Consider the following 48,285-nt stretch of genomic DNA (forward strand, 5'->3'; position numbering starts at 1 on the left):
AACCGTTATCAACTAACGAGAGGCGGAGAGTGCAAAGATGGGTGGCCTTATACATTCAATTGCATATTTTTTCGAGAGTGGTATTATTTTAGTCATGTCATTTATGTTCACAAAGAAGGTCTGCATTACACTCGTCGAGAATGACGCGCGTATTGGGAGTCCATCTTTGTAACTAAATCTCCTTGAGTTTCAAAGACGGGCTCCCAACGGAGTCCGTCTCGTTTGCTTTTCCCTAATACGGAGACGAAGAAAATGAGAGTAGTTCTTCACTCATAACAACGTATGCATTTTATGAATACCAGTAACGACCCCACAGAAATACCACCTGGTTGGGAAAGTGGCCTTCCTTTCCCGAATCCTTACACGGAACAAGATGCCACGGCATCCACCGAACCGCTATCACCCGAGTTGGAAGCAGAGAGACTCTTACATCTCACGCCCCAACTCGACTAGCTGCACACCGTTAGCCAAGGCTAACGGTTTTTTCTTTTTAATTTTGCCGCTTGGCCCTTTCTTCTATAGAAAGCGCGAGGTCCACATTGTCATTTTTGGAAACTACGTTGTTTTTCCTTTGCTTGCACACTACGCACTCATGCACAAGGACAAACGCCCCACCTTTCTTCACAGTGATTCCCACTGGCTTCATTAGCCCCTTACAGGAAGACATCCTGTCCCCCGGAAACACATCCACGTGTTTCCCCCACAAGCATTTCGGGCAATGGTTGGTATAGCCATCCCCTATCACTTTCTCCCCACAGTTTTCGCAGACAAAATCCTCCTTCCTTTTTGTAAATCTTTTTTGCATGCAATAGATTTTTAAACCGTGGAACGACTTTAACAAAGGTTGTAACAAAGGTTCAACCTTTGTCAATTAGGGGTGAACCCTACCTTATTGGATTGTAATTGTTTCTACATTTTTCCTTAAAAACCCTTCGTTTACTAGAGCCTCAAGATTTTTTTCTATCATTCTCACATCGAACGGTAATTCATTAAGTTCATTTAGCGTTGTTTTTCTCTTGTCGGCAACAAATTTGAGGATTCCACCACGGACTTCCCTGTTTGAACCTTTAAACTTCGACTGAATTGCGTAATGCGCGCTCATGCGGTTTGGATTGGGCACTTCAGTTTTTAACATTGCTCCATAATCCATAAGAGCGTAATACCATTCTCGGAAATTTTTCGCCGGCAATGTTTTCTCCACCAAAAACAAAATGTCTTCGTCACGAATTTTCTTTTTATCCTTGAAAAAGTGATGAATAAAAACACGTCGGATATTTGTCTCAATAAAAACAGTAGGGTGATTCCACGCAAATGCCATAATCGAAGACGCGGTTGCCTCCCCTATCCCCGGCAATTCGTCAAGTTCTTCCACGCTCTCTGGCAATGCACCTTTGTATTTTTCCTCCACAATTTCTGCAATTTTCTTAAGCGCAATGGCTCGCCGATTGTAGCCTAACCCCTGCCACAGTACAAGCACATCACGAAGAGATGCTCGAGCGAGCGTCCGAAAATTAGGAAAAATTCTCACAAACGCTTCATACTTCGCCACTACCCTCCCCACTTGGGTCTGCTGAAGCATGATTTCCGACACCAAAATTCTGTACGGATCGAGTTCTCCCTTGGCACGCCGTAGCGAAAGCGTAGGCGGCCTCCACGGGAATTGACGTTTGTTCTTAGCATAAAAATCCCATATAGTTTTCTGGAATTTATTTTTTATTAATGCCCTCATGCTAAATCGAAAAAGATAAGTTGTCGGGGCGCCGAGATTTTCTCCTTACAGGAGCAGTGCCCCTTTCCCATTTTCTCACTTTAAGAAAAGTTCGAAAATATGGGAGAAGGGCTTCAAATCTCGGACGTGAGGCAAGTAGTTGCCTCACTCGCCCCGACAATCATCACTTCGTTCTTCTTGTCGGGGCGCCGAGAACCTCACGTCGTCGAAGACTCCTCCTTAGAAACCCACGGTTTCTAATTCCTCGCAGACTCGGTTTTCCTCCACGGGAAACTCCCGTTTCCCGACCCCTTCCCGAGTTCAAATCTCGGCGCAAAATTTATTTTATAAATTTTTCTTATCGGGGCGCCGAGATTTGAACTCGGACTACATGATCCCAAATCATGGATGCTACCGTTACACCACGCCCCGTTGTTTTTACAACTTTTCAATCTTAGCACAGAAAATGAAAAATGCTATTTTTCTATTTCCTGAATCCTGAATCTTGCCTAAAGCCTGTCGGCTCGGCCGAATAAGGAATCCAAATTCTGATGTCCTTTATAAATGTCCTTTAGATTTTTTGTTACAAAATAATGTCCTTTATAATTTTTACGCCAGCTTTCTGGTCAGTGTCCGATAGATAAACGCAGACAAGATCAAATGTCCACTCCTCATTCTCCCGATGTTTATCAATCAAATACGTCTGAAACACCCTAGAGAGACGCTTTTGCTTCTGATAATGCACGTTATCCTCTGGACGATAGCTAGATGTTACATGTGTAACATCGTCCAAGCTTTCACGTGAAACTGCCTTTACCTCAATGAAATGAAGCTCGTTATCGAATTCAGTGACAATATCAATTTCTCCCCATTTTCTCCAGTAGTTCCTCTCAATTATCTTATAGCCATGTTTCATGAGAAACACACATGCAATATCCTCGCCCTGTGTCCCAACTTTCTTGTTATGACCATCGTGAAGTTTCATGTGAAAGCTTTTTCCTCAATCAGTTTTCTCACATAAGAATCGAGGTCATCCAGTTTCTTCATTTCATCAAGCGTAGCCCATTTATACTCAACGTGCTCCTTGCTTAAAACTGGATCGCCGGAAGCTCTTCCTATATATGTTACACGTGTAACATGCATATCCTTCTTAAGGATATCCTGAACTGAAACAAGCTTCGGGGCCCCTATAATTTGCATCTTCGTTTCTTCTTCTACCTCTCTTTTCAAATTCTCCATGAGAGTGGACCCCGGATTAATTCTCCCTCCGGGTATATCCCACTTGTTTGAGTCGTATATTTCAGGAGAACGTCTCAAAAGGAGGAATTTATTCTCCTTATTTTTCAACAATATTTTCACTCCAACTTGTAGATTTGTGCCCATAACTATTGTTACACATGAAACGGTGTCAAGAGATGACTTAAATTGACCTAAAAGACTCGGCAAATTTGTGTCCTTTTCTAAATTATCCTTATTTTAAGCCGTATTGTGCAATTTAAGGCTTGAAGTTCGCATTTTTCAAGGACTGTCCTTTATCCACATATCCACCGAGTTATCCACAGTTTTGATATTTTCAAAGGCTATTTTCAGACCGAAAAAGACAGGGTGGCTTTCTAATTTTTAATGTCTTTTATATCTGTGCGGGTAGGGGTAATCGAAACCCCGCCTCGTCCTTGGCAAGGACGTGTTCTACCACTAAACCATGCCCGCAATATCAAATAAAATTTTACCACACTCCTCTTTCCTATAAAATTCCGTGTGCACCCGGCAGAATTCGAACATTACATGTTCAGTACCCCGATTGGTTTTTCTGTTCGTGTAGACACTCCGGAAAAAACACAATCGGGCTTCGACTCCTGCACGGAGGCGTCCCACGCTTCCTCTGGTACACAAAAATGCTTCGCATTTTGTGCACCCGGCAGGATTCGAACCTGCAACAACGGTTCCGAAGACCGGTATGATATCCATTTCACTACGGGTGCATATACACACTCAATACGAACTATAATACTTTATTAATAATTTTTGCCAAGCGATTAATTTTCGGAGAACATCGACTCCACCTGTCTTGATCATTAAACTGCCGTTGTAAATCGGGTTTTTTCTTGTTTCCTTTTTACCTGAACCATAAATCGTTTTTAAAAAAACATGAGCCGGCACCTGAATTATTTGCGACCAAAGTTTATCAACCTTGTCATGTTCATACGGTTTATGGATAAATAGTTTATATTTTAAGCCGTTTTTTGGAATCCTTAGATATCTCTCAACCCACTTTATCATAAGTAGCGCCATATCGGGATCCGAGTTTACAAACTGAAAGCAACCACTTCTCTTTCCCCCTTCTGCCCAGTAGAGCGCAATGCCGACAAAGAAAAATTTGTCTCGAATGTTTTCTTTAAATTCTTGGCGGGCAATCTCGTGGACTTTTTTTTCGCGCACGGATTTGCGCATTCTATTTGCGCGACTGGCACTTACTATCCCACTACCCTTCTGCTCAATGACTCTTTTTTTCAGCAACGCACGTTCCATGTCCGTCAGATGAAGACCGGAGAGCCATAGCGATAGCGTGCTCTTCCCGACCGGAACTTTTGCTTGGATATCCCGATAGCTATGCCCCAATTTTCTGAGACGAATAGCGTCACTCCTCTCTTGAACTAACTTCTTCATATTATATAACTATACTATACTGGTTCAAATGGAACAAATTGATTGGGAATTATTTAAAAGAGTGGTAGAATTTAGGTTAATGAAAAAACATTCTGAAAATAGTCAAAAATTTGTGATTCCACCCGAGGTTTCATGTGTAACAAAAACGCTGGAAAAGGCGGGTTTTAAGGCGTATTTAGTAGGGGGGTGTGTCAGAGACCTATTACTTGCTAGGAGACCCAAAGACTGGGACGTTACAACCAACGCCAAGCCCGAAGAGATTATCGCCCTCTTCTCTAATACGTTCTATGAAAACAATTTTGGAACAGTCGGAGTTGTAAACGAGGAAACAAAGGATGAAACACTCAAGGTTGTCGAAGTTACTCCTTTCAGACTCGAGACAACATATTCTGACAACCGTCGGCCGGACGCAGTGAGCTGGAGCGACAACGTGAATGACGACTTAAAGAGGAGAGATTTCACGATAAACGCCATCGCTTTGGAGATAACCGAGGGAGAAGGGGAAAGTTTCATGGGAAACATTATTGACCCATTTGACGGAAGGAGCGACCTCAAACGGAAGATTGTGAAGATAGCGGGCGATGCACACGAAAGGTTGGAGGAGGACGCACTCCGCCTTCTTCGGGGAGTACGAATTGCAACCGAGCTTGATTTTACGATTGATAGTGCCGCGGAAAAAGCAATCATTGCGAATGCAGAACTCTTAAAAAACATCTCACCCGAGAGAATTCGAGATGAGTTTGTAAGGATTATCATGTCGGACAACCCATCAAAAGGTATTCAAATGGCTCAAAATATGGGCATTTTGAAGTTTGTTGTTCCGGAGTTGCTAGAAGGAATTGGCGTCGAGCAGAACAAAGCTCATGCTTTCGACGTGTGGACGCATCTTTTGGAAACCCTGAAACACGCAAAAAAGAAAGAATGGCCACTCGAGATCAGATTGGCAGCTCTTTTTCACGATATTTCAAAACCTGAAACACGCAGGAGAAATCCCAAAACGGGTGAGTGGAGCTTCTATGGTCATGAAGTTGTGGGAGCAAGAGTGACGAAAAACATCCTGACCCGGCTCAAATTTTCAAGAGAAATCATCGCTAAAGTCACAAAGTTGGTGCGTTGGCACATGTTTTTTTCCGACACGGAGCAAATTACTCTCTCCGCAGTAAGGAGAATGATTAATAATGTCGGAAGAGAAAATATTTGGGACCTCATGAATGTGAGAATCTGCGACAGAATAGGCACTGGAAGGCCCAAAGAGGACCCGTATCGCTTGAGAAAATACAAATCAATGATTGAGGAGGCCCTGAAGGATCCTATATCGGTAGGAATGCTTAAAATCAATGGCGCAAGAGTGATGGAAGTCACAAAAATGCCACCAGGACCCAAAATAGGGTATATTTTGCATGCTCTTTTGGAAGAAGTGCTTGAAGACCCAAAGCAGAACACAGCTCAATACCTAGAGGAGAGGGCTCAAAAACTGGCTCTTTTGGATGAAAAAACATTGAAAAATATGGGCGAGAAGGGGAAAGAGAAGAAGGAGGAGATGCAGGAAGAGGATGTAAAGGAGATTAGGAAGAAGTATTGGGTACAGTAGGGGTGTAACGCAAAACGTGTAACGTGTAACGTCTGAAGGGAGAATTTTTTCTTACGTTTTGCGTTACACGCTACACGTTACATGGATAAGAAAACTGCCCGCGAGGGGCATTCTTCGGAGAGTGTCCTTTGGCGAGCAGTAATGGCCCGGCGTTCGAAAGAGTTCGAACTAGATACAGTGGGCAAAATAGGCGCTGTTGAAATGAAACTACTTAATAAACTTAAAAACTTGACTCTAAAAAATCTGCTTCAGCGAAACTATTTTGATGACTGGTACTAAATACCGGGAAATATTCTACTGGTCAAAGAACTTGTTTTTGATGTCCTTTAGAAAGCCTTGGAATTCCTACATGACACCTGACTAATGTCCATTATAAAACTCTAAAGGACATTGTAAAGGACATACCTGTGGATAACTGCCGATAATCAACGAGCGAAGCGACTATGATTATCGAGCATCCTCGCGAAGGCGGGGATCCAAAACGATTTATTAAGGCTGGCTTCCCGTTTCCACGGGAATGACAGGATTAATTCTAAATTCCTATATCTACCATCACCGGACAGTGGTCCGACCCAAAAACTTCGGGAAGAATTTCAGCTTTCTTAATTTTACTTTTGAAATTTTCTGAAACCAAAATGTAGTCAATTCTCCAGCCGACGTTTCGAGCGCGGGCATTTGCAAAATGACTCCACCACGTGTAGAAACCGTTTCCTTTGTGTGAAATCCGAAAGGTGTCAACGAAACCAGCGTCAAGAAAAGCTTGGAAGCCTTCGCGCTCTTCTTTGGTAAATCCCTTTAACCCCTCGTTTTCTTTCGGCCGAGCAAGATCGTCCGAGGTGTGCGCAACATTTAAGTCTCCACAAAAAATGACGGGCTTCTTTTTTTCCAGTGCTTTGCAGTAAGCAAGAAATGCTGGGTCCCAGTGTTTTTCCCGAAGGGGAATCCGACTTAAGTCATCTTTGGCGTTCGGGGTATAAACGGTAACAACATAAAACTTTTCAAACTCCACGGCAATAACGCGCCCCTCGGCAGTGGGGTCGCCGTACTTGTCGGCAACCAAGCCAAATTTGTCCGAAATTTTTGCAGGCAATCCGTTTGCAATCGAAAGTGGTTTGACCTTGGTGAAAATTGCCGTCCCGGAGTAACCTTTTTTTACCGCAGAATTCCAATACTCTTCATATTCCGGCAAGTCAATCACTGCTTGGCCTTTCTCGGCTTTGGTTTCCTGCAGGCATAAAACATCCGGCTTGTATTTTTGCACAAACGGCAGAAAATTACCCTTTTTCACAACCGCCCGTATTCCATTTACATTCCAGGAAATTATTTTCATAGCTCAAATAGTTTCTTTAATTTTTTGTCTATTTCTTTATAAAGTGAAGTTTCAACATAACCAAGTTCTCCCAGAATGATTTTCCTTTGAAGAGTGGCGATTTTATTCATTTTTATCACTGAATTAACTTTTAGACCGTTGGTTTGCGATGCTACAATAGAAATATCAAAATCTCCGGACTTCTTTTCTTTTTTTGAAGATATGAACGCAACAACGCAATCTTCTCCCTTTCGAGACACATGAAGAATGAGTGCCGGGCGAACTTTCTGTCCGGAAAGATCCGTAAAAGGAAAGGGTACAAGTACTATCGCGCCTTTAAACATATTTCTTTTTTAGATCAGATATAGAATAAATATCTGGCTCATTTTTAAGAAAATCGAAGCTCGCAGAATATGCATTGATATTAGTGATTTCATTCATTCCGCTGTTGTATGTGTCGGGAAAGGGTATGAGGAGCGCGTCTATGGAATCACGTCTGCCGATTGCGACAACTTCCCCTAAGTATTTAACCCTGTTCACGATATCCCCGATATTTTTTCTAGCATTTGTTGTAGTAACTATTTTCATATGTACATATTGTACACAAAGTAGGGAATGAGTCAAATGGATAGTCATCATATTCTAAAATCTATCATCAATAATCCATATTCTACCCTTTACTGTTGTGAAACTTCTTATGAATTTCTTTCAAATGTATGTCGGTAACGTGAGTATAAATCTGGGTGGTGCCAATATGAGCATGACCCAAAAGCATTTGAACGGAACGCAGGTCCGCGCCGTTTGAAAGCAGGTCCGTTGCAAAGCAATGGCGAATCACGTGCGGTGTAACCCTTTTGGAAATTCCTGCTTTGATGGCACAGTATTTCACGATACGCTCCACCGAGCGTTTGTCGAGCGCCATATCGCCTTTGGGAGTTTTCTCGATGTTTAATCTTACAAAAAGAGCGTCGTCAACATCCGCGCGCTTATCAAGATATTTCTTGATGGCTGATTTCGCCTCGGGTGAAAGAAAAACGACCCTGACCTTCTCGCCCTTGCCCCGAATAGAAAACTCATCAATCGAAAGGTCAAGGTCGCGCGATAGGGAACAGAGTTCGGAAACACGCAAACCCGTGGAAAAAAGCAACTCCAAAATCGCCCGATCCCGCAATGATTTCAAATCAGACCCGTCGGGGGCATTCAAAAGACGACTGAGTTCCTCTTTGGTAATGAGGTCAAGCTGACGTTCTCCGACCTTGGCGAGCTCGATGGTTTCAGGCGACAGTGACTCCACCCCGCGTTTTGCCAGAAATTTGAGAAAGGAGCGGAGAGCAATGAGATAATAGTTTTGCGTTTTCTTTTTAAGCGTGTCGCCTTGATTCGAGTTTTTCCAGCCCGGCTGGCGATTGAGCCAGAGGCGAAATTCGCGGATTACGTCAATCGTAATCTCCTCGGGATTTTTTAACTTTCCATATTCAAAAAAACGCGATAGATAGTGGTCATAATTTTCCACCGTTTTGAGCGACCTGCCTTTTTCGATTTCAATATACTCCAAAAATTGCAGTTTTAGTTCATGAAGCTCCATCCCGTAGTAGAAAATGACATCGCTCTTTTGGAGCTTCTGTCATCGTCTCACAATTATTTAGTAACGTAACTCCATTCAGCACGCCGTTTCCAAAGTAATACTGTACTTCAATGTCATTTTTCACTACGGGATCCATAAAGTGCAGTATACCATGTCGCACAATATTGAGTGCAGTGATATTGAATCAAGGTCCCTCTAACGAAAAGATGCGGAAAAAAGGTTGCAAAAAATAGAGTTTTGTGATACTATGTATGCCACTATGTTAACCAGAACAAAAAAGCAAAAAACAATCAAGGAAGCGAGAGTTCATGACAAAGACACCGGTTCGCCCGAAGTGCAGATAAGCATTTTGACGAAACGGATAGATGAGCTTGCAAAACATCTGAAAAAAAACAGCAAGGACAAGCACTCACGAAGAGGGCTCTTACAGATGGTTGCCGACAGGCAGACTCATATGAAGTATCTCGCAAAAAAAAGCACACGAAGATACAACTCAATGATCGCGAAACTCGATTTGAAGAAGAAGTAATTAAATGTCTCGAGAGTTATCTCGAGACATTTAATAAATCCGCAGAATTCCCCACAGCTCTGCTGTGGGGATGAATGCGGAGTTTGGGGAAGGGGGTCGGGGAAACGGGAGTTTCCCCGTGGCGGAAAGTAGCGAGTCTGCGAGCGTTGAGAACCGAGGGGTTCTCAAAATAAAATGCGCTCGCCGAATACCCGCTAGCTCTGCTACGGGGATAGGACGAGCGCTATTTTATTTATGAGCTCTATTCTGTTATAGTTAGGGTAGTTTTTTTAAAAATCGGTTTTTAATTTAAAAGCTAAAAGCTAACACCTAATAGCTAGAAGCTTATTTTTATGACAGTAATCAAACATAAAGAACAAAAAGTCGGTATTTTTATTGATACGCAAAACCTTTACCATAGCGCGAAGAATCTCTATGGCGCGAAAGTGAACTTCGGCCAGATTGTAAAAGACGCGCTCGCGGGACGAATTCTTATTCGAGCCGTCGCCTATGTAATCACCACGGAGTCCGGAGAGGAAAGGGGATTTTTCGATGCGCTTGAGAAGGTGGGAATCGAGACAAAAACGAAAGACCTTCAGATTTTCTCGGGGGGAAGCAAAAAAGCGGACTGGGATGTGGGGCTCGCCGTAGACACGATTAAAATGGCGCCCAAACTTGATGCGGTAATCTTGGCTTCCGGCGATGGCGACTTCGTGCCTCTGGTTGAATATCTGAAAAACGAAGGATGCCAGGTGGAAGTGATCACTTTCGGACGCTCCACTTCGGCAAAACTCAAAGAAGTCGCGGACGACTTCATCGACCTCGACCAAAATCCGCGAAAATATCTCTTGGGCGGACCGTCCTATCGAAGAACTCCCCCTCAAAGACCAGAGACGCAGGAAAAAAAGTAGGGGAGAAAGAATATGGAAGAGGATAAGAGAAATTAAAAAAAGAGCCGAGAGGAAATCTCGGCTTTTATTGTTTCTCTCGGAGCGCTGACTGCCACCGACTGTTTTGAGCAATGTATCCTAGAACAGTAGGAGTAGTGAGAGGGACCCCGAAATGTCCTCCGCAATGTTTGCAACAGAGAACCGCAATTCCCACATATTTGCCAATTGGGGACGTCGTAAAACCGATTACGGCATCAAACCAAAGCATAGCGCCTCGTTGTGCACAGTCTATCATACAACCGTAGGAGAACTGCAAACAGAGAGGGCATGTGTAACTGGAATCTGTAAGAGGCAGAGTCCTCTCCGCTTGAACGCCCCAGTCGAAAGAAGGCTCGTCTCTTGAATCGGTGTTCATAGTTTTTTTATTTTTGCTGTTCCACGATTAGTATAACAGAGCGTCCCACCGAAACAATATTGAAGCTGGCAAAAAAAAAGTTTTCTGATAAACTGAATTCATTATTCATTATGAGGTCTTCAAATAGATAGATTTCTCTCGAAATCTAGAATTTGGAGATCTCTATTTTAAGCAATTTCTAATTCCTAATTAATGACAAAATCTGATTTTGTCATCCCCGCAAAAGCGGGAATCTAGGTTAATCTGGTCCCCGCATCAGCGGGGATGACAGAGGGAGGAAGAATTGCTCGCATAATTGTATGGAGAAAAAGCATTATTCTATTCAAGTCGGAGGAAAAACATTGACCGCAGAGTTTACTGACCTCGCGGAGCAGGCGCACGGCTCGGTTTTGTTAAAATACGGTAATACCGTTGTGTTGGCGACAGCCGTAATGGCAAAGCACGCCAAAGAAGGTGGCGACTACTTTCCGCTCACTGTCGAATATGAGGAGAAGTTTTACGCCACGGGAAAAATTTTAGGCTCCCGATTTGTAAGAAGAGAAGGAAGACCCTCGGATGAAGCGGTTCTCTCGGGAAGAATTGTGGACAGAACCATCCGGCCATTGTTCCCACAATACATGCGGAATGACGTGCAGGTCATCATCACTATCCTCTCCATTGAAGAGGACGACCCGGATGTAATCGGAGTGCTCGCGGCATCGCTTGCCTTGGGTACTTCTCACATTCCATGGAACGGCCCCGTTTCGGCGATCCGAATCGGCAAAATTAAAGACAATGACAATTGGATTATCAACCCGACCTATGTTTTAAGGGAAAATCCGGAGGCGGAATTCGAACTCGTTGCATGCGGGAAAGACGGGAACATAAACATGATCGAGCTTTCGGGAGATGAAGCTCTTGAAAGCACTATCGTCCTCGCTCTCAAGGAAGCTTCTAAGGAAATAGAACTTCTGCAGGAGTTTCAGAATAAAATAATAAAGGAAATCGGAAAGAAAAAAAGAGTTATCCTGAAACCTGAAACTTCAGAAAACATCATCTCGCTTTTCAAAGAAAAAATAAAGCCGGAGCTCTCCAAGATTGTCATGAGCGGACCGGGGTCAGGGAGGATTGGCGATTTAAAGGACGAATGGGTGGCTCTTTTGGAAAAAACATATCCGGAAGAAAGCGCGTCAATGGCAGAACAATACTTTGAGGAAGAAGTGAATAATTTTATTCATACGGAAGCGATTGAAAACGGCAAGAGACCGGACGGCCGTGGATTCGACGAAATCCGTCCGCTCTTCGCTCAAGCCGGCGGAATTTCTCCCATTCTCCACGGGTCGGGCATTTTTTACCGAGGAGGAACCCATATTCTTTCGGCGCTGACCTTAGGAGGCCCCGGGGATTCGCAAGTCATCGAGGGAATGGAAGTGGAAGCGAAGAAACGCTTTATGCATCACTACAATTTTCCGCCTTTCTCCGTTGGCGAGACGGGACGCGTAGGCGGAATGAACAGAAGAATGATCGGTCATGGCGCACTTGCGGAGAAAGCCCTACACCCCATGATTCCTTCTAAAGAAACGTTTCCTTACACTATTCGCATCGTATCCGAAGCCCTGGCCTCCAACGGTTCCACCTCGATGGGCTCCGTGTGCGCCTCGACGCTCGCGCTTATGGACGCGGGTGTGCCTCTGAAGCGCCCGGTTGCAGGAATTGCGTCTGGACTTATGCTCAAAGACACAGAAAATTACAAAATCCTCACCGATATACAGGGTCCGGAAGATCATCACGGCGATATGGACTTTAAAGTGGCGGGAACATCGGAAGGGGTGACCGCAATTCAAATGGACGTCAAAGTTGGCGGCATTCCCGTCACAATTTTGGAGAAAGCTTTCGAAAAGGCAAAAGTCGCCCGAATCTTCATCCTTTCAAAAATGAAAGAAGTGATCGCCGAACCAAGAAAAGACATCTCGCCCCGAGCGCCGAAAATCCTCATCCTGAAAGTAAAAATTGACCAGATCGGGCTTGTCATCGGGCCGGGAGGAAAGACGATAAACGGCATCAAGGACAAAACCGCCGTCGAAGAAATCACTATCGAAGAAGACGGCACTATTTTCATTACGGGCAAAAACGGGAGCGCGGAGAAGGCATTCCAAATCATTTCCGAGATGACCCGCGAATACAAGGCAGGGGAGCGTTTCGAAGGCGAAGTTGTTAAAATTCTCGACTTTGGAGCATTCGTGCGCATCGGCGCAAACGCGGAAGGTCTTGTGCATATTTCGGAAATCGCTCCGTTTCGGGTTGACCGAATCGAAAAATACTTGAAAGAGGGCCAGAAAGTCCCCGTGATTGTAAAGGAAATCGACGAAAAGAAAAGAATCAATCTTTCAATCAAAGCGGCAGACCCCAATTTCATTTTGGAGAAAAAATAAAATTGGGGTCTGCCCGCGTGTTACATATTGCAAAATTGCATAGTATAATAATGGAATAATCAATTACTCGTAACACACGATGGAAAACAAAGACCCTAACAATCAATATCTAAGCGAGGCTCAAAAAATAGCTTCCATTCGAACGCTCGAAAGCGATATTGCAAGAGCGAAAGAAGAAAAAGATGCCGGAGGTGAAATTACCGACTTGCAACCGAACACAGAAATCCCTGTCCCGCCTCCAACGCCTCTTCCTCAAATACCTCAAAAAAAAGAGCTCCCTCCGGAGCCCCCGCAAGATAATCCCTTTGTGCGTTCAGATCTTCTGCCTTTCAAAGACGGTGAGGCGCCGGAGAATCCAAAGAAACTGCAATTTGAAGTGAGTCCGCTTCGCACGTACACAAACGACGTGGCGCAGGCGGTTCAGTCGGGAAACACCTCGCTCATCCAGATTGCGGTAGCGGAACAAAAAGAAAAAGAGCAAGACCGAATAGTGGAAAAAGCCGGAAAAAGCCGTACCCACAAAAATGTTTTCTTGATAGTGGCAAGCTTAATAATGCTCTCCCTTGGAGCGGGCATTTTGTACTATGGAATCTTCTTAAAAAAACCGGACGAACCCATCGTCAGTCCCGTAAAAATTGAACTCATCAATTCCGAAAGTCAGAAAGAAATCACTTTCAACGGAGACCGTGAAAAGCTCCTTTTGGATCTTGAAAAGGAGATGAGCGCGGTGCTCGCCACCTCATCTGTCCGAATACTAAAAGTGATAGACTCGACAACGGCCAAAATGATTCCTGCCCCACAATTTCTGTCCCTCATCGCTCCAAACGTGCCGTCATACCTCGCCCGCTCCTTGAACCCGGAATTTGCCCTCGGCATTTACTTCAATCAGAAGTCGAGACCATTCCTTATATTCAAAATAGACTCCTACGAAAACACCTTTGGCGGGATGCTCAAATGGGAAGAAAATATTTCGGGTGATTTAGGAAGACTGTTTTTAACTCTGGACAATCAGAATCAATCTAATCTGGAAGTAGGTCTCGCGGGGAGCGTCTTCAAGGACAGCGTAATTAAAAATCAAGATATACGGTTCATGACGGGAAAAAACGGCGACGTCATTCTCCTCTATGCATTCATAAATAAAGATCTCTTAATCATCACTACGGATCCCACCGTATTGACTGAACTTACCGATAGAATACGGAGAGCGCAGATACTAAGATAATCATGTAACTTGTAACATGTAACATGTAAAGATCCAGAGAGGGTTTTCTTTTTGATTTGACTTATGTTATATGTTACATGCTACATGTTACATTTCTTATCCAGATGTTGCGTGCTTTGTTTCTTCTGCTACTATTACGTCATGAATAACGAACCATACAAAAAAAGCCTCGAAGATGAGTTAAAAAGAGTCGTGGCGGAACTAAAAACAGTTGGCAATGTTAATCCTAAAAATCCCAACGATTGGGAAGCGACTGTGCAGGGGAATATTGACCAAGCCGACGAAAGCGAAATTGCCGAAAAAATCGAGTCGTTCGATGAAAACCACATGATTGTCGAACAGCTGGAAATCCGATCGAACGAAATCAAGCGCGCTTTAGGCAGAATCCAAGATGGAAGTTATGGCAAATGCCTCGTTTGCGGAAAAATAATCGAAGAAAAAAGGCTTTTAGCGAACCCTGCCGCAGAGACCTGTGTTGAGCACATGCAAAGATAGCTTTTAGGTGCCAGCTATTAGCTACTAGCTTTAAATGAAAGAAACCTAACGTCTGAAAGATCACAGCTAAAACCTAAACTATGTCATTCGCTAAAGTCTACAGCGCCCAGACGAGCCTCCTCAAGCCCTACACAGTCGACATCGAAGTGGACCTCTCAAACGGGCTCCATGCGTTCTCCGTCGTAGGACTCGGCGACAAAGCTGTCGACGAATCAAAGGACAGAATCTCCGCGGCCATAAAAAATTCCGGGTTCGGTTTCAAATCTCCGAAAAATAAAAATCAAAAAGTGGTGGTATCTCTGGCTCCGGCGGACATAAAAAAAGAGGGGCCGATTTTCGATCTCGCCATCGCTCTTGCCTATCTTCTCGCTTCAGAGGAAATCGAATTCGACCCGAAAAAAAAGCTGTTCTTGGGAGAACTTTCTCTCGACGGAGAAGTGAGAAAAATAAACGGCGTACTGCCCCTCGTTGACTACGCGAAAAAAAGAGGATTTGAAGAAGTATACCTTCCGGCCCAAAATGCGAAAGAGGGGGCGCTTATTGAAGGCATCTCGATTTTCGCGGTAAACACGCTCAAAGATGCGATAAACCATCTACATCATGGAGAGACAATCGGCAAAGAGGAGAATGAGAAGCCTCACTCAAAAATCGAACTCTCTCCGCAGGAAAAAACAGAAGTTGAGTACAAAGATGAAGAATTTTCTGTTGATTTTGCCGACATCAAAGGTCAGGAAGGTGCGAAAAGGGGACTTGAAATCGCCGCCGCAGGCGGACACAACCTCGCAATGTTCGGCCCCGCCGGAACGGGAAAAACCATGCTCGCAAAAGCCTTTGCCCACGTCCTTCCTCCGCTTACTTTCCCCGAAATTTTGGAAACGACAGGAATCCACTCGGTGGCGGGATCTTTGAAAGACACCCTCGTCACTCATCCGCCTTTCCGCTCACCGCATCATACCTCTTCCTACGTCTCATTGGTCGGAGGCGGAACATACCCGAAGCCCGGCGAAATAACCCTGGCGCATCGAGGAGTGCTTTTCCTTGATGAGTTTCCCGAGTTCGAGAGGAGAGTAATTGATTCTCTTCGGCAACCGCTCGAAGAGCGAGTGGTGTCAATTTCCCGAGCTAAGGGCTCAACGCTATTTCCGGCAAATTTTATTCTGATTGCCGCCATGAATCCCTGCCCGTGCGGGAACTACGGCATTCAGGGAAAACAGTGCATCTGCAGTCCCATCCATATTGAAAGGTACAAAAGAAAAGTATCCGGACCGATCGTGGACAGAATCGACCTATGGATCGAGGTCTCAAAAGTCGAGCACGAAAAACTTTCGAAAAAAAGCGCGACAGGAGTGACAACAAAAGAGCTTCGCGAAAAAATAGTGAAAGCCAGAAAAATTCAAGCGAAACGGTTTAAGGGGAACAAAAGAGACATCAAGACTAACAGTGAAATGGGCGTGAAAGACTTAGAAAAATATGTTGCGCTCTCCGAGCCCGTCATAGATATCTTGAATCAGTCGGCTCGGACCCTCGACCTCTCCGCCCGCTCGTACCACCGGCTTATTAAACTATCCCGAACCATCGCCGACCTCGAGAATTCGGAGGAGATTGCTCCGGAACATCTCTACGAAGCTCTGCAATACCGACCGAAAAGAATCGCTTCGTAATACCCAACAAAAAAACGCCTTTCGGCGTTTTTTTGTTGGGTATTATCTAGACTCACCAGCGCACGTTTTAAAAATGTAGGCTGATGAATCCAGAATCCTCGCCTGCGTCTGACTTCGGACTGCTGGCAATACCAAATTTCTTATTCTACACTAAAACGGATTTTTCGCTCCTCGAACTTCAAAGTGAAGATGGTTACCAGTCGGACCAACTACGTTACCACTGTGACCAACCTCGCCAATTTTTTGCCCTTGCGAAACAGTTGCTCCAGAGGAGACAGTGACTTTACTCATATGGGCATAAAGGGTTTGGGTTCCATTTCCATGCTTTATCACCACATAACTTCCGTATCCTCCATTCCATCCATTACTCTTGCTCACAATGACAACACCCGTGGCAGAAGCGACGATTGGAGTACCAAGAGGTGCACCGATATCAATCCCATTATAACCGTGCAATCCCTGAGTTTTTACTCCCTTTGTCGGTCTCAAGTAATAATTTGAAGTGATTTGAGTCTTGAAGGCGGATTTCGGAGGAGAAACAAAAGCAACTTCAGCGTCAGGAATCATTATTATCTGCCCAACTTTAAGCGAAGCATCTTCTTTGAGGTCGTTGTAGGCAAGAATTTCCGATTTATCAGCTTTGTACTGAAGGGTAATCGATTTTACAGTATCACCAGATTTTACGACGTGATTGATTCCCGATATAGGAAGAATGACCAATGTCTGGCCTTCCTTGAGCAGACCACCGGGAATATCGTTGGACCAGAGAATCGTGTTTGTCGAGACTTCAAACATTTCCGCAATCTCCGACAGGGTATCGCCAGAGCGCACCGTATAGACGCTAATCTCGCGATTGAGCTCCTCTATATGAGATAAAGTGCCCAAGGGTCCCATCTCTCCTTGAAGAGCGTCCCCGTCAACTACATTTATATCGCCCCCTCCCTTGGCATCGCGGTTTGGATTGGAATCTCCCTGAAGAAGGTTCATGGTCTGGGTATTGTCGTAGACTTCGGCTGTTTCCTGGCTTTGCTCTACCACCATGAGGTCTGAAATAAAAGAAACAATGCCAGCCTTGGCATTGTTGGGGAGAAGCGCAGACGAAAAAAGAATAATTCCAATGAGGAACATCCTTGAAAAAAGGCTGTATTTTACCTGATTCTTGCCCTCTTGAGGCATATTCGTAAAATCAGGTTTTTCTGGAGTAATATGAATAGTTTTTATATTAAGGTCGTACAGGATGCATCAACTTTTTCCCAAGAGCCTGTTCATAATCTAATGCCTAGATGAAATGTCCAAAATTCGATGCGAAAATCGGATAGTTCGACGAGGCATATCGGGATATGTCGAGGAGAAATAGACGATTTGCAGCAGAATTTTGGACATTTCGGCTGGCAAGCTTTATTTACCCTCATATCCTGCGGTTAGATTATGAACAGGCTCTAAGACAACAAGACGGCATCAAAACGCGAAAAAAACGCATTAGGGTAATTTTACCCCAACCAAAGTCAAAGTCAAACGACAAAAGCGTCCTGTGGATAACATGTCGCTCGTATTTCCGTTTACAAAGCACGCATAAAATCTTGCTAGATTTTTGCTCCGCTCGGCTCGCCAGCCTGCGCGAGGCTTTGTAAACGAAAATATTCGCTCCATACGCTTATGACAACTCCGATACTATCAGTTGGTAACAAACAATTTGAAAATCAGGAAGCTCGCTTCCTTTCCCAAAAGCTAAAACCTAATAGCTAACAGCTAATAGCTTTTCCGTGCTATATTTCTCCGCATGTCCCACCATCTCGACGAACTAAATTTCGAGCAAAAAGAAGCTGTTTGTCACACTGAAGGCCCCCTCCTCGTGATCGCGGGCGCTGGAGCAGGAAAGACTAAAGCGATCACCCATCGCATCCTGCATTTGATAAAACAAGGAGTGCCTCCACACGCCATTTTAGCTATCACATTCACCAACAAAGCGGCAAAAGAGATGCGCGACCGCGTAAGCGCTCTGTTAAAAAACGACAAAGAGCTCAACCTTCCTATCTCTTTTGAGGAAAGGCCGTTCGTTTCCACATTCCATGCGCTCGGAGTGCACATCATCAAAGAAAATGCCGGAGCTTTAGGATTGACGCGATATTTCACAATCTTCGATAGAAACGACTCTCTTCGGGCGGTCAAAGAGGCATTGCAAAGCGCCGATTTGGACCCGAAGCAGTTCGAACCGGGTAAAATCTTGAGGATAATATCAAAAGAAAAAGGCAACTTCGTGACAGAAGAAATGTACGAGGAAACTGTTGGCAATTCATACTTCCCGCGGATTGTATCTCTCGTATGGAAGAAATATGAAGACACCTTGCGCAAAGAAAAAGCGCTGGACTTCGACGATCTCCTTCTAAAAACCGCGCTCCTTCTTAAAAATAAGCCTGGAGTGAGAGAGCGCTATCAAACTATCTGGAAATACATCCACATCGATGAATACCAGGACACAAACCGCGTGCAGTACGAAATCGCGAGACTTCTTTCCGAAAAATATCGGAACCTCTGCGTAGTAGGAGACGCCGACCAAAATATTTACTCGTTTAGAGGTGCGGATATCAAAAATATTCTGGATTTTGAGAAAGACTATCCCGACGCTCGGACGATTCTACTCGAGCAAAACTATCGCTCAACCCAAAACATCCTCCACTCCGCAAACACCGTCATCAAAAAGAACAAGAGAAGAAAGGAGAAAAACCTCTACACCAAAAATGGAGAGGGAGAGAAGCTCACGCTCTTCGAAGGATATGACGAAGTCGAGGAAGCCCACTTCATAGCTCAAAAAGCCAAAGAACTCGGAGCGAAAGGCGTTTCTCTTGAAGAAATTGCTGTTCTATTTAGGGCAAATTTCCAATCACGCATCCTTGAAGAAGCTTTTCTCTCCCACACCGTGCCTTACCAAGTCTTGGGAGTGCGATTTTTCGAGAGAAAGGAAATTAAAGATGTTCTCTCTTACATTCGCGCGTCGTTAAACCCCGATGCTCTTTCTGATATAAAAAGAATTATAAACAGCCCTCCCCGAGGCTTGGGCAAAGTAACGCTCATTAAAATTTTTGCAAACCGCGAGGCAGACCTTCCCGCAGGTGCGAGAGCGAAAGTCGCGCAGTTTAAAAATCTTCTTTTAAAAATAAAAGAGGAAATCGAAAAGTTGAAGCCAGCCGATTTGATTAAGTTCGTCATAAAAGAAAGCGGGCTCGAGGAGAGTCTGAAGAAGGGTGGCGATGATGATTTGGAAAGACTTGAGAACCTACGCGAGCTTGTAACCGTGGCCACGAAGTACCATTATTTGCCCCTCCAAGAAGGAATCGAGAAACTCCTTGAAGAAGCGGCGCTCGCCTCGGACCAGGACGAGCTTGCAGAGAGGAAAAATGGAGTGAAACTCATGACCGTGCATGCGTCCAAAGGATTGGAGTTCGAATATGTGTTTATTACCGGCCTCGAAGAAGACCTTTTTCCCCACAGAAAAATTACCGAGGATGATGTAAGCGAGGAAGCGGGGGAAGAAGAGAGGCGACTCTTCTACGTCGCCTTGACCCGAGCCAAGAAAAAAGTGTATCTTACGTTCGCAGGCATTCGCACTATCTTCGGCTCAAAACACATGAATATTCCTTCTGAATTTCTGGGGGACTTAGACGAATCGCTCTTGGAAACCGAGGAAGGGGAGTTTTTGAAAGAAATCAGGTTTTGAGAGTACCGATGCGAATATACGAATTGTTCCCGCCCGTACCGAAACGCTACGTTCGGGCGGGCGAATGCAACAAATGGAATTTAATTCCTTTATTCGCATCATTCGCATATATTCGTTGATTAGCATCGAGGTAATTTTTCTTTAGTCATCATCACAATCATGTTTTACGCCAAGAAATCTCTCGGTCAAAATTTTCTCAAATCAAAAGAAGCGCTTCGAACGATAATCGGGGCGGCGGAATTGGAAGCGGGGGAGACCGTGCTTGAAGTAGGCCCCGGAAGAGGCGCGCTCACCGAAGGGCTACTGGATTCCGGCGCTCACGTTATCGCAGTCGAAAAAGACGACCGGATGATGGAATTTCTCAAGGACAAATTCTCCAACGAAGTCGGAACTGGCCAACTAATCTTAGTCAATGAGGACATTCTGAAATTCAACCCATCTTCTTTTAAGCTAACAGCTAATAGCTATAAGCTAATAGCTAATCTGCCCTACTACATCACAGGCATCTTTCTCCGCACTTTTCTGTCTTGTGACAATCAGCCTTCCCGAATGGTCCTCATGCTCCAGAAGGAAGTGGCAAAAAGGATAGTGGCGCAGGACAAAAAAGAAAGCATACTTTCCATTTCAGTCAAAGCATATGGCATTCCTAAATATGTGATGACCGTTCAAAAGAAATATTTTTCTCCTGTACCCAATGTTGATTCGGCAATTTTACAAATAGATTCAATTTCTAAAACTTTCTTTATAGATATTGATGAAGACAATTTTTTCTCAGTCATAAAAAAAGCCTTCTCCCAAAAGAGAAAGAAGGTGATAAGCAACATCGACTATCCAAAAGACAGACTCGAGAAAATTTTCACTGACTTAGGTTTGAACCTGAACTCCCGGGCAGAAGACCTCTCCCTCTCCGACTGGAAAAACATCATTCTCCGCCTCAAATCTCTCGACTAAATGTCAAGGTTTAACCTTGACATGATTTTATCAAGGCCCGACCTTGATATTTTCGCTTCAAGGAGACTCCTTGGAGTGTAAAATGTAGGTTGGTGTTACCGGTGAATACAAAATGATATACTGGAGATACTCTATGAATATTTTTTTCAATCGAAAATTTGCAGTTACAATTATTCTCCTCGGCATTTGCGCTTCAGAGCCTGTCCTCGCACAAACAAATCTTTCGTCTTTCCAATTTTTCAATAACCTTTCATATGGAAGCAGGGGAGCAGACGTATTGGCGCTTCAACAACAACTAAATAGCGACCCAGATACTAATGTCGCCCAAATAGGTCCTGGTTCAACTGGTTTTGAAACAGAATATTTCGGACCTGCAACACATCAGGCCGTCATTCGATTTCAAAACAAATATAGCGCAGAAATACTCGTGCCAGCTGGACTTGTAGGCGGAAGTGGATTTGTGGGACCATTGACGCGCGCAAAACTAAACAGTCTCGGCACTAATATCCTACCCCCGCTTACCATTTCACCTTCGCCAACGCCTGAAGTATTTCCCACAAACATTCCTGTAATCAAGGAAATTAGTCCCCTCCAAGGACCCGATGGAACAGAGATAACCATAATTGGAGAAAACTTTACACCCCTAAACGATGTCGTAACTACATACAAAACCTACTCAGATGTACCGTCTTTTGATGGAAAAACAATTCAATTCATCTTCAGTAATCCTCCATTCGAAGAACTGCAAAGAATTAGAAATAAGGGAGAAAATATTCCTGATTTGGACATTCCTCTCTACGTGAGTGTCAATAACAAAAATGGCGAAAGCGTGGATGCGGCTCTTTTTACCATTCAAATAAAGAAAAACTAAAATGAATAAAAGAAACATCTTCGCAATCATTTTAAGTGTACTGATTATATGCGGAGCGTTATTTTTCAATGAGAAAAAAACGAGCGCCCAAGCTGGCGTTATGAATCTTATTGGCGGAAAGATTACCTATATAAAATATTGTTGTAACGGGCTCATACTTACTGTAAGTGGTTCAAATAGTGGTAACTTTTTTATAAGCTGGGCTGACATTGCAAACCCAAAAGTTAACTATCTTTACAAAAATGTTTACGTTGGGATGAGTCAAAATACCGTAGGACAAGCGTTCCGTGTCGCGTTCTGCGTTGATATTGAAGCTGAATGCGAAGATGCTGACCCGGTCCAAGGCGGTACTATACTTTTGATAGGAACTTCACTTAGACAGTAAAATTGGCTTCACGTCCCTTCCAGACATAAGAAAAAAAACTGTATACGAAGTCTTTCCCTACTTTCCGCCGGTAATTTTTGTTATACTTCTAATACTTTGAAGCGTAGACATTTCAAAATTGTCGCGGCGATTATTTTTTCTCTTCTCCTTTTGACCGGAGTTTTGTTCGCGTCGAGAAAAAAAGAGTTTAAGACAAGTCAAGACGTGGTCGTCAAAAGCCAAAACACGAAATCCGCCTCCCAAGCGGAGCTCGATTCCGACAATGACGGCCTCATGGACTGGGAAGAGACGCTCTGGAACGCAGACCCCAAAAATCCGGACACCGACGGCGATGGCACAAGCGATAACATAGAAGTTAAATCGGGAAGAAACCCTATTGTTCCCGGACCAAACGATTCCTTAGCGCAAAAAGCGAACACTGCTTCCGAAGAAGCGGAAGTAGCCCAGCAAGAATTAACCCCAACAGGCGAGCTGGGAATAGAGCTCTTTCAGAAATATATGATTTTGAAGAATTCAGGAGCAACCATGGACGAGACGACGATAACTGAACTGGTAAATGGCATACTTCAAGAAAAGGGGACGATAACAGAGGACCAGTATACGAGTTCCGACATCCATGTGGGAAACTCCGACAATGAAAACGCCTATTTTTCATACGGAAACAGCCTAGGTCAAATGATAATCGATAGTCCACCACAGACAGAAAACGAGCTTTTGATCCTTCAGCGCTTTGCAGATAGTGGGGATAAAAGTGAACTCCCGAAATTAGACCCTTTTATCGCTTCATTTAAGGCCACTTTGCAATCCGAACTAAGCATGGACGTGCCACGTTCTGCTTTGAGCCTTCATGTAGAGTTTGTAAACGCAACTGCGGAGGTTCTGGGGTCCCTACAAGCAATGCGGAAAGCGGCCCAAGACGAATTTGAACTCCTAATATTGTTGAATGGACATCTTTCCTCCGCAACACGTCTTCGCGACTCAATTCTTTCCTTGCAAGAATATTTTAATGACAGAAAAGTGATATTCACAGATAAAGACGCTGGATATAGCTTCATGTATGGGATATAATGGCATGGAACATGCGATACGGGAGAAGAATGTAACATGTAACATGTAACGTAAGAAAAAAAGAAATGGAAGAGAAGAAAAAAGATTTTCACGATAGACTGAAACAGCTCATGGATCAATATGTTAACAAAGTTTATGACTGCACAAATAATTTTCCTCGAGATGAACTATTTGGACTCACGTCGCAATTGAAAAGATCATCTCTTTCCGTGATTTTAAATTATATAGAAGGATTTGCGAGACAAAGAGATAAAGTTCTTAAAAATTTCCTTGAAACTTCTTACGGTTCTCTCAAAGAAAGCAAGTATTTGATATATTTTTCGTTCAAAAGAAAACTGATAAAAGAAAAAGAGTATAACGAACTAGTGGAAATGGCCGAGGAAATAGGGAAAATGTTGTGGGGTATCCTCATTAAGCTTTGATTTCATTCGTTCTATCTTAATCATGTTATATGTTACAAGTTACATGTTACACACTCCGCCACTGTGACCAATAAATTCACACATTTATCAAGACACACTGCTTTTTTTCTGATTGTCTCCATCATCGGAGTCTCTGTTCTCGCTCCCTATCAAAAAGCAGAAGCTGTGGGAAGCGGAGTTCAGGGCTGTATATCAAGTCTTATAATCGCAATCGGAATTGATAAACTGAAACAAAACATAAAAGGGAAGGTTACTGGAGCAATAGGTGGCGTACTATCAAATGCTGTGCCTATATCAAACGCAGGCATTGACGTTACAGCAGAACAAACGAGCGACCTTCGAGAAAAGGAGCTGGTTCAAAATACTGCTATCCGCAAATGCATCAACGCCTTCACACAAGAAATTACCAATAGCATTGTGGTCTGGATTAACAACGGATTTGAAGGAAGTCCGACATTTATTGAGAATCCAGGAGAATTTTTTGGAGACCTTGCCGACCAGACGGCCGGATTTTTCATCGAAGGAGCGGGGCTAGACTTTCTTTGTAGCCCCTTCAAACTCGACATTCAAATTGGATTGCGAAATTCTTACAGTGGCAGAGACGACTATCGTTCCTACTGCACGCCATCTCGAATCGCGCAGGTGGCAAAATACACGAGCGATGACTTCAACGACGTCGGTTGGGACGGTTGGCTTGACCTCACCACGCATGATGAAAACAACGTCTACGGCTCCTGGGTGTCCGCAAACAACAGCATGAACAACGCCATAAATTCCCGCGTAAATACAGAATTGAAAAAATTGGACTGGGGAAACGGCTTTCATTCAATTACCGATTCAGAAACCGGGCTCATAACGACCCCGGGGTCAATCATCGTCAAACAGGCAGACAGAGCGCTCGGTAGTAACCTAGCGACACTCGAGACCGCTAAAGAGATTGACGATATTCTTTCAGCTCTCTTGAATCAACTCATGAACCAAGTGATATCGAAGGGGTTGAAGAGGTGAGCATGTAACACAAAACTTGTAACATGTAACATTTAACATGAGAGGAGAGAGATACATAGGAAAAAACTGATGGCAAAAAAATTCTTATCATACATATTAATATCGGCAGTAATTTTCCAAGGAGTCTTTGGGGCTTTTGGGGTGGAAAAGTCATTTGCTCAAGGAGCCCCAGAAAAAATAACTACAATTAAGAACCGTCTTCATGAAATTGAGATGGAAAAGTCAGCACTTACCACCCCGGATGAACGTGGTGCGACGAGAACTTTTGAAGAATCGCAAGCTCAGCTAAAACGTCTCAGCACAGAGGAAACTAATTTAAAAAAACAACTTGGGCAATTAGAGAATGCGGACACGAAAAACCGGGAGTGTTTCACATGGTTGCGTGGAATGAATATTGATGTATGCATCCAATGGGGTTTGCAATTGATAGGAAATATTATCCTCCAGATAATGGCTATTTTCCTCTGGCTTGCCGGGCTTTTGCTCAATTTGACACTTGAAGTCACGCTCGTAAATATGAAGGGAACCCTTGCAAATATAAGCGCAATAAACACTGCTTGGATGACTATCAGAGACCTTGCCAATATGTTTTTCATTTTTGCCCTGCTCTATATTGCAATAAGAACCATTCTTGGAATAGCAGGAGGGGAAACAAAAAAACTCCTGGCTCACCTAATTATTGCCGCACTTCTTATCAACTTCAGTCTGTTTTTCACCAAAGTTATTGTTGACGGCTCGAATATTTTGGCGTATGGGTTTTATAAAAATATGCCGGGAGTGGGGAATTTCGGAAATGCAGCGGTAGGAACTACTGGCACAACTGTTGGTGGAAAAAAATTCAGCGGTATGTCTGGCTCTATTATGGGAAGCTTGAAACTTCAATCCATTTATGATGCGACGAGCAAAACTCCGAGCGGAGTTGGTTCTCAAGCGGCAAATATATATAGTTCGACAGGTCTTTTCTTGTTCGCCACATTGGGAGGATCGGTCTTTATCATCATTACTACTATTGTTTTTCTCGTAACCGCCTTCCTTTTTGTTATTCGATTTGTTCTCCTCATTATCCTCATGATTCTCTCGCCACTCGCATTTGTGGGCATGGTCTTGCCCGGTTTTTCAGAACATTCCAAAAAGTGGTGGGACACTCTTCTGGGACAGGCGATATTTGCTCCGGCTTTGATGATGATGATATGGGTAACGCTTAAAGTTGCGGGGGGAATTAAAACGGCTGTCGGCGCAAACGCTGACTCCGGGTTCGCCGGCGTTTTGTGGGCAAATGCGCAAGCTAGTTTCGGCATTGTGCTCAATTTTGCAATCATTATCTGTATGATGATTGCCTCGCTTATCATTGCCAAGAAAATCGGCGAAGCGGGAGGCCACGGGCTTATGCAGTATGCCGATAGATTCCAGGGTTTCTTGGGAAGAAACGCAGTCAGAGCTACCGGCATCCGAACATTGAACGAAAAATTCGAAGAAAGTAAGTTTGGGAGAACTCCTTTTGGAAACGCTCTTAGAGAATACACGACCGGCGCGCTTACAGAGACTAAATGGCAAGGCACAATGTCAGCTCAAGAGGGCTATGAAGAGGCGAAAAGATTCAAAGCTGAAAGAGAAGATATTGATGTTAAGAATGACGTTGTAGGCCTCACCCAATCCTTTAAAAATGCAGATGCAGAATATGAAGCTGCAAAGCTCAAAGGTGATGACGACACGATGGCAGTAAAAGCGAAGGAAAAAGATGAGTATGTAAAATTAATGCAGAGGAAACTCTCGAGAATAGACCCACATGATTTTGCCGAAGTCATTCCTAAGCATCTCTTTAATGATGCAAATTTCATGCGAAACGCGACGACAGGTCAAGTCCAAGCAGTCATGGACGGAGATCGGCTAGAAACAGACGAAAAAGAACACATGATAGCTGCGAGAAACAAACATATCACATCTGCATTCGATAAATTAGAGGAAAGACGATTGCAATATAAGGAGTTGGAGCAAAAATTTTCAAAGACGACAACAGAGGCGGAGGGGCAGGCGGTACTCGCTGAAATTGCGAAAAATTTTAAGGGCGGAAAAGCACCCGACATGAGTTCCGAGTTTCCCGAAATACACAAAGAAATGCGCGCCGCAGACCTTAAGGATGTTGAACTGCTCTATTGGTCTAACCCGGAAGAGTTTATGAAAAGAGGACTTTCGTCTTATCGATATGGCATTATCCAAGGAATGAGAGAAAGTAGCATGGTGGGTAAGGCAGATTCCGACCACATTAGAGACTTGAAGCCATATGATTTTGTGGATGCGACAGATAGTTTGAAAGGCATAGACGCTCTTCTAATTAACATCAGAGATGCTGATGGAAAAATTAATCATGAGGCAGAAAAAATTAATGATGACCTGAAAGAAGGTCTAAGAAAAATATATAAAGATGCCTATCACGCCGGAGAAGACCTGGAAAAACTATTTGTGGGAACACACGATGTTGCGGACAGAACGGGAAAAACTCATACGCTTAAATTCAACAAAAAATTCCAAGATTTTGGAGAAAAAAATCTTACAGACGCAGTTTCTGGAAAAACGTACGAAGAGATGAGAAAGTTTAGAAATTGGCTTCGAAATGATCCGAACATCGGTCGAAAATTGTCTCGTTCTCACGCTGTTTGGATTCAAAGACAGGATAAAGATGACGTTGAACAGGTCGTCAACCACCTCCTAATCGAAGAGTGGAGACAGGAACAGGGAATGAGTAAAATGAGCGCAGAAAATGATGAATTCTTGAAATGGATAAGGTCTGATGCAAAAGAAGCACAAAGCTTTATGGAAGGAAACTACACTTATAAATTTAAATTGAAGGATGGAACTGAGATAACACGCGGAATAAACCGCCCCCCAGCCAGACCAACACCGCCGGGAACAGCAGCAGGCACCACTCCATAAAAAGGGTAAAATAAAAAAATGAAAAAAGAAATTTTACTAGACAAAATATTAGCGACACTTCCTGATAAACTCAGAGGACAATCTGATTATGATTTAGTATTTCGCATAAGCGAAGTATGCCAGGACTACGATCTCTCATTTGGAGAGGTAGATGAACTTTTTGGCGAGGCCTGCAATATTCTCACAGGTGTTTCTAATATGAGTACTCTGTCCGATAGAGTAAACATCCTCCTCAACCCTGAAAACAAAAAAAGTGCAGAAAAAATTACCAAGGAGATAGTGAAAATCATTGAGAAATTGAAATCGGATCTTGGAGATAAATTTCCACTTCCTATGCCTGTTGGAGAAATTCTAACGGAAACCCACGTCAAAAATCGACCGAGCGATGGGGGGCCGAAAAAAGAAAACGACTTGGATAGAGATAGCATTCTAAAAGGAATCGAAAATCCGGAGAAGGTGGTGGAGGGTAGGGAGATAGCGGGAGAGGAGATGATTACTCCCGTAAGACCTCCTTTGCCCGCACAAGTGGGAGTGCCTTACACACTCTCCAATCCTACTCCCAAAGGAGGAGTAGAGGTGCGGCCGGATATGAGACCGGAGGAGATTTACCCACAGGTGCAGAAGGTGAGTGAAGCTGTTAGGTTTAAGGTGTCAGGTGTCAGCAATGAAAAAAGAGAAGAAAGAGTAGTTGGGAGTATTATTGACCAAAAAATGAGCGGTATTACCGCATTGCCACATAAAGAGGAAGTGATACAGCCCGCGAGACCTATTCAGAAGTCGTATGAAAGGGACCCGTATAGGGAGCAGACGAAGTGATAGGTGTTAGCTATTAGCTATTAGCTGTTAGGTTTTAGCTTTTAGAATATGATAAACTCATATAAGGACCTCATAGTCTGGCAGAAATCTGTTTTGCTATCAGTAAAAATATATGAAATCACAGAAAATTTCCCTAGAGAAGAAATATTCGGTTTAACTTCTCAAATGAGAAGATCCTCGGTATCTATTGCTTCTAACATTGCAGAAGGTAGGGGAAGAGGCACAAGAAAAGATTTCTCACAATTTCTTAGAATCGCGTTCGGTTCTTGTTCAGAGCTTCAAACACAAATTGAAATTGCAAAACAGTTACCAAAAACTAAGAAATTCAATTACTTTGAAGTAGAGAACCTACTCATGGAAATTTCTAAAATGTTAAATAGTATTATCACCAAGCTCCAAGTTACTAAACCTAACAGCTAACACCTAATAGCTAAAAGCTTCTTATGAGATTTCAGGTGCCACAATTCGTAAACGTCGAAGATAAGATATTCGGGCCATTCACCCTGAAGCAATTCATCTACCTCGCCGGAGGAGCGGGCATGGCGTATATTTTCTATGCACTCCTCCACATGGTTCTTCCTTTTATCGTTTCCATTATCATGGTAATCCCAGTTGTTGCTCTCGCCTTAGCGCTTGCCTTTTTTCCAAGGGAACGCTACGGAAAGCCATTCGTAGAAGTAATGGAAAATGCTCTTCGATACTTTGTTGGCGAAAAACTCTACATCTGGAAAAAAGAAGAGAAAAAAATCATTCCTAAAGAAAAAAAAGCCGAGGAAGCGCTTCTCTTTGTCCCCAAACTGGGCGAAAGCAAGCTCAAAGACCTCACCTGGAACCTCGATACCAAAGAGGTGCTGAATCCGGGAACGAAAGAGACGATGGAGCGAAAGAGTATGTAACACATAACATGTAACATGTGCGTCTGAAAAGATATTAATTCTCTTACGTTACACGCTACACGTTACACGTTACACGTTACAAACTATTGTCGCCCCCAACGAGCGAACAAGAGTAAATCTCATGTGATATACTGTAATCACAAATGCCACAAATACTCAAATCCAAAGCGTCGCAAGATTTTATTCCCGTGAAAGAAATCCGCGATAATATTATGGTCCTCAAAGACGGAGGGTTGCGCGCGCTTATCATGACTTCTTCCATAAACTTCGCCCTAAAGTCCGCCGAAAACCAGGAGGCGATTATTTTCCAATTTCAGACGTTCCTAAACTCGCTTGATTTTTCGGTACAGATATTCATGGAGTCGCGAAGACTTGATATTCGCCCCTATATCGCCCTTCTTGAAGCGCGAAACAAAGAACAGCAGGGCGACCTTCTGAAGCTCCAGACTCGCGAGTACATAGCATTCGTAAAAAATTTCACCGACAAGGTGAGCATTATGACCAAAACATTCTTCGTCGTCGTGCCCTACTCTCCCGGGGCTCTTCAGGGGAAAGAGATGTTCAAGAAAAAATGGTTTCCAAAAAGAGGGTCTGTCGAAGAAGTGAAGCAAAAATCGGACAGTTTCGAGGAAAGCCGAACCCAGCTTCAGCAGAGAGTGTCGGTGGTTGAGCAGGGGCTTACTCGTTCGGGCATTCGTGTGGTGCAGTTGGGAACGGAAGAGATTGTGGAGCTTTTCTACAAGATATTCAATCCGGGAGAAACAGAGAAGCCAATCCAACTAAATTGACACAAAACAACGAGCGAAGCGACTATGTTTTGTGTCAATTTAGTTGGATGTGTAGCGTGTAACGTATAACATGTAACGTCTGAGAAGAGGGTAACTTAGAAAGAAATGGAGCAGAAGAAAAAAACTTTTCATGAGGAGCTGAAGGAATTGATGGATGAATATGTGAACAAGGTCTATGACTGCACAAAAAACTTTCCGAAAGATGAGATATTTGGTTTAACATCGCAATTAAAAAGATCTGCCTTGTCAGTCATTTTAAACTACATTGAAGGGTATGCTCGGCAAAGAGACAAGGTGTTGAAAAACTTTTTGGAAACTTCGTACGGATCACTTAAAGAAAGCAAGTATTTGATATATTTTTCATTCAAAAGAGGTTATATGAAAGAAAAAGAGTATAATGAACTCATTGTTTTATCGGAACGAATAGGAAAAATGCTTTGGGGAACATTATCGGGTCTCTAATTTTCTTACGTTACACGTTACACGTTACACGCTACACATATTATGGGACTCTTAAGCAAGCTATTTGGAAAAAAAGAAAACAAGGAAATGCGTCCGCAAACGGTCGCTTCTATTTTGCCACAGGAAATCTACGAGTCTGGAGCGCTCGAACTTAAGGACGTCATCGCTCCATCGGCAGTCAAAGTGGGTCCACGAGAGTTGAACCTCGGGGAGAAAATAGTGCGAACGTTCTTCGTCATTTCGTACCCGCGTTTTCTCTCCGAAGGCTGGTTCTCGCCAATCATCAACCTCGACAAAATTTTCGACATCTCTATTTTCGTCCATCCGATAGAAACGGCGACGGTCCTGAAGCAATTCCAAAAGAAAGTGGCGGAGGTTCAGAGCCAGATTCACGATAGGGAGCGCAAGGGGCTCGTGCGCGACCCGATGCTCGATACCGCCTACCAGGACCTTGAAAATCTGCGAGACAGCCTCCAGCAAGCTCAAGAAAAGTTGTTCGACGTCGGTTTGTATATTTCAATCTATGGCTCAACCATTGAAGAGCTCGATAAAATCGAATCGGAGATCAAATCCATCCTTGAGGCCAAGCTTGTGTATCTCCGACCGGCTCTTTTCCAGCAGGAACAAGGGTACAAGAGCGTCCTTCCCATTTGCACAGACAACCTCATGGTGCATTCGAAGATGAATTCCTCACCGCTCTCCTCACTTTTCCCATTTATCTCTTTCGACCTCACGAGCGACAAGGGAATACTCTACGGCATCAACCGCCACAACTCGAGCCTGGTTTTGTTTGACAGATTTTCACTTGAGAACTACAACTCGATTTGTTTCGCAAAATCGGGAAGCGGTAAAAGCATTTTAGGACATGAACCAGTGCTTGTCCGCAAAGAGGGAACCGTGAGTCTTATGCCGATAGGAGAAATTGTGGAAAAATTGATTGAAGAAAAGGGAGCCACGCCTATCGACCATGAAATGGAAGGAGTGATAGACCCCGATCTTGAAGTCTGGAGCTTTAACAAGTCTTACAGTGGAGAATGGAGCAAGGTAAGTGTTGCGGCAAGAAAAGATGCCCCAGAAAAACTCTATCGTTTCAAAACTCGAAGCGGACGCTCCATAGAAACAACAGGAGACCATAATATGCTTATTTTGCGAGATGGTGAAATCGAAGTGTTAAAGAGTACTGAAGTGGTTAAAGGCGAATATCTTCCGCTTTCGAGAAATGTGAAAAGAAGCGAAGAAAAAGAATTTTCCCTAAATCTGTTTGAACTGTTGAAGAACAGACCATTGTATATCATCGGCGGAAATGAAATCGTATCGTCAAATTATGCATTCCTGCATAAAAAGATAATTGACGCCACCAATGACAAGTATCTTCATCTTTACTCGAAAAAAAGAAGAATTCCACTCCAATATTTTCTAAAAATACTCGCACAATTAGAGATTTCCCTCAATGATGCCCGCCTTTCTTCCTGCATCTTCACTACATCTAATGGAATAAGTCGTCTTTCGTCAAAAATTCCTGTGTCTTCGGAGCTTGGGCGAGTTTTAGGATACCTTGTTTCGGAGGGAACCATTTCGGAGAATATTGCTATCGTAACCAATATTGACCTAGATATACTCCGTGACGTCGAAAAGTGCCTCGAAAAAATAGGCGTTTGCGCATTTAGCACGCCTAACTCAATAAGAAGTGGCGACCAGACGTTTGTCGCCCTCTTATCCGCGCTCGGTATGAAAGAAAAGTCGGGAACAAAACGAATTCCCTCTGTGATTTTCGAAGCGGGAAAAGAAGTGCAGGCAAATTTCTTGAAAGCATACTTTGAGGGAGATGGGGGAGTGGACGGCGCTCAAGTGACGGCTGTTTCAAAGTCAAAAATGCTCGTTTCAGATCTTGCCTATCTTCTGAATTTTTTCGGCATCATCGCTAGAATTTCTCCAAGAAAAAAACAAATTCCCGGAAAAGGAATGGGAGATTATTATCAGCTCTCGATATCAGGACAAGAAAATCTGGATAAATTCAGAGCGCAGATTGGCTTCGTTTCAGAGAGAAAAAATTCAGCTCTTCTTGGCTTAAAGAAAAACGCCAACACCAATGTTGATGTCATTCCCGGGCTTGGCAACATTTTCAAGGAACTGGAATTGCTTTTAGGCAACTCGATCAGAGTCCATGAAAATAACAGCGATTTCCATGCAGTAAAGCGCGAAATATATCATCCTTCCCGAGAAAAGCTTCGAGAGATTGTGGAAAATGTATCTAAGACACTCCAAACGATTGAGACGAAAGCTGAATTGTTCGCGGAGCTTTCTCATTTGCCTACCATAGAAAGTCTATTGGAGCTTGCCGACAAAAACAAAAAAATCAACGAGCTCCTTTGGCAAGAACTCGGTTCTAGCTGGCCTACAATACGAAATGGCATGAAACCGAGAGTGGCAAATGCCTTGAAGGCGTTTAGCGTAGCAAAAATGCCCTGTCCCTCTGCTGACTCTCTAAAACAGCTTCTGGATGAAGGATTTGCATTTTTGAGAGAAGACATGAAAGCTTTTTCTCCTTCTCTCCGGCCAGCACTTCGGGAAAAACCCGAAGAAAATACTTCTTACGCAATGCTTCAGACTGCCTCCTCGTTCCTTTCTGCAAGATATGCGTCGCTTCAAAAAAATATCCCTAAAGCAAAGGAAATTCTTGCAAAACTTGAACAGCTTATTTCTTCTGACCTCTTTTTTGATGAAATTGTAGAAATTGAGGAATATAAAAATACTTCGGAAAAATATGTATACGACCTCACTGTGGACAACGAAGTATTCTTTGCGGGCTATGGAGGCCTTTTTGTCCACAATTCCTATTCCGTAAAACTCGAAATTATCCGAACGCTTATGTTTGACACAGAAGTTATTGTCCTCGACCCCGAGCGCGAGTACGAGTATTTGTCGCAGGCAATGGGTGGAAAATATTTCAACATCTCGCTCAATTCTCCCCACCATATCAACCCGTTCGATTTGCCGATACCGAGGGAAGGGGAGTCCGGGTCCGACGTCCTACGCTCAAACATCATCAACCTTGTGGGAATTTTCCGAATCATGCTTGGAGGCCTCACCCCGGAAGAGGATGCCATCATTGACAGGGCAATCGCTGAAACCTACTCATTAAAAGACATCAACGCCGACTCGGATTTTTCAAATATTGAGCCTCCGCTTCTCTCCGACTTCGAGCTCGTGCTTGCAGGAATGCAGGGAGGAGATTCTCTCGTTCAGAGACTAACGAAATATACGCGCGGAACCTGGGCAGGATTTTTGAACCGTCCGACAAACGTCGATATCAACAACAAGTTCATTGTGTTTTCGCTTCGAGACATGGAAGACGAGCTCAAGCCCGTGGCCATGTACATCGTTACTCACTACATTTGGAATGCGGTGCGTAAAAATTTGAAGAAGAGACTGCTGGTCATTGACGAGGCGTGGTGGATGATGAAGTCGGAAGACACCGCGTCATTTCTCCTTTCTCTCGCGAAACGCGGAAGAAAATACTATCTCGGGCTTGCCACTATTACCCAGGACGTGGACGATTTCTTGAAATCACCTTACGGACTGCCTATTCTCACTAACTCCTCGATTCAGATTCTTTTGAAACAGTCACAAACCTCGATAGACAAACTCCAGAGCATATTCAATCTCACGGAAGAAGAAAAATATCTACTTTTGGAGTCCGATGTAGGGGAAGGTCTTTTCTTTGTCGGATTGAAGCACGTGGCGATTAAAATTATTGCATCCTACACCGAAGACCAAATCATCACTTCCGACCCATCGCAAATTCTCGCGATCAAAAAAGCGAAAGACGAGTTAAACATGTAACACGAAACATATAACATGTAGCACAAAAAAAGAAAATTCTTTCTTATGTTACAGGTTACATGCTACACGTTGCATCTTCATCCATGCCTATTTCTTCCACAACCCCCGCACCAGCCTCCTCCATGCCCTCTCGTGGTGCTGTGCCTCCAAGAATCGGGACGAGCGGTAGGCCCATGGCAGAACCTGGGGAAGTACCGCCTGTAATTGGGCAAGAGGGAAAGCCAAAAGCAAATCAAGCAAAAAAGGCGCCGGCAAAAAAAAGTAAGCATAAAATAGGGAATCTTGAATGGGGGTTAGTTCTCACTGCGACTATTATTTGTGACGCCGTCCAAATTGTTCTAGATTTTTTTGTCATAGGAGCAATAATTAATAGGTTCATCGATATAGCGGTAGGAATGATTCTCCCTATTTATTTTTATCTGCGAGGTGTGAAAATGACGTCCAAAAAAATATGGAGCATGATTGGAGCTTTCGTTGGAGAGTTCATACCTGTGGTTGACGCCCTTCCTCTTTGGAGTTTGGATGTAGCTCTCATCATGGCGTGGGAAAAAGCGGAAGAGAAAGCCGAGGGCACGGGCCTCGGTAAAGTGATGGAGGTGGCCGCAAATCGTGATTTGAAAAGAGAATCCGCCCCCCAGGGCGCCGTGCCTCCAAGAATTGGGGCGAGCGGACGCCCTATGGCAGAAACCGGTCAGACTCCTCCAGTGATTGAAAAAAGCGAGGAACAACAAAGGGGTACTCCGGAAATGGAAGAGAATGCATCGCAAATTAGAGCCAAAATTTCACCTCAAGATGGAGGTGGGTCTACGCCACCGCCAATTCCAAGAAATCCCTCTCCCACAGCGGAGAAACCCTCAAACAATGTAGTTGATCTTCGCAACAATCCGCAACATGAACGTGTGGAGGGCTCTCGAGGAAAGTACAAAGAATCAGTCTAGGTGTTTCGAAAGAGAAGATGTGGTAAAATAGTTAAGAACCCTTTACGAATAGGGCATGCGAATAAAATTCTGATGACTCTATTCGTTTCATTCGCATAATTCGTATATTAGCATCGATGTTTTATGGCAAATATTTCTAGATATATAAGTGCAATACTATTGACAGTATTATTCCCCGCGTCATTTTGCCTTGCTCAAAGTTTGCAATTGCCAGAGAGCTCTGACTTGCTCGCGGTTACTATGATTCCCTCCGTGCCTGCTCCCGGCGATTTTGTGACGGTTGACCTTCAGAGCTATCAGAACGACCTCAATAAAGCCACTATCTCATGGACCCTGAATAAGGGAGCGCCTCAAACGGCGAGAGGACTGAAGCATTTTGAATTTAGCGTTGGAGGTGTTGGGTCGGTTACCACGCTTCTCATACGCATCCAAACCTACGAGGGGGAAACGATTTCAAGAAACATTTCCATCCGTCCCGGAAATATTGACCTGCTTTGGGAAGCCTCCACTTACGCTCCGCCCCTTTATCCGGGCAAGACGCTTTACACTCCGCAGTCGGATGTAAAAATCGTCGCCATGCCGAACTTGGTGGACGAGCGGGGAGTAAAAATAGATTCAAAAGATTTGATTTTTGAATGGAAATTGAACGGAAAACTGCTTCAGGATTCTTCCGGCTTCGGCAAAGATGTAATCTTCGTAACAGGCCCGAGCGTAATAAAGACGATGGTAATCGACGTCGTCGCTTCCTCGCTTTCAGGAAACACAAAAGCAAAGGGAAATCTGTCTTTGAACGAAACCAGCCCCTTTGTTCTGTTCTACGAAAATAATCCGCTTTTGGGAACATTCTACGAGAAGGCGCTCCCTTCTGAATTCACCCTTGCAGGGAAAGAAATCACCCTTACAGCCGTACCGTTCTTTTTCTCAACCTTGAAAAGAGATTCAAACATCTTCTACTCATGGACCTTAAATGGGAACGTAGTACCCGAAGAGACAAGAAGCGCGATTACCTTGAGAAAGGACACACAGGAAGCAGGGGAGTCGGCAATTGGTCTGGAGGTGAAAAGCGTGGGGAAAATCTTTCAGTTTTCGAGGAATTCTTTATTAATGAAATTCGGAGAAACAGTTGCGCCGTCGGCAACTTTTTAATGTATGAGTAGCCTAAGAAAAAAAACAATTCTTCTTTCTTTCATAATCCCGATTTTTATTCTTATGGGAGTCGTTTTCAGTATTTCTCCAAATATTAGTCATGCGGAGTCCCCGGAACCTCAACCAGCCACTGGCTACCAGCCTCTCGCTCCCTTACCTCCACAATTTTTCCCCGGTCAAGGCGCGGATAAGTACCTACTGCCGAGCTATCTTTCTGGAATGTTCAAAATCCTAATAGCGGTTTCAGGGCTTCTCGCCGTTGTGATGATTGTAATCGGCGGAATCGAGTATATGTCCACGGACGCCATAAGCGGAAAGAGCGAGGGCAAGGAGAAAATAACGAACGCCGTTTTAGGTCTTCTCCTCGCATTAGTCTCATGGCTTATTCTCTACACCATCAACCCGAAGCTCCTTGAGTTTAATCTGAACGCAACAAATCCGGTCGCTCCGGAGCCGGCTAAAAAATAAAATTGACCAAATACAATGCCCCCACAAAAAAGTAAACTTAAAATCGTCATCATTGCCATATTGATTTTGGTGATTATTGGATTTATCGCCTACTACTTTTTCTTCGGAAGAAACAAAGGAAGCGTGTCGGTAGTGCCCGCAAACGACAGCCAAGTCACATTCACCATCGGCAATCAAGACATTGGCATCAATCAAGGAACAGGGGTCTCGACTTCAACCAGTGCCAACACTTCTTCCGGCCAGACGATTGTGACGGGGAGCGGCATAATTCCAAAGCTTCGCAAAATAAGCGCGAATCCGGTTGCAGGCGCCATCGCTAAAAAAATAGTGGTTGATACAAAAGTGAGCACTATCGTGCGATACATCGAGCGCGCCACCGGCAACGTGTATGAGACGGACACGAACTCATGGAATCTGAAAAGAATTTCAAATACCACTATTCCAAAAATCGTCGAGGCGATTTGGGGGAAAGACGCAAATTCGCTCTACATCCGAAGAATCCTTGACGGCACCGAGGACATCGAGACCTATTACGCGAGGTTGAGGCCCGGAACTACGACAAAAATTCTCTCCTTAGGCGCCACAGAGGAAGAAGTCGTTAACCCCGACTCACTCATGACCCTCGAGGGGGTATACCTTCCGCGAAATATTGAAGAGTTATCAATTAATAACGCCGGAAATAAACTATTTTATTTCACGGAGAAAGTCGGCAGGGGAGTAGGCGTCGTTTCGGATGTAAACGGGCTTAAAGGGGTAGAGGTTTTCAATTCGCCTCTATCGGACTTCCAAATTTCTTGGCCAAAAGAAGATACGCTCACCTTTACAACGAGGCCCTCCGGAGTGGAAGATGGGTTCTTCTACTTTGGAAATAGCGGTGGCGCGAAATTGCAAAAATTGTTCGGTAACATTTTAGGTTTGACCACACTCACGAGTCCTAATGCTCAAATGGTTCTCTTAGGGGAAAGCAGTGGTAATGGATATAACCTAGGGCTTTTCGATGTAAAGAAGAAAACACGGGAGCCTTTGAGCCTTAACACCCTTCCTGAAAAATGCGTGTGGAGCGCCTTAAACCTCTCTCTCATCTACTGTGCGGTGCCTAGCGTCTTGCCTCTGGCGTTGTACCCCGATAGCTGGTATCAAGGACTTGTTTCTTTCTCGGACGAAATCTGGAGAATAAATACTGAAACGGGCGAGAACAAGCTCATTGCAAAGCCCAAAGATCTCTCCGGAGGAGACGAAGTTGACGCAACTAAACTGTTTCTCGACCCTGACGAAAATTACCTCTTCTTCACAAACAAAAAAAATAGCTCCTTCTGGAGCTTGAAGCTAAGCGAGAGTGTCGCAACGACCTCCGCCACTGAATAACAAATAACTGAATGACTGAATAACCATGAAGAAGTTCCGATTTATCGAGTGGCAAGTGTATATTGATTCGAAACAATTATTTTCTCTTTTGGTAAAAGTAGTTAAAAAATTACCGAAAGAATACAGATACGAAATAGGTAGTCAGATTGTAAGAGCAGGACTTTCTGTAACACTAAACATTGCTGAAGGGAGCGGGAAGCATTCTGATGCTGAATTGAATCGATATTTTGATATAGCGCTCGGTTCTCTTTTTGAATCTTTTGCGGCAGTGGATGTACTTCGAGATATAACGTTAGTTGATGCTGTCGTTTTTGCAGAAATCGAAACACTTGCTGTAAGTATTTCAGATCAATTGGGAGGTTTCAAAAAATCTATCCGTTCTTCTTCTTGATTTTGTTATTCAGTTATTAGTTATTCAGTTATTTGTTCAACATCCTTCGTCTTACGAAGATTTCCTGTCCTATCATAAAGAGGTTGCTCACAACCCAGTAAAGAACGAGAGCGGCGGGTAAATGTGGAAAAACGTTTGAGATGGGAGGAAAAGGATACGCTATCACAAAAATTAAAATGGGGAGCACATATTGCATCTGCGTCTGCATGCTATGCATCATGTCTGCCTTCATATCGTTCTTCCCGGACAAAGAAGGAGTAGTCTTTTTAGGTTTCGGAAGTGTCAATTTTATCTGAAAATACTGCGAAACGGCCACAATGAGAGCCAAAATTAAGCTCTTCTCCGCTAGGTTAATTCCCAGAAAATGCATGTCAACCGAAGCCACTGACGGAACAAAAGAGTAAAGAATCTCGGTACGAATCGAAGGTAGACCGCCATGCGCGAAAATAGTATAGAGAGCGATAATGATAGGGAACTGAATCAAAAGAAGAAATATTCCCGAAAAGGGATTCAGTTTATTATCTTTATAGAGATTCATTATGCGTACAGACTGTTCTTGTTTGTTATTTTTATATTTCTCTTTTAATTCGTCCATCTTCGGCTGAAGCTCTTTCATTTTTATCTGACTCTTAATGGAAGCCTTGGAGAGAGGAAACAAAATGAGCTTGACCAGTATCGTGAAAATAATGATTGCGATACCTGCGTTCGCATAATGGGGCAAAATTGATAATAAAAAAACGAGGCCGTTGTATAACGGCTCGTACACGAAAGTATTGTAAAGGTAAGACATGGGTATAGTGTAGCGTAAAACGCTCCAAAAGTGTAACGCGCAACATGTAACGTGTAGCGTCTGAGAAGAGAAATCTCTTTTCTTACGTTACATGCTACATGTTACACGTTACATGTCCCTTAAAGCTCCTGATTTTCTCAAAATAAAGACAACTTCTTTCTCGAGGTCCGAGAATGAAAGGTCAAGAATAGATTTTTTTGGAAAGAGAACAACAATAATGGAATCTCTAAGCTCGTTCTCTTTTTTTTGTACAATGCTATTCACCCTCCTTTTTATAAGATTGCGCTTAACCGCAAGAGGGGACACTTTTTTCGAAACCGAGACCCCGATTCGGGCAGGGAATTTTTCGAGAGAGCTATGGAGTCGAAGCGTAAAAAAATCCGACGAAGTCAGCCGGCTTTGCTTTAATACTGTATCAAAAAGAACGCGGCTGACTCGTCTTTGTCTAGGTAACATGGAGAAAGTGTAACGCGAAACGTGTAACTTGTAACGTAAGATAAGAAAAACAGAAATTTTCTCTTATCCCCTCAGACGTTACAGGTTACACGTTACACGCTACACGACTACACTGTGAGCTTCTTTCGCCCCTTTCGTCTCCTCCGAATAAGAGTGTTTTTTCCTCCGCGAGACTTACTTCGGACCAGAAATCCGTGCGAACGGGCTCTTTTGCGTTTTTTTGGATGGTAGGTGAAGGACATGATGGGTAGCTGTTAGCTATTAGCTTTTAGGTTAAAGGGGAATTCGAAAATCTTATCAGAAATGTTAGTCAAAAGCAACCAAACCCAAAACTAATGACGCATAACTGAATGACTGAATAACCAGACTGAAAAAAAATTTATTTTTGTAATAAGTTATTCAGTTATTAGTCATTTATGATTACTGTGGAGCTTCTCCACAGTTTATCAACATGTTTATAACCACTGCACAAGTTTGACTATCGCAAGTTGGGTATATAATGAAGAATAAATAACTAAAACCTCCTTGATTGATTCACCCTCAAACACAATTATGATAGACGACAAGAAACTCTGGAACCGAGTCCTTCTTGAAATGGAACTTTCAGTTTCAAAAGCCAATTTTACTACCTGGTTTAAGGATACGTACATACTAAAACAGGACGACGGGATAATTTATTTAAGTGTCCCCAATGAATTCATCCGAGACTGGCTCATAAATAAATTCCACAAGCTCATTTTGAAATCACTCCGAGATTTTGGCGAAAATATCAGGTCAATAGAGTACGTTGTGACAAAAGAATTGAAAAAGAAGGAGAGCGAAGCCCCTAAACCGTTAAACCCGACAGGGGAATTACCGCTTGCCGACCATTATATAAGCAAAGAAGACAATTTAAACCCAAGATACACGTTTGATACATTTGTTATCGGGCCTTTCAACGAGCTCGCCTATGCCGCCTCCCAAGCGGTCATAAAGAAGCCGGGAACCGCGTATAATCCTCTTTTTGTCTATGGCGACACCGGCCACGGAAAAACGCATTTAATCCAGTCAATCGGAAATTACATAAAACACACCCACCCATCAAAAAAAGTTCATTATGTTACATCGGAAAAGTTCGTGGTGGACTATGTGGGCTCGATGCAAGCAAATAAAATCAATCAGTTTAAGGAGAAATACAGAAAATACGATGTGCTTATCATGGATGACATACAATTTTTTTCCAATAAGGAGAAAAGTCAGGAAGAATTGTTTCATCTCTTCGACACTCTCTATGGGAATAACAAACAGATTGTTTTTTCCTCGGACAAGCATCCGAACTTCATTCCGAACCTTGAGGACCGCTTGAAATCGCGGTTCGGGCAGGGGATGATTGTGGACATTCCGCCTCCGGACCAAGAATCCCGCGCTGCGATCCTAAAGGCCAAGGCAAAACAGAGCAACTTCTTGCTGGAAGACGAGGTTATTTACTACTTAGCAGGCGTTATAGAGGGCAATATCAGAGAGCTTGAAGGTATTTTGAACTCCATCATCTGCCAGACACAGGTTAAGGGCAAGGAGTTGGCGCTTATTGAGATAAAAAATCTGATAAAAGCGAGCATAAAGCCCAAAAAAAACCTGTCGGTCAAAGATATCGTGAAAACCGTCGCGGATTACTTCAATATAGAGGAAAATACCCTGTATGATAAGACAAGAAGGAAGGAGGTGGTTCTCCCGAGACAGATTGCCATGTATATTTTGCGCGAGGATTGCAATGTTTCGTTCCCGTCCATAGGCCAGAAACTCGGGGGAAGAGACCACACCACTGTGATTCACTCGTGCGAGAAGATTAAAAATGACCTGAAGACTAACAACGCGCTGGTGGAGGATTTGGTACAGATACGAGCACTGCTTTAAGCATACCAATATACCAATGAAGAAATATACGAATAAAAACTAATAAGAAATGAGGTTTTGATTATTAGTATTCATTGGTATATTAGGAATTTATCCGTATATTAGTATGTTCATCTAACTGTTGATTAGTGGTTCACAAGATGTTAGTAACAAGGGGATAAAAGTCGTAAAAAAGTGGATAAAAGTAACCTATAAAAATACCCTTGAAATAACCTAACCTTTTCAACATTAAAAAAAGGCAAAATAAGCCCAAAACACCTTATTTTTAAACACATAATATCTTATCCACTTATCCACATCCTTAATAATAAAATTCTTATTTAAACAAAAATACTATGAAGATAGAATGCTTAAAAGAAAAACTAGCCTCCGCGGTTTCTAAATGCGAAAAAATAAGCGGGAAGCACCCGACATTGCCGGTGCTTAAGTGTATTCTTTTAGAGGTGAAGGATAATAATTTGATTTTAAAATCAACCAATTTAGATTTGGGGGTGGAGATTACTTTTCCCGTTAAAACCGAGGAAGAAGGAGTTGTGGCTGTGCCGGGGTCGGTGTTAAATAATTTCATACAGAACCTAGATAACTATAAAAGCATTAAACTTGAGAGTGCGGAGGGCAATCTCAAAGTTTGGACGGAGAATAATTCAACAGTCATTAAATCCCTTCCTCATGAGGATTTTCCCACCATCCCCGTTGTATCCCTGTCTAAAGTTTTTAAAATGAACGCGAAAGATATTGTGCGGGGACTCAAAAGTGTCTGGTACAGTTCGGGGACATCGAGCATGAAGCCGGAACTTTCGAGCGTATACATCTATCACAACGACGAAAATGTTGTTTTTGTGGCTACCGACTCATTTCGACTGGCGGAAAAGAGGGTAAAAGTGAAAAAAATTCCCGATTTTACCCAAATTCTTATTCCTTTTAAAAATGTGATTGAAATTGTGAGGATTCTCGAGGAGGTTTCGGACGATGTTGAGATTCATCTCGATAAAAATCAAATTTCATTTTCGTGGGAGGGGCTGTATCTTACCTCGCGAATCATTGACGGCGTGTTTCCCGACTACAAGCAGATAATTCCCAAGGAGAATAAAAGCGAGGTTGTCGCGCTGAAGCAGGATTTGGTGAATTCCTTGAAACTCGCCAATGTTTTTTCCGATAACTTCAATCAGATCAATATGAAATTGAGACCGGGAGGCAAAACCTTTCATCTAACGACCCGGAATGCGGATGTCGGGGAAACGGTGAATAAGCTTGAGAGCGCTATTTCGGGCGAAGACATCGATATAAATTTCAACTACCGATATATCCTCGATTGCTTCCAATCAATCGAAGCAGACAGCGTTTCACTCCAATTTAACGGCGTTTCGAAGCCCATGGTCATCCGCGGAGTGGGGGATAGGAGTTTTATGTATCTCGTGATGCCGATGAATAAGTAACGCTCGGATTGTCTTTTGGAGAGCACGGATATTTTCTTGCTAGAAAATTCCTCGAGCTCGCGCCGCCGCACTCGCTAGTCTCTCCAAAAGACGATTCTCGCTCTGATGTCTGGCACCTCCTTAATTTTCAATCACCTTTCGCATATGCTTTAAAAAATAATAAGCTCGCTCTGACGTCCAAGAGAACTTCTATTATTCTCAGTGATTTGTGGACAATCTTTTCCGAAAAGTGCCGCTCTAACGTCTAAGAAAATTCCAACCCTCTCCGCAAGTCACAAAAAACTGAAAGCTCGCTCCGACGTCCAAGAGAACTTCTATTATTTGCAGTGATTTAATTTTATTTAATAAAAAAATTTAGGAGTTAGTCGGGGAGGGGGCAGAAGTAAAGTTGTAGTTTTTCTAAATTGTCCTAACACCTAAAAGCTAGTAGCTAATAGCTGTTCTTATGTTCAACGTCTCCTTATATCTAGAAAAGTTTAAGACCATAGGGCTTGGGGATAGCATTGCCAAAGATGCCCTTATTAAGGCTGTGCGGGAATGCACGGGAGGGAAAATTGAGAGAAAAGATGTTGAATTTAAAAACGGAACGTTCAGAATCAAGGCGGACCCGATTTTGAAAAGCGAGATTATGATAAAAAAAGAAGTGATTTTGGAATTCTTGACAAAAGAATTGAAGAAAGAAGTGAAAGACGTAAGGTGAACATACCAATATACGGATAAATTCCTAATATACCAATGAAAACGAATAATTAAGACATCCTCCGCATTGCTGACTCCTTCTTCGCAAAGCCTTCGGCGGACAAGTCGGCACCTCCTTTCTTAAGGAGGAATTTCGATTCTCCCTTTGAAAGGGAGCCCGCCCGAACGTACTATTTCGGTACGGGCGGGCACCGCGTCTTCGCAGGAGGGATGTATTAGTATACATTAGTATATTTCTTCATTGGTATATTTGTATATTTAATTCGTTGTTTCAAACTCCACCTGCGCTTCTCCTGTCTCGTCTTTCGAGTCTGTGAGAATTACCTTTAGGGTGTTTATTTTCTTAACGGAGTCCGGCGTAAACGTGAATTCGAACGGCGAGTCACCACTAGACCCAAGAAAAGCATTATTAAGATAGTAATTGGCTCTTACAATCGGGCTACCACCAGGGGCAAACTCAAGACCGATGTTTATGGGCTGTCCTTTTTTGTATTGCTTCGATCCTTGCGGATTTACAATCGCCACGACAATTTTTTTGACCGGGATTGAAACTCCCGTACTCGTGCCCTGGGCACCGAAGGTGCTTCCGTTGTCCGTAAGCCATTTTTGCACTCCGTATTCCCAATGAGAATATTGCGGGTTGCTATTTGGATTTCTCGGCTCTCCCCCAAGAGGGTTATTTGTATCCACGTAATGGAGGATTGAGTGAACACCAGTAGGGTCTTGCCACACTCCTTTCAATATCGGCTTGTAGTACGAGGTGTCCACCGGGTCGGGCTCCTCAAAATGCGCAATTGGCGTTACTTTAAGAGCCTCCTGCATTACGGCATTCCACAATGGCACCACGAGTTGTCCCGAAAGTTTTCTCTCCATCGGACGATTATCATTGTTTCCCACCCAGGCTCCCACGGTAACCGTAGGGGTATAGCCGATTGTCCACGCGTCTTTGTAGTTGTTGGTTGTTCCCGTTTTTACCGCCACGTCCTTGCCCGGGAAATATAGCAGAGAGTTCGCTCCATAGAGGGGAGTTCTTGCCACGTTGTCCGACAGTATGTCAGAAATTGTCAGAGCAATGGACCTAGGCAATACTTCCGTTTCTTGCTTTTTAAATTCCTCGATAACCTTTCCATCTCTGTCCTCTATTCGCAAGATGGCTACCGGAGGATTTCTCACTCCCTCATTTGCGAATACTGAATAAGCGCTTGTCATATCCAGAGGAGATGCTTCCCCTCCTCCAAGCACTAGAGTCAAGCCATAGGTGCCCGCACTCGCCAAACTTTCCACTCCCATTTTTTTCGCTAAATTAAGTGAGTCTTGGATGCCGGCGAGATAGAGAATTTTGACCGAAGCGATATTTACCGACTGGGCGAGGGCATTACGGAAAGAGATTGGCCCGCGGAATTTTTCGTCGTAGTTGTCTGGGGAATAGCATCCACCGGCACTCGTCAAGTTCGACGCGGCGCAGTTCGAGGAAAATTGCGTTTTTGCATCGAAGACAACAGTTTCGGGCAGGTAGCCTTTTTCTAAAGCTTCCGCATACACGATTGGCTTGAAAGTTGAGCCCGGCTGACGGTGAGCGAGGGTCACGTTGAAGTTTCCGTCTATTTCCGTGTCAAAGTAATCTCGGGAGCCGACCATCGAGAGAATTTGGCCCGTTTTGGGGTCAATAATTACCACTCCGGCATTTTCGGCGTTGTAGGTTTTCTTGTTTTGCAAAGCGAATTTTTTCGTCAGGTCCTGGGCTTTTTCCTGCAGTCCGTAGTCTAACGTCGTGATTACTTTGTAGCCGTTTTCCTGCATCGCATTCTCACCGTACTTTTGAGCCAGATATTCTTTCACATAAATGACGAAATGAGGCGCTTTGATTCCTCGTTCTTCCCGTGGTCGGAAATCTACCTTATCTGCCGAAGCCTTCTGGTATTCATCCGCTGTGATAAAGTTGTTTTCCAGCATTTTTTTCAGAACAAGATTTTTTCTGTCAATGAGTTCCTGCTTGTGGTTGCCGTAAGGAGAATAGTAGGTAGGTGCTTGTGGCAGGGCCGCAAGATATGCCGCCTCCGCAAGCGTCAGGTCGTAGGCGGGTTTGGCGAAGTAGGCCTGGCTCGCTTCCTCAACTCCGTAGATATTGCCCCCGTACGGCGCTTCGTTCAAATAGGTCTCAAGGATTTTGTCCTTGCTTAAAACTTTTTCGAGTCGTATGGCCAAAACCCACTCTTTCACTTTTCTCGTTATCGTTTTGTCCGTGGTGAGAAATGTATTTTTGATGACTTGTTGGGTGATGGTAGAACCGCCTTGGCTGAACTTTCCGCTTTTTAAATTGGCGAAAATAGCGCGGAGAATGGATTTTGGTTTGATGCCGTAATGCTCGTAGAATTCCGCGTCTTCGATGGCAACGGTCGCATTCTTGATATTTTTTGACATTTCATCGCTCGGAACTACGGTTCTTTTGACGTTTTCCTGAACGCTGTAGAGGAGATTTTTTCCTTCCCGGTCATATATCTTTGTGGACTCCGAAATCTTTCTTTGCTCAAAAGCGTTCACGTCAGGGAGCTCGAAAGTCGAAACCCACAAAATCATCGCTCCCGCGCAAAGCGCGAACAGGGCTATCAAGATACCGATAGCTTCCTTAAGCAGTTTTTTCTTTTTTGCCGATAAAGAAAAGAGCTTGAATCGCATTATTTTGACATGATAGCACAATACGCTAATGACAGATACCAATCAACGAATGGTACTAATGATACGAATGAATACGAATAGTGCAGTTTTCATCTCTTATTCTTAGCTATTAGTTTCATTCGTGTAATTAGTATCTGTTATAATTTTATGTTAAATTATTCTCATGGAACTTAACAACAAACTTGAGGAAATTGAGGAGCTTTTTTCTCGTGGTGTCGCGGAATTCATAGATCCCGAGGGAAAATTCAAAGAAAAACTCATAAAAAAAACAAAAGGGGAGAATTCTGGAAATATCGTTATTAAATTTGGCGTTGACCCTACGCGCCCGGATATTCACTTGGGGCATGCGGTAGTTTTGCGAAAATTGCGCAAGTTTCAAGACCTCGGCTGTAAGGTGATATTTTTAGTCGGTGACTTTACCGCCACCATAGGCGATCCGTCCGGTAAAAGCAAGGTGCGTCCCGAAATCGAGCAGGCAGAAGTCGAAAAAAATGTAAAAAGCTTTCTCGACCAGGTGGGGAAAATTCTCACACTGGATACGAGTGTCTTTTCATGGATCCGAAATTCGGATTGGTTTTATGGCGTGACCGATTTGGAGCCAAAAAATGCCGTGCGCGTTTTCTTTCAGACAACGCTGGTGAATCCGAAGTCATTTATCGGTAAATCAATTCTTTTCAGCCAAACTCGGATGCAGAAGACCCATTTGAAATCGAAAGAAATTGTGAGCGTCTCTTTGAAAGGACTTCTCTGGACTCTGAAGCACATTTCGTTTAATCGTCTCGTTGAGAGAGACATGTTTCAGGAGAGGATTAAAAGAGGAGAAGAACTTTTCATGCACGAGATGATGTACCCCGTGCTTCAGGGAATAGACTCGTTTGTTTTGGGAGAGATTTTCGGCTCGTGCGACCTTGAGATTGGAGGAACTGATCAGACGTTCAATATGCTCACGGGACGGGACGTTATGAGGGTAAATCGACGGCCACAGCAAGCGGTTCTCACTGTGCGTATACTTGAAGGCACGGACGGCAAAGAAAAAATGAGCAAGAGCATGGAAAATTTTATCGGCATTACCGATTCTCCGAGCGACATGTATGGCAAGATTATGTCTATTCCGGACTCTTCCATCATCAATTATTTTACGTTGTGCACGTATACGCCACTCTCGGCAATTGAAGAAACAAAAAAGGAACTTGAAAACGGAAAGGGCAATCCGAAAAATGTCAAAATGAAATTGGCGAGGGAAACTGTCGCAATATATCACGGAGAGGACAAGGCGTCGAAAGCTCTGGAGGATTTCAGAAAAACGTTTGAGAAGGGAGAAATGCCGGAAGATGTTCCTGAAATTCAGGCGAAGGCGGGCGACGAACTTTCTTCACTGCTTTTAGAGAGTGGCTTCGTGGAATCTAAAT

General features: G+C 43.6%; 45 protein-coding genes and 3 tRNA genes. 30 read left to right on the forward strand and 18 right to left on the reverse strand.

Annotation, left to right across the window (positions count from 1 at the left end; genetic code table 11):
- Window positions 1–490 precede the first annotated feature (490 nt).
- The 8 genes from ABI430_03255 to ABI430_03290 form a co-directional block, all read right to left on the reverse strand.
- Window positions 491–805, reverse strand: a complete 315-nt coding sequence (locus ABI430_03255; protein MEO8637893.1) for an RNHCP domain-containing protein — start codon at window positions 803–805, stop codon at window positions 491–493.
- Between the two features lie 84 nt (window positions 806–889).
- On the reverse strand, window positions 890–1,729 hold the full coding sequence (locus ABI430_03260; protein ID MEO8637894.1) for an A/G-specific adenine glycosylase: 840 nt from the start codon (window positions 1,727–1,729) through the stop codon (window positions 890–892).
- Window positions 1,730–2,069: 340 nt separating this feature from the next.
- A tRNA-Pro gene (locus tag ABI430_03265) sits at window positions 2,070–2,140 on the reverse strand.
- Between the two features lie 151 nt (window positions 2,141–2,291).
- Window positions 2,292–2,693: a YraN family protein gene (locus ABI430_03270; GenBank protein ID MEO8637895.1), complete on the reverse strand. Its 402-nt coding sequence runs from the start codon at window positions 2,691–2,693 to the stop codon at window positions 2,292–2,294.
- Entirely contained in the window at window positions 2,690–3,091 is a 402-nt protein-coding gene (locus tag ABI430_03275) for an NUDIX domain-containing protein (protein ID MEO8637896.1), read from the reverse strand. Before ABI430_03275 ends, ABI430_03270 begins: the two co-directional genes overlap by 4 nt.
- Before the next feature lie 256 nt (window positions 3,092–3,347).
- Window positions 3,348–3,418 (reverse strand) — tRNA-Gly (locus ABI430_03280).
- Window positions 3,419–3,618: 200 nt separating this feature from the next.
- Window positions 3,619–3,690: transfer RNA gene (locus tag ABI430_03285), tRNA-Arg, on the reverse strand.
- Window positions 3,691–3,700: 10 nt separating this feature from the next.
- On the reverse strand, window positions 3,701–4,375 hold the full coding sequence (locus ABI430_03290; GenBank protein MEO8637897.1) for a hypothetical protein: 675 nt from the start codon (window positions 4,373–4,375) through the stop codon (window positions 3,701–3,703).
- 28 nt (window positions 4,376–4,403) lie between these two features.
- Between ABI430_03290 and ABI430_03295 the strand changes: the two genes are divergently transcribed.
- On the forward strand, window positions 4,404–5,966 hold the full coding sequence (locus tag ABI430_03295; protein ID MEO8637898.1) for an HD domain-containing protein: 1,563 nt from the start codon (window positions 4,404–4,406) through the stop codon (window positions 5,964–5,966).
- Between the two features lie 532 nt (window positions 5,967–6,498).
- Here ABI430_03295 and ABI430_03300 read toward each other — a convergent pair.
- The 4 genes from ABI430_03300 to xerA form a co-directional block, all read right to left on the reverse strand.
- A complete protein-coding gene (locus ABI430_03300) occupies window positions 6,499–7,296 on the reverse strand; it encodes an exodeoxyribonuclease III (GenBank protein MEO8637899.1) in 798 nt (265 codons plus the stop codon).
- Window positions 7,293–7,619 (reverse strand): type II toxin-antitoxin system PemK/MazF family toxin, encoded by a 327-nt coding sequence (locus ABI430_03305; protein ID MEO8637900.1) that lies wholly within the window; start codon window positions 7,617–7,619, stop codon window positions 7,293–7,295. The genes ABI430_03300 and ABI430_03305 overlap by 4 nt, the downstream gene beginning before the upstream one ends.
- Complete coding sequence (locus ABI430_03310) at window positions 7,612–7,863, reverse strand: hypothetical protein (GenBank protein ID MEO8637901.1); 252 nt, start codon at window positions 7,861–7,863, stop codon at window positions 7,612–7,614. The genes ABI430_03305 and ABI430_03310 overlap by 8 nt, the downstream gene beginning before the upstream one ends.
- Before the next feature lie 82 nt (window positions 7,864–7,945).
- On the reverse strand, window positions 7,946–8,860 hold the full coding sequence (xerA, locus tag ABI430_03315; protein ID MEO8637902.1) for a site-specific tyrosine recombinase/integron integrase: 915 nt from the start codon (window positions 8,858–8,860) through the stop codon (window positions 7,946–7,948).
- Between the two features lie 259 nt (window positions 8,861–9,119).
- On the opposite strand from xerA, the gene rpsO reads away from it, so the two are divergent.
- Together rpsO and ABI430_03325 are read left to right on the forward strand one after the other, a co-directional pair.
- Entirely contained in the window at window positions 9,120–9,389 is a 270-nt protein-coding gene (gene rpsO / locus ABI430_03320; GenBank protein ID MEO8637903.1) for a 30S ribosomal protein S15, read from the forward strand.
- 332 nt (window positions 9,390–9,721) lie between these two features.
- On the forward strand, window positions 9,722–10,279 hold the full coding sequence (locus ABI430_03325) for an NYN domain-containing protein (protein ID MEO8637904.1): 558 nt from the start codon (window positions 9,722–9,724) through the stop codon (window positions 10,277–10,279).
- Window positions 10,280–10,343: 64 nt separating this feature from the next.
- On the opposite strand, the gene ABI430_03330 is transcribed toward ABI430_03325, so the two are convergent.
- Window positions 10,344–10,673, reverse strand: coding sequence for a hypothetical protein (locus ABI430_03330; protein ID MEO8637905.1), 330 nt, complete (start codon window positions 10,671–10,673; stop codon window positions 10,344–10,346).
- 299 nt (window positions 10,674–10,972) lie between these two features.
- Between ABI430_03330 and ABI430_03335 the strand changes: the two genes are divergently transcribed.
- The 4 genes from ABI430_03335 to ABI430_03350 all read left to right on the forward strand — a co-directional run bounded on the left by ABI430_03335 (window position 10,973) and on the right by ABI430_03350 (window position 16,462).
- Window positions 10,973–13,084, forward strand: a complete 2,112-nt coding sequence (locus ABI430_03335) for a polyribonucleotide nucleotidyltransferase (GenBank protein MEO8637906.1) — start codon at window positions 10,973–10,975, stop codon at window positions 13,082–13,084.
- A gap of 79 nt (window positions 13,085–13,163) precedes the next feature.
- A complete protein-coding gene (locus ABI430_03340) occupies window positions 13,164–14,306 on the forward strand; it encodes a hypothetical protein (GenBank protein ID MEO8637907.1) in 1,143 nt (380 codons plus the stop codon).
- A gap of 141 nt (window positions 14,307–14,447) precedes the next feature.
- On the forward strand, window positions 14,448–14,801 hold the full coding sequence (locus ABI430_03345; GenBank protein MEO8637908.1) for a TraR/DksA C4-type zinc finger protein: 354 nt from the start codon (window positions 14,448–14,450) through the stop codon (window positions 14,799–14,801).
- A gap of 80 nt (window positions 14,802–14,881) precedes the next feature.
- A complete protein-coding gene (locus ABI430_03350; GenBank protein MEO8637909.1) occupies window positions 14,882–16,462 on the forward strand; it encodes a YifB family Mg chelatase-like AAA ATPase in 1,581 nt (526 codons plus the stop codon).
- A 150-nt stretch (window positions 16,463–16,612) separates the two neighbouring features.
- Here the strand turns inward: ABI430_03350 and ABI430_03355 are convergent, their stop codons facing one another.
- On the reverse strand, window positions 16,613–17,638 hold the full coding sequence (locus tag ABI430_03355) for a M23 family metallopeptidase (GenBank protein MEO8637910.1): 1,026 nt from the start codon (window positions 17,636–17,638) through the stop codon (window positions 16,613–16,615).
- A 604-nt stretch (window positions 17,639–18,242) separates the two neighbouring features.
- On the opposite strand from ABI430_03355, the gene ABI430_03360 reads away from it, so the two are divergent.
- The 19 genes from ABI430_03360 (at window position 18,243) to ABI430_03450 (ending at window position 38,926) form a co-directional block, all read left to right on the forward strand.
- The gene (locus ABI430_03360; GenBank protein ID MEO8637911.1) at window positions 18,243–20,177 is read left to right on the forward strand and encodes a UvrD-helicase domain-containing protein; all 1,935 of its coding nucleotides are present in this window, start codon (window positions 18,243–18,245) and stop codon (window positions 20,175–20,177) included.
- Between the two features lie 159 nt (window positions 20,178–20,336).
- A complete protein-coding gene (rsmA, locus tag ABI430_03365) occupies window positions 20,337–21,128 on the forward strand; it encodes a 16S rRNA (adenine(1518)-N(6)/adenine(1519)-N(6))-dimethyltransferase RsmA (GenBank protein MEO8637912.1) in 792 nt (263 codons plus the stop codon).
- A gap of 133 nt (window positions 21,129–21,261) precedes the next feature.
- Window positions 21,262–21,999, forward strand: coding sequence for a peptidoglycan-binding protein (locus ABI430_03370; GenBank protein MEO8637913.1), 738 nt, complete (start codon window positions 21,262–21,264; stop codon window positions 21,997–21,999).
- A gap of 1 nt (window position 22,000) precedes the next feature.
- Window positions 22,001–22,384, forward strand: coding sequence for a hypothetical protein (locus ABI430_03375; protein ID MEO8637914.1), 384 nt, complete (start codon window positions 22,001–22,003; stop codon window positions 22,382–22,384).
- A 96-nt stretch (window positions 22,385–22,480) separates the two neighbouring features.
- Entirely contained in the window at window positions 22,481–23,452 is a 972-nt protein-coding gene (locus tag ABI430_03380) for a hypothetical protein (protein ID MEO8637915.1), read from the forward strand.
- Between the two features lie 65 nt (window positions 23,453–23,517).
- The gene (locus ABI430_03385) at window positions 23,518–23,874 is read left to right on the forward strand and encodes a four helix bundle protein (GenBank protein ID MEO8637916.1); all 357 of its coding nucleotides are present in this window, start codon (window positions 23,518–23,520) and stop codon (window positions 23,872–23,874) included.
- Window positions 23,875–23,937: 63 nt separating this feature from the next.
- Window positions 23,938–24,882 carry a hypothetical protein gene (locus ABI430_03390; protein MEO8637917.1) on the forward strand — a complete coding sequence of 315 codons (945 nt, stop codon included), beginning with the start codon at window positions 23,938–23,940 and terminating at the stop codon, window positions 24,880–24,882.
- A gap of 69 nt (window positions 24,883–24,951) precedes the next feature.
- Complete coding sequence (locus tag ABI430_03395) at window positions 24,952–27,813, forward strand: DMT family transporter (GenBank protein ID MEO8637918.1); 2,862 nt, start codon at window positions 24,952–24,954, stop codon at window positions 27,811–27,813.
- Window positions 27,814–27,831: 18 nt separating this feature from the next.
- Window positions 27,832–28,629: a hypothetical protein gene (locus tag ABI430_03400; protein MEO8637919.1), complete on the forward strand. Its 798-nt coding sequence runs from the start codon at window positions 27,832–27,834 to the stop codon at window positions 28,627–28,629.
- Window positions 28,630–28,677: 48 nt separating this feature from the next.
- Window positions 28,678–29,049, forward strand: coding sequence for a four helix bundle protein (locus ABI430_03405; GenBank protein ID MEO8637920.1), 372 nt, complete (start codon window positions 28,678–28,680; stop codon window positions 29,047–29,049).
- A gap of 23 nt (window positions 29,050–29,072) precedes the next feature.
- Complete coding sequence (locus ABI430_03410) at window positions 29,073–29,525, forward strand: PrgI family protein (GenBank protein MEO8637921.1); 453 nt, start codon at window positions 29,073–29,075, stop codon at window positions 29,523–29,525.
- Between the two features lie 143 nt (window positions 29,526–29,668).
- A complete protein-coding gene (locus ABI430_03415) occupies window positions 29,669–30,313 on the forward strand; it encodes a hypothetical protein (GenBank protein ID MEO8637922.1) in 645 nt (214 codons plus the stop codon).
- A gap of 105 nt (window positions 30,314–30,418) precedes the next feature.
- Window positions 30,419–30,775: a four helix bundle protein gene (locus ABI430_03420; GenBank protein MEO8637923.1), complete on the forward strand. Its 357-nt coding sequence runs from the start codon at window positions 30,419–30,421 to the stop codon at window positions 30,773–30,775.
- A 42-nt stretch (window positions 30,776–30,817) separates the two neighbouring features.
- On the forward strand, window positions 30,818–34,618 hold the full coding sequence (locus tag ABI430_03425; GenBank protein MEO8637924.1) for an LAGLIDADG family homing endonuclease: 3,801 nt from the start codon (window positions 30,818–30,820) through the stop codon (window positions 34,616–34,618).
- A gap of 173 nt (window positions 34,619–34,791) precedes the next feature.
- The gene (locus tag ABI430_03430) at window positions 34,792–35,556 is read left to right on the forward strand and encodes a hypothetical protein (protein ID MEO8637925.1); all 765 of its coding nucleotides are present in this window, start codon (window positions 34,792–34,794) and stop codon (window positions 35,554–35,556) included.
- A 207-nt stretch (window positions 35,557–35,763) separates the two neighbouring features.
- Complete coding sequence (locus tag ABI430_03435) at window positions 35,764–36,702, forward strand: hypothetical protein (GenBank protein MEO8637926.1); 939 nt, start codon at window positions 35,764–35,766, stop codon at window positions 36,700–36,702.
- 3 nt (window positions 36,703–36,705) lie between these two features.
- Complete coding sequence (locus ABI430_03440) at window positions 36,706–37,170, forward strand: hypothetical protein (protein ID MEO8637927.1); 465 nt, start codon at window positions 36,706–36,708, stop codon at window positions 37,168–37,170.
- A 15-nt stretch (window positions 37,171–37,185) separates the two neighbouring features.
- The gene (locus ABI430_03445) at window positions 37,186–38,535 is read left to right on the forward strand and encodes a hypothetical protein (protein MEO8637928.1); all 1,350 of its coding nucleotides are present in this window, start codon (window positions 37,186–37,188) and stop codon (window positions 38,533–38,535) included.
- Between the two features lie 25 nt (window positions 38,536–38,560).
- The gene (locus ABI430_03450; protein MEO8637929.1) at window positions 38,561–38,926 is read left to right on the forward strand and encodes a four helix bundle protein; all 366 of its coding nucleotides are present in this window, start codon (window positions 38,561–38,563) and stop codon (window positions 38,924–38,926) included.
- 28 nt (window positions 38,927–38,954) lie between these two features.
- On the opposite strand, the gene ABI430_03455 is transcribed toward ABI430_03450, so the two are convergent.
- The 3 genes from ABI430_03455 to rpmH all read right to left on the reverse strand — a co-directional run bounded on the left by ABI430_03455 (window position 38,955) and on the right by rpmH (window position 40,414).
- Entirely contained in the window at window positions 38,955–39,716 is a 762-nt protein-coding gene (locus tag ABI430_03455; GenBank protein MEO8637930.1) for a YidC/Oxa1 family membrane protein insertase, read from the reverse strand.
- Window positions 39,717–39,824: 108 nt separating this feature from the next.
- The gene (gene rnpA, locus ABI430_03460) at window positions 39,825–40,172 is read right to left on the reverse strand and encodes a ribonuclease P protein component (GenBank protein ID MEO8637931.1); all 348 of its coding nucleotides are present in this window, start codon (window positions 40,170–40,172) and stop codon (window positions 39,825–39,827) included.
- Between the two features lie 107 nt (window positions 40,173–40,279).
- Window positions 40,280–40,414 (reverse strand): 50S ribosomal protein L34, encoded by a 135-nt coding sequence (rpmH, locus tag ABI430_03465; GenBank protein ID MEO8637932.1) that lies wholly within the window; start codon window positions 40,412–40,414, stop codon window positions 40,280–40,282.
- A gap of 310 nt (window positions 40,415–40,724) precedes the next feature.
- Between rpmH and dnaA the strand changes: the two genes are divergently transcribed.
- From dnaA to ABI430_03480, 3 genes are all read left to right on the forward strand, one after another.
- A complete protein-coding gene (gene dnaA, locus ABI430_03470) occupies window positions 40,725–42,065 on the forward strand; it encodes a chromosomal replication initiator protein DnaA (protein ID MEO8637933.1) in 1,341 nt (446 codons plus the stop codon).
- Between the two features lie 335 nt (window positions 42,066–42,400).
- On the forward strand, window positions 42,401–43,501 hold the full coding sequence (gene dnaN, locus ABI430_03475; GenBank protein ID MEO8637934.1) for a DNA polymerase III subunit beta: 1,101 nt from the start codon (window positions 42,401–42,403) through the stop codon (window positions 43,499–43,501).
- Window positions 43,502–43,946: 445 nt separating this feature from the next.
- Window positions 43,947–44,201, forward strand: coding sequence for a hypothetical protein (locus ABI430_03480; protein ID MEO8637935.1), 255 nt, complete (start codon window positions 43,947–43,949; stop codon window positions 44,199–44,201).
- Window positions 44,202–44,458: 257 nt separating this feature from the next.
- On the opposite strand, the gene ABI430_03485 is transcribed toward ABI430_03480, so the two are convergent.
- Window positions 44,459–46,876, reverse strand: a complete 2,418-nt coding sequence (locus ABI430_03485) for a PBP1A family penicillin-binding protein (GenBank protein ID MEO8637936.1) — start codon at window positions 46,874–46,876, stop codon at window positions 44,459–44,461.
- 163 nt (window positions 46,877–47,039) lie between these two features.
- On the opposite strand from ABI430_03485, the gene tyrS reads away from it, so the two are divergent.
- Window positions 47,040–48,285, forward strand: a 1,246-nt coding sequence (tyrS, locus tag ABI430_03490; GenBank protein ID MEO8637937.1) for a tyrosine--tRNA ligase, incomplete at its 3' end; no start/stop codon positions are given.

The organism is Candidatus Taylorbacteria bacterium (assembly GCA_039934295.1).
GTDB lineage: Bacteria > Patescibacteriota > Minisyncoccia > Phycocordibacterales > HO2-43-120 > HO2-43-120.

Excerpts from the sequence above, each read along its gene's own strand:
- rpmH (MEO8637932.1), bottom strand. The coding sequence starts at position 40,414 with ATGTCCTTCACCTACCATCCAAAAAAACGCAAAAGAGCCCGTTCGCAC.
- ABI430_03260 (MEO8637894.1), bottom strand. The coding sequence starts at position 1,729 with ATGAGGGCATTAATAAAAAATAAATTCCAGAAAACTATATGGGATTTT.
- ABI430_03255 (MEO8637893.1), bottom strand. The coding sequence starts at position 805 with ATGCAAAAAAGATTTACAAAAAGGAAGGAGGATTTTGTCTGCGAAAAC.
- ABI430_03445 (MEO8637928.1), top strand. The coding sequence starts at position 37,186 with ATGCCCCCACAAAAAAGTAAACTTAAAATCGTCATCATTGCCATATTG.
- ABI430_03485 (MEO8637936.1), bottom strand. The coding sequence starts at position 46,876 with ATGCGATTCAAGCTCTTTTCTTTATCGGCAAAAAAGAAAAAACTGCTT.
- ABI430_03430 (MEO8637925.1), top strand. The coding sequence starts at position 34,792 with ATGGCAGAACCTGGGGAAGTACCGCCTGTAATTGGGCAAGAGGGAAAG.
- ABI430_03440 (MEO8637927.1), top strand. The coding sequence starts at position 36,706 with ATGAGTAGCCTAAGAAAAAAAACAATTCTTCTTTCTTTCATAATCCCG.
- ABI430_03420 (MEO8637923.1), top strand. The coding sequence starts at position 30,419 with ATGGAGCAGAAGAAAAAAACTTTTCATGAGGAGCTGAAGGAATTGATG.
- rpsO (MEO8637903.1), top strand. The coding sequence starts at position 9,120 with ATGTTAACCAGAACAAAAAAGCAAAAAACAATCAAGGAAGCGAGAGTT.
- dnaA (MEO8637933.1), top strand. The coding sequence starts at position 40,725 with ATGATAGACGACAAGAAACTCTGGAACCGAGTCCTTCTTGAAATGGAA.
- ABI430_03295 (MEO8637898.1), top strand. The coding sequence starts at position 4,404 with ATGGAACAAATTGATTGGGAATTATTTAAAAGAGTGGTAGAATTTAGG.
- xerA (MEO8637902.1), bottom strand. The coding sequence starts at position 8,860 with ATGGAGCTTCATGAACTAAAACTGCAATTTTTGGAGTATATTGAAATC.
- ABI430_03410 (MEO8637921.1), top strand. The coding sequence starts at position 29,073 with ATGAGATTTCAGGTGCCACAATTCGTAAACGTCGAAGATAAGATATTC.
- rnpA (MEO8637931.1), bottom strand. The coding sequence starts at position 40,172 with ATGTTACCTAGACAAAGACGAGTCAGCCGCGTTCTTTTTGATACAGTA.
- ABI430_03395 (MEO8637918.1), top strand. The coding sequence starts at position 24,952 with ATGGCAAAAAAATTCTTATCATACATATTAATATCGGCAGTAATTTTC.
- ABI430_03400 (MEO8637919.1), top strand. The coding sequence starts at position 27,832 with ATGAAAAAAGAAATTTTACTAGACAAAATATTAGCGACACTTCCTGAT.
- ABI430_03300 (MEO8637899.1), bottom strand. The coding sequence starts at position 7,296 with ATGAAAATAATTTCCTGGAATGTAAATGGAATACGGGCGGTTGTGAAA.
- dnaN (MEO8637934.1), top strand. The coding sequence starts at position 42,401 with ATGAAGATAGAATGCTTAAAAGAAAAACTAGCCTCCGCGGTTTCTAAA.
- ABI430_03350 (MEO8637909.1), top strand. The coding sequence starts at position 14,882 with ATGTCATTCGCTAAAGTCTACAGCGCCCAGACGAGCCTCCTCAAGCCC.
- ABI430_03480 (MEO8637935.1), top strand. The coding sequence starts at position 43,947 with ATGTTCAACGTCTCCTTATATCTAGAAAAGTTTAAGACCATAGGGCTT.
- ABI430_03345 (MEO8637908.1), top strand. The coding sequence starts at position 14,448 with ATGAATAACGAACCATACAAAAAAAGCCTCGAAGATGAGTTAAAAAGA.
- ABI430_03290 (MEO8637897.1), bottom strand. The coding sequence starts at position 4,375 with ATGAAGAAGTTAGTTCAAGAGAGGAGTGACGCTATTCGTCTCAGAAAA.
- ABI430_03275 (MEO8637896.1), bottom strand. The coding sequence starts at position 3,091 with ATGGGCACAAATCTACAAGTTGGAGTGAAAATATTGTTGAAAAATAAG.
- ABI430_03375 (MEO8637914.1), top strand. The coding sequence starts at position 22,001 with ATGAATAAAAGAAACATCTTCGCAATCATTTTAAGTGTACTGATTATA.
- ABI430_03415 (MEO8637922.1), top strand. The coding sequence starts at position 29,669 with ATGCCACAAATACTCAAATCCAAAGCGTCGCAAGATTTTATTCCCGTG.
- ABI430_03305 (MEO8637900.1), bottom strand. The coding sequence starts at position 7,619 with ATGTTTAAAGGCGCGATAGTACTTGTACCCTTTCCTTTTACGGATCTT.
- ABI430_03340 (MEO8637907.1), top strand. The coding sequence starts at position 13,164 with ATGGAAAACAAAGACCCTAACAATCAATATCTAAGCGAGGCTCAAAAA.
- ABI430_03335 (MEO8637906.1), top strand. The coding sequence starts at position 10,973 with ATGGAGAAAAAGCATTATTCTATTCAAGTCGGAGGAAAAACATTGACC.
- ABI430_03325 (MEO8637904.1), top strand. The coding sequence starts at position 9,722 with ATGACAGTAATCAAACATAAAGAACAAAAAGTCGGTATTTTTATTGAT.
- ABI430_03385 (MEO8637916.1), top strand. The coding sequence starts at position 23,518 with ATGGAAGAGAAGAAAAAAGATTTTCACGATAGACTGAAACAGCTCATG.
- ABI430_03405 (MEO8637920.1), top strand. The coding sequence starts at position 28,678 with ATGATAAACTCATATAAGGACCTCATAGTCTGGCAGAAATCTGTTTTG.
- ABI430_03310 (MEO8637901.1), bottom strand. The coding sequence starts at position 7,863 with ATGAAAATAGTTACTACAACAAATGCTAGAAAAAATATCGGGGATATC.
- ABI430_03360 (MEO8637911.1), top strand. The coding sequence starts at position 18,243 with ATGTCCCACCATCTCGACGAACTAAATTTCGAGCAAAAAGAAGCTGTT.
- ABI430_03455 (MEO8637930.1), bottom strand. The coding sequence starts at position 39,716 with ATGTCTTACCTTTACAATACTTTCGTGTACGAGCCGTTATACAACGGC.
- ABI430_03425 (MEO8637924.1), top strand. The coding sequence starts at position 30,818 with ATGGGACTCTTAAGCAAGCTATTTGGAAAAAAAGAAAACAAGGAAATG.
- rsmA (MEO8637912.1), top strand. The coding sequence starts at position 20,337 with ATGTTTTACGCCAAGAAATCTCTCGGTCAAAATTTTCTCAAATCAAAA.
- ABI430_03450 (MEO8637929.1), top strand. The coding sequence starts at position 38,561 with ATGAAGAAGTTCCGATTTATCGAGTGGCAAGTGTATATTGATTCGAAA.
- ABI430_03355 (MEO8637910.1), bottom strand. The coding sequence starts at position 17,638 with ATGCCTCAAGAGGGCAAGAATCAGGTAAAATACAGCCTTTTTTCAAGG.
- ABI430_03370 (MEO8637913.1), top strand. The coding sequence starts at position 21,262 with ATGAATATTTTTTTCAATCGAAAATTTGCAGTTACAATTATTCTCCTC.
- ABI430_03330 (MEO8637905.1), bottom strand. The coding sequence starts at position 10,673 with ATGAACACCGATTCAAGAGACGAGCCTTCTTTCGACTGGGGCGTTCAA.
- ABI430_03270 (MEO8637895.1), bottom strand. The coding sequence starts at position 2,693 with ATGAAACTTCACGATGGTCATAACAAGAAAGTTGGGACACAGGGCGAG.